At 59.9% G+C, this 56,576-nt stretch carries 56 protein-coding genes (2 of these 56 only partly in view); 21 read left to right on the forward strand and 35 right to left on the reverse strand.

What is annotated here, in order from left to right; all coding sequences use genetic code 11:
- From ESZ53_RS02470 to ESZ53_RS02490, 5 genes are all read right to left on the reverse strand, one after another.
- Positions 1 to 1,288: the 5' portion of a M18 family aminopeptidase gene (locus tag ESZ53_RS02470; protein ID WP_129071387.1), read on the reverse strand. Its footprint begins 11 nt before the window's first position; only the first 1,288 of its 1,299 coding nucleotides appear in the window; the start codon lies at positions 1,286 to 1,288; the stop codon falls past the left edge of the window.
- A gap of 79 nt (positions 1,289 to 1,367) precedes the next feature.
- Entirely contained in the window at positions 1,368 to 2,687 is a 1,320-nt protein-coding gene (locus tag ESZ53_RS02475) for a GNAT family N-acetyltransferase (RefSeq protein WP_129071388.1), read from the reverse strand.
- Between the two features lie 21 nt (positions 2,688 to 2,708).
- A complete protein-coding gene (locus ESZ53_RS02480) occupies positions 2,709 to 3,284 on the reverse strand; it encodes a DarT ssDNA thymidine ADP-ribosyltransferase family protein (RefSeq protein WP_168187176.1) in 576 nt (191 codons plus the stop codon).
- A 225-nt stretch (positions 3,285 to 3,509) separates the two neighbouring features.
- Positions 3,510 to 4,673 (reverse strand): GAF domain-containing protein, encoded by a 1,164-nt coding sequence (locus tag ESZ53_RS02485; protein WP_129071390.1) that lies wholly within the window; start codon positions 4,671 to 4,673, stop codon positions 3,510 to 3,512.
- A gap of 121 nt (positions 4,674 to 4,794) precedes the next feature.
- Entirely contained in the window at positions 4,795 to 5,157 is a 363-nt protein-coding gene (locus ESZ53_RS02490; RefSeq protein WP_129073465.1) for a DUF5997 family protein, read from the reverse strand.
- Between the two features lie 37 nt (positions 5,158 to 5,194).
- Between ESZ53_RS02490 and ESZ53_RS02495 the strand changes: the two genes are divergently transcribed.
- Complete coding sequence (locus ESZ53_RS02495) at positions 5,195 to 5,914, forward strand: LysR family transcriptional regulator substrate-binding protein (protein WP_129071391.1); 720 nt, start codon at positions 5,195 to 5,197, stop codon at positions 5,912 to 5,914.
- A 10-nt stretch (positions 5,915 to 5,924) separates the two neighbouring features.
- Here ESZ53_RS02495 and ESZ53_RS02500 read toward each other — a convergent pair whose 3' ends face one another.
- The 3 genes from ESZ53_RS02500 to ESZ53_RS02510 form a co-directional block, all read right to left on the reverse strand.
- Positions 5,925 to 6,638: a GDSL-type esterase/lipase family protein gene (locus tag ESZ53_RS02500; RefSeq protein ID WP_129071392.1), complete on the reverse strand. Its 714-nt coding sequence runs from the start codon at positions 6,636 to 6,638 to the stop codon at positions 5,925 to 5,927.
- Positions 6,639 to 6,874: 236 nt separating this feature from the next.
- Positions 6,875 to 7,720, reverse strand: coding sequence for an ABC transporter permease (locus ESZ53_RS02505; protein WP_129071393.1), 846 nt, complete (start codon positions 7,718 to 7,720; stop codon positions 6,875 to 6,877).
- Entirely contained in the window at positions 7,717 to 8,736 is a 1,020-nt protein-coding gene (locus tag ESZ53_RS02510; RefSeq protein ID WP_129071394.1) for an ATP-binding cassette domain-containing protein, read from the reverse strand. The genes ESZ53_RS02505 and ESZ53_RS02510 overlap by 4 nt, the downstream gene beginning before the upstream one ends.
- A 96-nt stretch (positions 8,737 to 8,832) precedes the next feature.
- On the opposite strand from ESZ53_RS02510, the gene ESZ53_RS02515 reads away from it, so the two are divergent.
- The 4 genes from ESZ53_RS02515 (at position 8,833) to ESZ53_RS02530 (ending at position 14,999) form a co-directional block, all read left to right on the forward strand.
- Positions 8,833 to 9,582, forward strand: coding sequence for a hypothetical protein (locus tag ESZ53_RS02515; protein ID WP_246837359.1), 750 nt, complete (start codon positions 8,833 to 8,835; stop codon positions 9,580 to 9,582).
- Between the two features lie 28 nt (positions 9,583 to 9,610).
- Positions 9,611 to 11,197: a DNA polymerase Y family protein gene (locus ESZ53_RS02520; RefSeq protein WP_129071396.1), complete on the forward strand. Its 1,587-nt coding sequence runs from the start codon at positions 9,611 to 9,613 to the stop codon at positions 11,195 to 11,197.
- Complete coding sequence (locus ESZ53_RS02525) at positions 11,197 to 14,640, forward strand: error-prone DNA polymerase (protein WP_129071397.1); 3,444 nt, start codon at positions 11,197 to 11,199, stop codon at positions 14,638 to 14,640. Before ESZ53_RS02520 ends, ESZ53_RS02525 begins: the two co-directional genes overlap by 1 nt.
- Positions 14,641 to 14,795: 155 nt before the next feature.
- On the forward strand, positions 14,796 to 14,999 hold the full coding sequence (locus ESZ53_RS02530) for a cold-shock protein (protein ID WP_100389010.1): 204 nt from the start codon (positions 14,796 to 14,798) through the stop codon (positions 14,997 to 14,999).
- Positions 15,000 to 15,159: 160 nt separating this feature from the next.
- Here the strand turns inward: ESZ53_RS02530 and ESZ53_RS02535 are convergent, their stop codons facing one another.
- The 3 genes from ESZ53_RS02535 to ESZ53_RS02545 all read right to left on the reverse strand — a co-directional run bounded on the left by ESZ53_RS02535 (position 15,160) and on the right by ESZ53_RS02545 (position 18,665).
- Positions 15,160 to 16,929, reverse strand: a complete 1,770-nt coding sequence (locus tag ESZ53_RS02535; protein WP_129071398.1) for a DEAD/DEAH box helicase — start codon at positions 16,927 to 16,929, stop codon at positions 15,160 to 15,162.
- A gap of 84 nt (positions 16,930 to 17,013) precedes the next feature.
- Positions 17,014 to 18,261 (reverse strand): DNA polymerase IV, encoded by a 1,248-nt coding sequence (gene dinB / locus ESZ53_RS02540; RefSeq protein WP_129071399.1) that lies wholly within the window; start codon positions 18,259 to 18,261, stop codon positions 17,014 to 17,016.
- A gap of 140 nt (positions 18,262 to 18,401) precedes the next feature.
- A complete protein-coding gene (locus ESZ53_RS02545) occupies positions 18,402 to 18,665 on the reverse strand; it encodes a GlsB/YeaQ/YmgE family stress response membrane protein (RefSeq protein WP_129071400.1) in 264 nt (87 codons plus the stop codon).
- 154 nt (positions 18,666 to 18,819) lie between these two features.
- Here ESZ53_RS02545 and ESZ53_RS02550 point away from each other — a divergent pair, with 154 nt between their 5' ends.
- Positions 18,820 to 19,581: an SGNH/GDSL hydrolase family protein gene (locus tag ESZ53_RS02550; protein ID WP_129071401.1), complete on the forward strand. Its 762-nt coding sequence runs from the start codon at positions 18,820 to 18,822 to the stop codon at positions 19,579 to 19,581.
- 117 nt (positions 19,582 to 19,698) lie between these two features.
- On the opposite strand, the gene ESZ53_RS02555 is transcribed toward ESZ53_RS02550, so the two are convergent.
- The 3 genes from ESZ53_RS02555 to ESZ53_RS02565 form a co-directional block, all read right to left on the reverse strand.
- Entirely contained in the window at positions 19,699 to 20,805 is a 1,107-nt protein-coding gene (locus ESZ53_RS02555; RefSeq protein ID WP_129071402.1) for an acyl-CoA desaturase, read from the reverse strand.
- Between the two features lie 111 nt (positions 20,806 to 20,916).
- Complete coding sequence (locus tag ESZ53_RS02560) at positions 20,917 to 22,143, reverse strand: D-alanyl-D-alanine carboxypeptidase family protein (protein WP_129071403.1); 1,227 nt, start codon at positions 22,141 to 22,143, stop codon at positions 20,917 to 20,919.
- 34 nt (positions 22,144 to 22,177) lie between these two features.
- The gene (locus tag ESZ53_RS02565) at positions 22,178 to 23,011 is read right to left on the reverse strand and encodes a TrmH family RNA methyltransferase (protein WP_371683543.1); all 834 of its coding nucleotides are present in this window, start codon (positions 23,009 to 23,011) and stop codon (positions 22,178 to 22,180) included.
- Positions 23,012 to 23,063: 52 nt separating this feature from the next.
- On the opposite strand from ESZ53_RS02565, the gene ESZ53_RS02570 reads away from it, so the two are divergent.
- Together ESZ53_RS02570 and ESZ53_RS02575 are read left to right on the forward strand one after the other, a co-directional pair.
- Positions 23,064 to 23,894, forward strand: coding sequence for a Sir2 family NAD-dependent protein deacetylase (locus tag ESZ53_RS02570; protein WP_129071404.1), 831 nt, complete (start codon positions 23,064 to 23,066; stop codon positions 23,892 to 23,894).
- A 55-nt stretch (positions 23,895 to 23,949) separates the two neighbouring features.
- Positions 23,950 to 24,582, forward strand: coding sequence for a histidine phosphatase family protein (locus ESZ53_RS02575; protein ID WP_129071405.1), 633 nt, complete (start codon positions 23,950 to 23,952; stop codon positions 24,580 to 24,582).
- Between the two features lie 9 nt (positions 24,583 to 24,591).
- On the opposite strand, the gene ESZ53_RS02580 is transcribed toward ESZ53_RS02575, so the two are convergent.
- Positions 24,592 to 25,680, reverse strand: coding sequence for a glycosyltransferase family 1 protein (locus ESZ53_RS02580; RefSeq protein WP_129071406.1), 1,089 nt, complete (start codon positions 25,678 to 25,680; stop codon positions 24,592 to 24,594).
- Complete coding sequence (locus ESZ53_RS02585) at positions 25,677 to 26,588, reverse strand: alpha/beta fold hydrolase (RefSeq protein WP_129071407.1); 912 nt, start codon at positions 26,586 to 26,588, stop codon at positions 25,677 to 25,679. Before ESZ53_RS02585 ends, ESZ53_RS02580 begins: the two co-directional genes overlap by 4 nt.
- A gap of 143 nt (positions 26,589 to 26,731) precedes the next feature.
- Between ESZ53_RS02585 and ESZ53_RS02590 the strand changes: the two genes are divergently transcribed.
- Positions 26,732 to 27,430 carry a 3'-5' exonuclease gene (locus ESZ53_RS02590; RefSeq protein WP_129071408.1) on the forward strand — a complete coding sequence of 233 codons (699 nt, stop codon included), beginning with the start codon at positions 26,732 to 26,734 and terminating at the stop codon, positions 27,428 to 27,430.
- A 148-nt stretch (positions 27,431 to 27,578) separates the two neighbouring features.
- Here ESZ53_RS02590 and ESZ53_RS02595 read toward each other — a convergent pair whose 3' ends face one another.
- Together ESZ53_RS02595 and ESZ53_RS02600 are read right to left on the reverse strand one after the other, a co-directional pair.
- A complete protein-coding gene (locus ESZ53_RS02595; protein WP_100388998.1) occupies positions 27,579 to 27,830 on the reverse strand; it encodes a type B 50S ribosomal protein L31 in 252 nt (83 codons plus the stop codon).
- Positions 27,831 to 27,903: 73 nt separating this feature from the next.
- Complete coding sequence (locus ESZ53_RS02600; RefSeq protein ID WP_129071409.1) at positions 27,904 to 28,686, reverse strand: ABC transporter ATP-binding protein; 783 nt, start codon at positions 28,684 to 28,686, stop codon at positions 27,904 to 27,906.
- Positions 28,687 to 28,815: 129 nt separating this feature from the next.
- Here ESZ53_RS02600 and serB point away from each other — a divergent pair, with 129 nt between their 5' ends.
- Entirely contained in the window at positions 28,816 to 29,454 is a 639-nt protein-coding gene (gene serB / locus ESZ53_RS02605; protein ID WP_129071410.1) for a phosphoserine phosphatase SerB, read from the forward strand.
- Here serB and ESZ53_RS02610 read toward each other — a convergent pair whose 3' ends face one another.
- A complete protein-coding gene (locus tag ESZ53_RS02610) occupies positions 29,455 to 30,177 on the reverse strand; it encodes a beta-ketoacyl-ACP reductase (protein ID WP_129071411.1) in 723 nt (240 codons plus the stop codon).
- 69 nt (positions 30,178 to 30,246) lie between these two features.
- Between ESZ53_RS02610 and ESZ53_RS02615 the strand changes: the two genes are divergently transcribed.
- From ESZ53_RS02615 to ESZ53_RS02625, 3 genes are read left to right on the forward strand one after another with little or no spacing between them, the layout of a single operon-like run.
- Entirely contained in the window at positions 30,247 to 30,546 is a 300-nt protein-coding gene (locus ESZ53_RS02615; RefSeq protein ID WP_129071412.1) for a DUF3099 domain-containing protein, read from the forward strand.
- A gap of 50 nt (positions 30,547 to 30,596) precedes the next feature.
- Entirely contained in the window at positions 30,597 to 30,785 is a 189-nt protein-coding gene (locus ESZ53_RS02620) for a hypothetical protein (protein WP_307842044.1), read from the forward strand.
- Positions 30,782 to 31,618, forward strand: coding sequence for an SURF1 family protein (locus ESZ53_RS02625; RefSeq protein ID WP_129071413.1), 837 nt, complete (start codon positions 30,782 to 30,784; stop codon positions 31,616 to 31,618). The genes ESZ53_RS02620 and ESZ53_RS02625 overlap by 4 nt, the downstream gene beginning before the upstream one ends.
- Before the next feature lie 12 nt (positions 31,619 to 31,630).
- On the opposite strand, the gene ESZ53_RS02630 is transcribed toward ESZ53_RS02625, so the two are convergent.
- Entirely contained in the window at positions 31,631 to 33,229 is a 1,599-nt protein-coding gene (locus ESZ53_RS02630) for an ABC-F family ATP-binding cassette domain-containing protein (RefSeq protein ID WP_129071414.1), read from the reverse strand.
- Between the two features lie 151 nt (positions 33,230 to 33,380).
- Here ESZ53_RS02630 and ESZ53_RS02635 point away from each other — a divergent pair, with 151 nt between their 5' ends.
- Positions 33,381 to 33,968, forward strand: coding sequence for a biotin transporter BioY (locus ESZ53_RS02635; protein WP_246837361.1), 588 nt, complete (start codon positions 33,381 to 33,383; stop codon positions 33,966 to 33,968).
- On the opposite strand, the gene ESZ53_RS02640 is transcribed toward ESZ53_RS02635, so the two are convergent.
- From ESZ53_RS02640 to sufB, 5 genes are read right to left on the reverse strand one after another with little or no spacing between them, the layout of a single operon-like run.
- Positions 33,965 to 34,294, reverse strand: a complete 330-nt coding sequence (locus tag ESZ53_RS02640; protein ID WP_100388990.1) for a metal-sulfur cluster assembly factor — start codon at positions 34,292 to 34,294, stop codon at positions 33,965 to 33,967. The two genes, ESZ53_RS02635 and ESZ53_RS02640, sit on opposite strands and share 4 nt — an antisense overlap.
- A gap of 4 nt (positions 34,295 to 34,298) precedes the next feature.
- Positions 34,299 to 35,063 carry a Fe-S cluster assembly ATPase SufC gene (gene sufC / locus ESZ53_RS02645; protein ID WP_129071415.1) on the reverse strand — a complete coding sequence of 255 codons (765 nt, stop codon included), beginning with the start codon at positions 35,061 to 35,063 and terminating at the stop codon, positions 34,299 to 34,301.
- Positions 35,064 to 35,098: 35 nt separating this feature from the next.
- Complete coding sequence (locus tag ESZ53_RS02650; RefSeq protein WP_129071416.1) at positions 35,099 to 35,434, reverse strand: non-heme iron oxygenase ferredoxin subunit; 336 nt, start codon at positions 35,432 to 35,434, stop codon at positions 35,099 to 35,101.
- A complete protein-coding gene (gene sufD, locus ESZ53_RS02655) occupies positions 35,431 to 36,618 on the reverse strand; it encodes a Fe-S cluster assembly protein SufD (protein ID WP_129071417.1) in 1,188 nt (395 codons plus the stop codon). The genes ESZ53_RS02650 and sufD overlap by 4 nt, the downstream gene beginning before the upstream one ends.
- Positions 36,619 to 38,037, reverse strand: coding sequence for a Fe-S cluster assembly protein SufB (gene sufB / locus ESZ53_RS02660; protein ID WP_129071418.1), 1,419 nt, complete (start codon positions 38,035 to 38,037; stop codon positions 36,619 to 36,621).
- 246 nt (positions 38,038 to 38,283) lie between these two features.
- On the opposite strand from sufB, the gene ESZ53_RS02665 reads away from it, so the two are divergent.
- Positions 38,284 to 39,216, forward strand: a complete 933-nt coding sequence (locus ESZ53_RS02665) for a heme A synthase (RefSeq protein WP_129071419.1) — start codon at positions 38,284 to 38,286, stop codon at positions 39,214 to 39,216.
- Between the two features lie 23 nt (positions 39,217 to 39,239).
- Here the strand turns inward: ESZ53_RS02665 and ESZ53_RS02670 are convergent, their stop codons facing one another.
- Positions 39,240 to 40,160, reverse strand: coding sequence for a heme o synthase (locus ESZ53_RS02670; RefSeq protein WP_129071420.1), 921 nt, complete (start codon positions 40,158 to 40,160; stop codon positions 39,240 to 39,242).
- 233 nt (positions 40,161 to 40,393) lie between these two features.
- Here ESZ53_RS02670 and tkt point away from each other — a divergent pair, with 233 nt between their 5' ends.
- The 6 genes from tkt to pgl are packed head-to-tail and all read left to right on the forward strand — an operon-like array spanning position 40,394 to position 48,567.
- Positions 40,394 to 42,487 (forward strand): transketolase, encoded by a 2,094-nt coding sequence (gene tkt / locus ESZ53_RS02675; protein WP_129071421.1) that lies wholly within the window; start codon positions 40,394 to 40,396, stop codon positions 42,485 to 42,487.
- A gap of 24 nt (positions 42,488 to 42,511) precedes the next feature.
- Positions 42,512 to 43,624: a transaldolase gene (gene tal, locus ESZ53_RS02680; RefSeq protein ID WP_129071422.1), complete on the forward strand. Its 1,113-nt coding sequence runs from the start codon at positions 42,512 to 42,514 to the stop codon at positions 43,622 to 43,624.
- Positions 43,621 to 45,219 carry a glucose-6-phosphate isomerase gene (locus tag ESZ53_RS02685; protein ID WP_129071423.1) on the forward strand — a complete coding sequence of 533 codons (1,599 nt, stop codon included), beginning with the start codon at positions 43,621 to 43,623 and terminating at the stop codon, positions 45,217 to 45,219. Before tal ends, ESZ53_RS02685 begins: the two co-directional genes overlap by 4 nt.
- Positions 45,220 to 45,254: 35 nt before the next feature.
- The gene (gene zwf, locus ESZ53_RS02690; RefSeq protein ID WP_129071424.1) at positions 45,255 to 46,796 is read left to right on the forward strand and encodes a glucose-6-phosphate dehydrogenase; all 1,542 of its coding nucleotides are present in this window, start codon (positions 45,255 to 45,257) and stop codon (positions 46,794 to 46,796) included.
- Positions 46,793 to 47,767, forward strand: a complete 975-nt coding sequence (locus ESZ53_RS02695; RefSeq protein ID WP_129071425.1) for a glucose-6-phosphate dehydrogenase assembly protein OpcA — start codon at positions 46,793 to 46,795, stop codon at positions 47,765 to 47,767. The genes zwf and ESZ53_RS02695 overlap by 4 nt, the downstream gene beginning before the upstream one ends.
- On the forward strand, positions 47,764 to 48,567 hold the full coding sequence (pgl, locus tag ESZ53_RS02700; protein WP_129071426.1) for a 6-phosphogluconolactonase: 804 nt from the start codon (positions 47,764 to 47,766) through the stop codon (positions 48,565 to 48,567). Before ESZ53_RS02695 ends, pgl begins: the two co-directional genes overlap by 4 nt.
- Before the next feature lie 152 nt (positions 48,568 to 48,719).
- Here pgl and ESZ53_RS02705 read toward each other — a convergent pair whose 3' ends face one another.
- The 9 genes from ESZ53_RS02705 to uvrC all read right to left on the reverse strand — a co-directional run.
- Positions 48,720 to 49,082 (reverse strand): RNA polymerase-binding protein RbpA, encoded by a 363-nt coding sequence (locus tag ESZ53_RS02705; protein ID WP_129071427.1) that lies wholly within the window; start codon positions 49,080 to 49,082, stop codon positions 48,720 to 48,722.
- Between the two features lie 29 nt (positions 49,083 to 49,111).
- Positions 49,112 to 49,360: a preprotein translocase subunit SecG gene (secG, locus tag ESZ53_RS02710; RefSeq protein WP_129071428.1), complete on the reverse strand. Its 249-nt coding sequence runs from the start codon at positions 49,358 to 49,360 to the stop codon at positions 49,112 to 49,114.
- A gap of 46 nt (positions 49,361 to 49,406) precedes the next feature.
- Positions 49,407 to 50,204 (reverse strand): triose-phosphate isomerase, encoded by a 798-nt coding sequence (gene tpiA / locus ESZ53_RS02715; RefSeq protein ID WP_129071429.1) that lies wholly within the window; start codon positions 50,202 to 50,204, stop codon positions 49,407 to 49,409.
- Complete coding sequence (gene pgk / locus ESZ53_RS02720) at positions 50,192 to 51,409, reverse strand: phosphoglycerate kinase (protein ID WP_129071430.1); 1,218 nt, start codon at positions 51,407 to 51,409, stop codon at positions 50,192 to 50,194. The genes tpiA and pgk overlap by 13 nt, the downstream gene beginning before the upstream one ends.
- 12 nt (positions 51,410 to 51,421) lie before the next feature.
- Positions 51,422 to 52,429: a type I glyceraldehyde-3-phosphate dehydrogenase gene (gene gap / locus ESZ53_RS02725; protein WP_129071431.1), complete on the reverse strand. Its 1,008-nt coding sequence runs from the start codon at positions 52,427 to 52,429 to the stop codon at positions 51,422 to 51,424.
- A 109-nt stretch (positions 52,430 to 52,538) separates the two neighbouring features.
- The gene (locus tag ESZ53_RS02730; protein WP_100388972.1) at positions 52,539 to 53,165 is read right to left on the reverse strand and encodes a superoxide dismutase; all 627 of its coding nucleotides are present in this window, start codon (positions 53,163 to 53,165) and stop codon (positions 52,539 to 52,541) included.
- Between the two features lie 107 nt (positions 53,166 to 53,272).
- A complete protein-coding gene (whiA, locus tag ESZ53_RS02735; RefSeq protein WP_129071432.1) occupies positions 53,273 to 54,256 on the reverse strand; it encodes a DNA-binding protein WhiA in 984 nt (327 codons plus the stop codon).
- A 44-nt stretch (positions 54,257 to 54,300) separates the two neighbouring features.
- Positions 54,301 to 55,176: an RNase adapter RapZ gene (gene rapZ / locus ESZ53_RS02740; RefSeq protein ID WP_129071433.1), complete on the reverse strand. Its 876-nt coding sequence runs from the start codon at positions 55,174 to 55,176 to the stop codon at positions 54,301 to 54,303.
- A 21-nt stretch (positions 55,177 to 55,197) separates the two neighbouring features.
- On the reverse strand, positions 55,198 to 56,576 hold the 3' portion of the coding sequence (gene uvrC / locus ESZ53_RS02745) for an excinuclease ABC subunit UvrC (protein ID WP_129071434.1). 598 nt of this gene lie beyond the right edge of the window; only the last 1,379 of its 1,977 coding nucleotides appear in the window; its start codon lies off the right edge, out of view — the gene reads right to left on this strand; it ends in the stop codon at positions 55,198 to 55,200.

Below are 56,576 nucleotides of genomic sequence, written 5' to 3' on the forward strand. Positions count from 1 at the left end.
CGAAGAACGCGGCGATTGCGCGGCTCAGCGCTATCGGGTCAGCAACGCCGCACAGCTCGCGTGCTGAATGCATGGAGAGCAACGGCAATCCCACATCGATGGTGCGGATGCCCAGGCGAGTTGCCGTGATCGGGCCGATCGTCGAGCCACAGGGCATGTCGTTGTTAGAGACGAACTCCTGATAATCGACTCCCGCTTGCCGGCAGGCGCGAGCCCACTCAGCGGCGCCGAGGCCGTCGGTGGCATAACGCTGGTTGGCGTTGATCTTGAGTAGCGGCCCCCCGCCGAGTCTCGGACGGTTGGCGGGATCATGGCGCTCGGGATAGTTCGGGTGCGCAGCGTGGCCTGCGTCAGACGACAAACACCATGAGCCGGCGACGGCGCGCATCCGATCAGTTTCAGAACCGCCCAAACCGGCGCTAATGCGCGCGATCAGGTCGGCGAGGAACGGCCCGCCGGCGCCCGAGCGTGACGCCGAGCCGATCTCTTCGTGATCGAAAGCAACGAACAAGGGGATGTGGTCGAGCTTCGTGTCGAGCTCGAGCAGCGCGACGAGTCCCGCGTGCACCGACGACAGGTTGTCGAGCCGGCCAGAGGCGAAGAGGGCGTCGTCGAGGCCGAAGACGGCGGCAGCGGCAGTGTCGGCGACCACAATGTCATAGCCGTCGATGTCTTCCGCCGAGCGGTTCGTGGCTTTGGACGAGAGAATGGATGCGAGGTGGCCGAGCACGTCAGCGTCGTCGCGTTCGCCGAGGCCAAACATCGGGTTCATGTGCGCCTGGCGCTTGAGGGTGAGTTTGTCGTTGACGCCGCGGTCCAAGTGAATGGCCAACTGCGGGAAGCGCAAGAGCGGCCCGGTGCGCACCAGTTCAGTGCTGCCATCACGGAACGTGACTCGCCCCGCGAATTCGAGCTCGCGGTCCAGCCACGAGTTGAGCAATGGCCCACCGTAAATCTCCACGCCGGCCTGAAGCACGCCTTCTGACCCCGTCGTAGGCTTCGGCTTGAGTTTAAAACTTGGGGAGTCAGTGTGAGCGCCGAGGATACGAAAAGGCGTAGTGCCGACCGCTTTTGTCGGCTGAACCCACGCTGCGATCGCGCCATCCCGGATAACGAAGTACTTGGCGGCCTTGCGAGTGCGCGAACCGTTCCAGTCATCAGCTTCATGAAGCTCCGTGAAACCAGCGTCTCGCAATCGCCGAGCAGCTTCGGCTACCGCATGAAATGACGAGGGGGAAGCGGCGACAAAAGAGGCAAGATCGTGGACATGTTCCAGGGCAGCAGTCATGCGACTATTGTCGCACCACTCGCAGCCCCTTTCCCGCCGGGGCGGTCGTCAGCGCCCCGCCGGCACACGTCGAGAGCGGTTAGAACCAGACGCTCAACCACGGAGTCGTTGCAGAGTGAAAAATGCGCGCGACAACAGCGCCAGCACCCGGTGTGAGCTCAACGACATGGCCGCCAGTAATCAACGACGACACGGATACTCCCCCGAGATATAGCGAGCTGAGCTCGTTCACTGATAACGACACTGCTGGCATACCCTCTGGAAGATCTTCTACAGCGCGGACGGTCGGCATCCCCGCATCATCGGTTTCGAGCACGAAACGACCGTTCGCGAAACCAAGCTCGTCGCTGACCTCGAAACCGATCTGGCCGGCGCTGGAATACGTGCGGGCGTTCAGCGAGGCCGGGACGTCGAGGATGCGAAGCCACAGATGATCAATGGGCGACACGCGCGCAGAACGCATGTCGGAGAGCATCCAGAGCAGGGGTTCATCGACCGAGCGCAACTCAGCCTTAACCTCACGGACGAGATCGACTTCAAGCACATAGCGCCAGAGTGCTTCGTACGCTTCCGGCGTTTCGGCGAGCAAGTAGTCAACCGTGAGCTTGTGGTTCGAGAAATCGAGGCCGCCGCCAGCGACGCGGTACACGACGAATCCGCGCGGAGTGCCATCTTCATCGTCAAAGCGCACTACGCGAGTGTGCTTGGTGTAGTCCTCTTCGCCGGGCGCAGTTCCAGCGATCCGCTCCCACAGAAGTGGCCACGGTTTGATCTGGCCGGGGTGAGAGAGCCGAACGCGCTCGAAGACCGTAGGGGCTTCGGCAACGAACACCGATGGTGCAACATGTTGAAGCACGCCGCGACGCTCGCGTACCGGAATAGCAGCGCGTGTCGTGTCGATCGTGAGGTCGGCCGCGAAGACTGCCTGACCGAAACCGAAACGGCCGTAAATCGTGGATTCTGAGACTGTGAGCGTTGCCATCGGCAGGCCCATGTCGACCGCTGAACGCAGCTCGCCCTCGAGTAGAGCACGGGCGATACCGCGACGGCGGTGAGTGGGCGACACCGTCACTGAGCTGATTGCCCACGCGTCGATGCTGCGACTACCGGGGACAGTGACCTGTTCTGTCCACGAGCTCACCGTGGCGACCGGCACCTCCGGAGCAACCAGCTGTTTATCCCAGACACCAACGGTGCGCCGATAGGTGACACCAGCAAAAGCCGAGTCGACCTGCTCCTTCGACATCGCTGGACCGTGAAAACCGCGAGAGTCAGCTTGGAACCATGCCTCGAAGGCAGCTCGATCGGAGGTGTCTACGAGATCGTACTGAAACCCACTTGCGGCGAGAGAAGCGGCCGAAGTGAGATCAACAGGATGGTGAGCAAAGTCGTTGGTCATGCACCAACGATATCGCGAACTTTACTGAATGAACCATGGCGGATAAACGGCCACCTTGGTCTTAAACGAAGCGCCATCCAGCAACGCCTTAACACGCTCGCGAGCCTTGTCGCTCGCCACGCCCACGAGCTGAACATCGTCGAACGCGAACGAGCCATGGATGAGCACTTCGGCATCGTCGGTAAGTTCGTCAGCCCGAAGGTTGCCGAGCATGCGCGTGATTGCGGTTTCATCGGTTGCAAAGCGGGTGAGGCTGGCTGCGGCATCGCCGTCAGCTAACACAGCGTCTTCGCCGAGAGCGCGAACGGTGCTCACGAGAAAGACGAAATCCGTGGGGGTAGCGGTGCGGGCGGCATCCGACCAACGAGGCTCGACGGCCCCGGCGCGCAGTTCACGCCACGACGTGGATTCTGGCACGAGGCTGAAGGGAACATAGCGGTTGACGGGCTCGCCGGTGGTCAGCGCTGCAGACTCTCGAAGCTCACGAGTGAGTGGAGAACTGATGTCAAGGATTGCGTCTTCGATCGAGGCCGCGGCAACGAGCTGGCCTTCTCGGAGAATGCTCTCGAGATTGCTGATGTGAGTGACGTGGTACACGCGCTGATCAGAGAGTGAAGGGACCTTCGCACTGGAGGCCCGAGGCGTACCGGGAACTCGCTTAGAACGAGAAGGGCTGCTGGCGCGCGTTACAGGCTTGACAGGGACTGCTTTAGGGAAGCAGGAATCGCACAGGCCATTTTCGAAGCCGTGGATACACTCGGTGCCAGACATAGGGTCCTCTCTCGGAGTTCAGAAATGACCTCCGTATCCAAGGTACGGCAATTATCGACGCTGTATTGCCGACTCTGCACGTCGAGCGAGTTCTCGAAGAAGAGTTTCATGGCTGAGGTCGAAGCGTCGTGGTTCGGTATCGAAGACGCAGATAGCTCCAACGATGTCGCCGTGGGGATTGGTAATGGGAAAGCCAGCGTAGAAACGGATACGCGGTCCTCGCACCACCCAGGGATGATCGGCGAAACGCTCGTCTTTCAGTGTGTTTTCCAGCACTACGAGACCGCGCGTAGTGAAAGCGCGGCTACAGAAGGCGCCTGCCTCTTCGCGTCGCATATCCCCTACTCCAGATATGGAGGTGAACCAGTGCGCTTCTTGATCATGGAAAGTAACCGCCGCTCCCGTCGTGTCAAAAAGCACTCGCGCGGATTGTGTGATCGTGGTCAACGAGTTCGAGACTGCTGTCGTGGTGAGAGTCGTGTTGTCGAGTACAGCGAGAGGCGTTGCAGTTGAAGGGATCGAAGCCGGTGGCAGCGCAACGCGAGTGAGTTGCGCAGCCACGGCTGGTGCGACCTCTCGAGCCCAGTGCGCGTAGGTCGGGCTGTCAAGAAGAACCTCAGTCGTGCCTTCTCTTACGGTCGCGGCAACGAAAGTGACGCTGGCGCGAGCGGCACACAGTTGCTCGCTAATGTCGTTCAGGTTCTGGATGTTGCGGTTGATAACTGCCACAAGTGGCGAGGGCAGCGAGACAAACCCATCGATGGGAGCGATGCCCAAGATCGAAGTGTGGAGAGCACCACCGCCGGAATCTCTGATGGTGTCGAGCAGGGTTGTGACCGCGCGGCGCCAACCGAAGAGCGAACGAAAATGAAGAACTTCGCCACCACCGAGGGTCAGCACGAGTGCATCGTAGCGATTCAAACGTGCCCAGTTAATGACGACGCCAACGTCGGCGTTAGACATGGTCGGATCTGAGACGATATCGACGCTGCACCCCCGGCGCGTTAGCGCCGATAGCTCGCGGGCTAGATGGCCCCCAAGACCGAGCTCATGAGTATGCACTCCGAGACCGGAGGATTTTCCGGGGCCCACGAGCAGCACTTTGTCGGGGTCTGGGCCAATCGATTCGGCGCGCGGATTGTCGCTCGGCGCAATGAGCGCCCGCCAACGTTGCGGATAAACCGCGAGCCACAGTGTGATTATCGGCCACGCCAATAGCGCAGCATAGCTACGAAACAATCGAGTCCCCACCTGAATCCCCAGACACGGGCACTCTAGGCTGCTCAGTATAGAGTTGAATACTTTTCAGTACCAGCAAGACTGAGGAAAAATGAGATTATTTGCGTGCAGCCTTCGCGGCGCGCTCGGTCTTCACGCGAGCATTTTCCTCATTCACGGCGGCGTGAACGGATCGCTCGGCAACTAGCCACTCTGGCATCTCAACGAGGAGCGCTTTGATTTCAACGGTCGTCATGACGTCGGGTGCGCCAGCGCGCGCAAGCCCGGACGCTGAGACACCGAGCTTCTGGGCTACAACCGAGCGAGGGTGCGGACCATCAGCGCGCAGTTTTGTGAGCCACTCCGGTGGAGTGGCAAGAAGTTCAGCAAATACTTCGCGGCTAATTTCGGAATCACGGAACTCTTCCGGAGCGGCGGGAAGGTAAATTCCTAGCTTCTTGGCGACTGTTGCGGGCTTCATGGTCTGGACTGGCACCCCCCAAGACTAACCTGAACACATGCCAACATCATTCACTGTCGCCTTTGTCCTCGGGGCGACGCCCGGCAAATGGTCGCGAGTCTGGCGGGAGCGGCTTCCGGAGAGCCCGATCGAGTTGGTGCCCAGCGAGCAGGCGGAGGCGTTGGCGATGCTCGCAGCAGGCACTGCTGACGTAGCACTCGTGCGTTTGCCAATTGATCGTGCTCTCGACAGCGACCGCCCGTTGGCGGCAATCCCGCTCTATACGGAGCGCGCCGTTGCTGTCATCCCCAAAGATCACGAACTGGCTCAAGGGAACGAAATACCTCTCGCTGAACTTGCTGCTGTGCAACTCATCGATGACGAGTGGCGCGCCGCAGTCGACCTAGTTGCGGCCAATGTTGGAATCACGGTGATTCCCCAAGCAGTTGCCCGCGCTCTCATGCGCAAGGACGTCGTCTCGCGAATCGTCAGTGACGGCCCAGAGTGGCAAGTCGCCGTAGCCTGGCGCGATGGTTCCGTAGATCCCTTGGTCGAAGAGTTCATTGGGATCGTGCGGGGCCGCACCGCCAAAAGCTCGCGTGGCACCGCCGGCGGAGCAGAAGCGGAGGAGGCGGAGTCGCCGAAGCGGGCTTCCCGAGCATCCGGCACAAAGAAAGCTCCATCGCAGCGCGCTGCCGCCCGGTCGTCCGGGGCTAAAGCGGCGCCGAGGCGCCCAGACCGGCCTGCATTTAACCGAAACAAACGCCGTAAGGGCTGACGTTGTTTGCTTAGCCCTCGGAAGGGCGCGACGGGAACTGGGCTACTACAGCGGGAACAAGGCTTGCTGCCCACTCCTGGTAACGCGACCGACCCTCGATATTTTCTGCGTCTTCAGCGGCCGGCCCAAACTCGATGCGGTGAACGCGATCGTGCGCGCGCGCGATTGATTGCAGTTGATCGTTAAACCCGTTGGCGGTGTGAGCCATACGTCGTTGATAGGTCGCGGTAAAGGTCGACATTTTCGGAGTGTTGCAGTCAACCAAGAAAATTCGAGTGTTGGTGCTTGATTTCTCGAGCACGTCGGTGACAAGTGCTTCAAGCTGATTGCCCCACAGCTTGGGAGGAGTGAGCGAGAGAATTTCGAGGGTTCCGAACGACAGAATCACAATGTCAGCGTCGTCGAGAACGCGGGGCGTCAGCCTCTTTCTGGCGCTCTTCGCTTGGAGCCCGGGAGCAGTGACGGTGATGACTTGGGTTCCGCGTTGCGTTCGTGACGTCAGTGCGCGAGCAAAAGAGCCGCCCAACGCTAGTTCGTGAGATGCGACGCCGTATCCGATGACGATTCCCGAGCCGCACAGTACGACTTTGTGGGGATTAGGGCCTTCAGCACGAACCATAGCGGCGTCTTTGGGGCGTGGGTAACCGCGCCAAGAATTGGGTGAAACGCGCACCCACATAAAGATGAAAATCTTCATGATGACGTGTTCTAGGGTGGCGAACATTTCGCGAACTCCGTTTCGGGTAGCGCCGGAGAGGGTCGAAGGGGTGAGGTTCAACGAAGCTTCCCGGCGGGACGGGTTGCTCTAATTAGGCGAAGATTATCACCGAAAAACCGCCATTCCTAGAGCAGAGCCCGAAATGATCGCGCTCTCACCTCTGCGCTCAAGAAAAAACGTCGCGTTGTGCGCCGATCACGCCGCTGTCGCAAAGCATAAGGAAATGCTCTTGTGGCGCTCCACTAGCGGCTGCTGATGTGTGCAAATTTGCGCACCGCGAGAGGAACGAAAATCGCAAGCATGACGGTGATGCCGATGAGCACCGTGAGCACAGGATGCTGTTGCGTCCACACCTCAGACTGGGCTGAGCCGGCAGGTGTATTGCCGAAAAGCTCGCGAGCCGCTTGCACGAGAGCGGAAACCGGGTTGAACTCGGCAAAAATTCGCAGCGGAGTAGGCAGCGTTTCGGCGGGAACGAAGGCGTTGGAGATGAACGTCAGCGGAAAGAGCACCAGAAATGACACATTGTTGATAACTTCGGGGCTGCGCACGCTCATGCCGATATAGGCCATGACCCACGAGAGCGCGTAGGCAAAGAGCAGCAGGAGAGCAATCGCGGCAATCGCCTCGAACGGGCTCGATTTGATGCGCCATCCCACGATCAAACCGGTCGCCATCATCACGATCATGGAGATCGAGTTGATGAGAAGGTCGCCGTTAGTGCGGCCGACCAGCACCGCTGAGGGGCTCATGGGTAGGGTGCGGAAGCGGTCGATGATGCCGTCTTTGAGGTCTTGTGCCATCGCCGACCCGGAATAGGTGGAGCCAAAAACAACGGTCTGCGCAAAGATGCCGGCCATGATGAATTCGGCGTACGTGCTGCCCGGGATATCGATGACACCGGCGTAGACATAGGTAAAGAGCAGCACGAACATGATGGGCTGCAATGTCGTGAAGACCAGGATGTCAGGCACGCGCTTGATCTTGATGAGGTTACGTCGGGTGGTGATCCAGCCGTCGTTGAGCCAATTCATCAAAGGCGAAGCTGTGGCGGTGCTCGGCGTCGCGGTGGGAATGGTGGCGGTCATTTCTGGGCTTTCTGTGCTGATGCGGCTTCCGAGGTGTCCGCAGTAGTTGCTGTGTCGTCATCAGAGCTAGCCGAGTGACCGGTGAGCTTGAGGAACACATCATCGAGAGTGGGGCGTCGCATGCCCGCGTCGTAGAGCGGGATGCCACGGCTGGCAAACTCGGTAAGGATGAGCTGCAGCGCGGCGGGGGCATCTTCTGCGTTGACGGTGAACCCGCGGCCGTCGAGGCTCACGGCGGGTTCGGTGCTGCCGAAGCGCGTCAAAATCTCGCGGGCCGCGGGCGCGTCATCCTGAGACACCAGACTGAGTTCGACGCGCTGACCGCCGATGGATGCTTTGAGTTCGTCTGAGGTTCCTTGGGCGATGACGGCACCGTCGTCGATCACGGAAATGCTGTCGGCGAGCTGGTCGGCCTCTTCGAGGTACTGGGTAGTGAGGAGCACTGTCGTGCCCTCCCCCACGAGCGTCGTAATGATGTCCCACATGCCGATGCGGCTGCGGGGGTCTAGCCCGGTGGTCGGTTCGTCGAGGAAGAGTACCGGTGGTCGCATTACGAGGGCGCCAGCGAGGTCGATGCGACGACGCATACCGCCGGAAAATCCCTTGACCGGGCGGTTTTGGGCTTCGGTGAGGTCGAAGAGGTCGATAAGTTCGCGTGCTCGTGCGCGCGACTGCTTGGCGCCGAGATGGTAGAGCCGGCCCACCATATCGAGGTTTTCGAAGCCAGTGAGGTTCTCATCGACGGCAGCATACTGCCCGGAGACCCCGATCATGGGGCGAATACGTTCGGGGGATGCGATCACGTCGACACCATTGATGGTTGCTGTGCCGGAATCAGGGCGTGTCAGCGTGGTGAGTACCTTGACCGTGGTGGTTTTTCCCGCCCCGTTAGGGCCGAGAAGTGCCGTCACTGTGCCCTGAGGGACCTCCAGATTCAGTCCGTCGAGGGCATGCACCGGCGCAGCCCCTTTGGGCGTGTACGTCTTCTTGAGGTCTATTGCTTCGATATAACTCACGGAGTAACGCTAAGCGATGGCGGTGACATCCGAAAGACACGCCGGTGGATGTCGTACGCAATTGACACACTCGAACATATGTTCGAATATGAACAGGTGTCCCCTGTATCCGCCTCTGCCGCTTCAGCGACCGCTGAAGGCCTTTCTGCTGCGGAACGCGTGGCTGAGTTGCAAGCTCGCATCGGCCAGATGCAATCTCGCACGCTCAGCTCAAAGCTCATTCCCACTCACCCCGCTATTGCTTCGCTGCTGCCCGGCGGTGGCTTGCAGCAAGGCAGCGTCTATTCGGTTGATAGTTCGGCGATGCTCCTGATGACACTCTTGGCGGCGCCCTCCGCCGCCGGATCGTGGTGCGCCGTTGTAGGGGTGCCCGAGTTCGGTATTGAAGCGGCCCACCGTTTCGGGGTCGACCTTGAGCGACTCGTGTTGGTGCCGCATCCGGGAGATCAATGGATGGCCGTCACAGCAGCGATCGCCGACGTAGTCGACGTCGTGGTGGCGCGGCCGCCCCGGCGCGCATCAGACTCTGCGGTCGCCAGGCTCGCTTCGCGCCTACGACAACGCAAGTCAACGCTGCTCATGGTTGGCTCTTGGCCGCAGAGTGAAGCGATGCTGTCTCTCGGCGAGAGTCACTGGCACGGCATTGGTGATGGCCACGGGCACTTGGCCGCGCGCGAGGTCACGATCACGGTCACGAGCAAGAGCACGGGCCGCCCCCGCAGCGCCCGAGTGTGGTTGCCGGATGCTGCGCAGACCGTTCGTTCGTACAGCGCTGCCGACTCCCCTGCCGTATCGGATGTGGCTCCCCCGCAGTTGAGGCCGGTTCAACACCGGGTGTCGGCATGATGGTGCTGACGGTGACGGCGGCGAAAGCATGAGCGCGGCCTCAGCGGTTCCCGAAGCGCTACCGCGGGTGCTTGTGGTGTGGGTTCCGGACTGGCCCATTGTTGCTGCTCGCCAGCACGAGAAATTGCCAGCCGATGCTCCTCTTGTCCTTGTCGAGAAAGGTCTCGTATTTGCGGCAGCGGCATCTGCTCGCACCGAGGGTGTGACGAGGGGGTTGCGGTTGCGGGAGGCCCAGTCGCGTTTTCCCAGCATTATTGACCGGCCCTACGATCCTGCTCTTGATAGCCGAGCCTTTGAGCCGGTGGTAGCCGCAGTAGAAGAGTTGATTCCCGGGGTGCAGTTGTTGCGGCCGGGCATGTGCGCAGTGAAAGTGCGCGGCGCCGCCCAGTATTACGGCGGTGAGAAAGCTGCCGCGCTGACGTTGATCGCACGGGTGAATGAAATCGCGGCCTCCGATGCTCGGGTGGGCGTGGCGGATGCTCTCTTTACCGCGGTTCATGCTGCCCGCAGCACAATCGCCCGCGACTCTGGTGTGCGCGCGAGCCAGGTGCGGCTGATAACAGCCGGAGACTCTGCCGCGTTCCTCACCCCATTTCCGCTGGCGGTGCTGGAGGAACCCCAGATCGTTGCGCTTCTTCTGAAGCTCGGTATTTCCACACTCGGTGAGTTTGCGAACCTTGATCGCACCGATGTGCGCGTTCGCTTCGGTGAGCAGGGAGCGCGATTGCATGCTCTCGCCAGCGGTAGCGACCCCCAGGCGTTTGTGGCCCGCACTCCCCCGCTCGACCTCGATGTTGTCCTTGACTTTGAACCGGCGCTTGACCGCGTTGACCAGGTGGCATTTGCGGTTCGCAGCCGGGCCGATGATTTTATTGATGCCCTGATGCGGGCACAGCTGGTGGCGACGGCAATCCGGGTCGAACTCGATTCCGAATCGGGTGAGGTCGCCGAGCGCGTGTGGCTGCATCCGCGTTCCTTCAGCGCCAGCGATGTTGTCGACCGGGTGCGGTGGCAGGTTCAAGGCTCCAGCCTCATCGAGGCAGGGCTGAGTTCGGGCATTAGCCGAGTGCGCATTGTGCCCGAAACAGTGGATGAGATCGGTCACCACGAGACTGGGCTCTGGGGTTCGGGGCTGGAACCCCGCATTCACCACGGCCTTTCTCGAGTGCAGAGCATGCTCGGCCACGGCGGCGTTCTCGTACCCTCACTTGAAGGTGGGCGCACCCTCGCCTCGCGACAGCGGCTTACAGCGTGGGGCGACCGCAGTGTCGCTGAGCGATCACCGCAACGCCCGTGGCCAGGGGCATTGCCCGACCCGCTGCCGGGAACCGTCTTTTCGAGCCGTCATGCCGTGCATGTTTTTGCCGCCGATGGTTCTGCCGTGGAGGTGGATGAGCGGGGCCAGGTTCTTGCGCCACCCGCCCAGTTCTCGACTAGCGACTCTCGATCGCGCAATCTCACGGCCTGGGCGGGCCCGTGGCCTTTGGCTGAGCGCTGGTGGGAGGCGGGCTCGTCGGGCAGTTCGTGGCGATTTCAGGCCGTGGATGACACCGGCTGCGCCTGGCTTCTCGTGCTCGATGACGGCGGCTGGTGGGCGGAAGCGAGGTATGACTAATGGCGTGGAGTAATCCCCCGATTCCGTGGAAGCAGCTTGAGCGCACTCTGTCGGGGTTCGGTGCGGTCACTCCGATCGGCGAAGCCGGCGATGGGCGTGCCCTGTCTCTCGTGTCGAGCAAACGAGCGCCCTACATCGCACCTGCGGGGCCGCCGACTGACGCGACTGCGGTATCCGCTAACGACACCGATGTGGTGCCCTACGCCGAGCTGCACGCGCACTCGAGTTTCAGTTTTCTCGACGGCGCGAGCATGCCCGAAAAGCTTGCCGAAGAAGCTGCCCGCTTGGGGCTCAGCGCACTCGCTCTCACTGATCACGATGGGCTGTATGGCATCGTACGCATGGCGGAGGCTGCGGCCGAGTTGGGGCTGCGCACACTGTTTGGAGCTGAGCTATCGCTGGGCCTCAGCGGTCCGCAAAACGGTATTGCTGACCCCGAGGGCGACCACCTTCTGGTTTTAGCGCGCAAAGAAGAGGGCTACCACCGCCTCGCTTTGGCAATTACTCGCGCCCAGCTTGCCGGCGGAGAAAAGGGGCGTCCACGATACGACCTTGATGAACTGGCCGAGTTGGCTTCAGGTCAGTGGTTCATTCTCACCGGATGCCGCAAAGGAACAGTGCGTCGAGCGCTGGCGGGCCCCGAGGGATCGACTGCTCCCACTGCGGAGTCAATGATCGCGGCAGGAGCAGAGCTCGACACGCTGTGCACGCTGTTTGGCCACGATTCGATCGTCGTAGAACTCTTCGACCACGGCTACCCCCTCGACTCGGCCTACAACGATGCCCTGTATGGCCTCGCCACCGAGCGGGAGCTGCGGGTCGTTGCCACCTCAAATGCGCACTACGCCACTCCCCGCCAACACCATTTACATTCTGCAATCTCGGCGGTACGAGCCCGGCGTAGTCTTGATGAGATGGATGGCTGGCTCCCCGCAGCAGGCACTGCCCATTTGCGGTCGGGGGCGGAGATGGCGGCACGGTTCGCTCACTATCCCGGAGCAGTGGCCGAGACGGTGAAGATTGCCGAAGAAGCAGCTTTCGAGCTGCGGCAGGCTAAACCTGCGCTGCCCGACCAAGACGTTCCTGAAGGCCACACTCCGGCGAGCTGGTTGCGTGAGTTGACCTGGGCGGGAGTGAAAGACCGTTCCATTGAGTTGTCCGACGAGAATCGGGCGCGCATCAAACGTGAGCTCGATGTGATTGAGGAGAAGAGTTTTGCCGGCTATTTCTTGATCGTGCACGACATCGTGGCTTTTGCGCGCGGGCGAGGAATCCTGTGTCAGGGGCGTGGCTCAGCGGCGAGTTCTGTGGTCTGTTATCTCCTCAAGATCACCGCGGTTGATCCCATTCGCTACAAACTTCCCTTTGAGCGTTTCATTTCGGCGATGCGTGAAGAAGAACCAGACATCGATGTCGATTTTGATTCCGAACGCCGCGAAGAGGTCATTCAGTATGTTTTCGAACGCTATGGCCGTGAGAACGCCGCTCAAGTGGCCAATGTCATTCAGTACCGTCCGCGGTTCGCCGTGCGGGATATGGCGAAGGCCCTCGGCCATAGCCCCGGGCAGCAGGATGCGTGGTCGAAACAAATGGAGCGTTGGGGTTCCGACATTTCGGGGGTCGACCATGACATCCCCGATTCAGTGCTGGAGCTTGCCCAACAGGTTATGAAGTTTCCCCGGCACCTCGGCATTCATTCGGGCGGCATGGTGTTGACGCAGCGTCCGGTCGGCGAAGTGGTGCCGATTGAGCATGCGCGTAAAGAAAAGCGCACGGTGGTGCAGTGGGATAAAGATGATTGTGCGTGGATGGGGCTGGTCAAGTTCGACCTGCTCGGCTTGGGCATCCTCTCGGCCATGCAATACAGTTTCGATCTCGTTGACGAAGCGCTCGGTGAGCGCTGGGATCTCGCCACGATTCCGGCCGAAGAGCAGGGCGTCTACGACCAGCTCTGTCGAGCGGACGCCATCGGCGTCTTTCAAGTCGAGAGTCGCGCTCAAATGGGGCTGCTGCCGCGCCTGCAGCCACGCGAGTTCTATCATCTGGTCGTCGAGATCGCTCTCGTGCGCCCTGGCCCGATTCAAGGCGGCGCTGTGCACCCTTACGTTCGGCGCAAGATGGGCGCCGAACCGATTACCTATTTGCACCCGAATCTTGTGGAACCGCTCGAACGCACGCTCGGCGTTCCGATCTTTCAAGAGCAGCTCATGCAAATTGCGGTGGCGGTGGGCGGGTGCTCGGCTGACGATGCGGACCTGCTGCGGCGAGCGATGGGATCTAAGCGCGGTATCGAACGAATCGACAAGCTCCGCACCAAGCTCTACACAGGCATGGCCAGTAACGGAATTACGGGGGCAGACGCCGATCGTATTTACGAGAGCATTCAAGCGTTTGCCGGGTTTGGCTTTGCTGAAAGCCACGCGCTGAGTTTCGGACTGCTCGTCTATGCCAGCGCTTGGGTGCGATTGCACTATCCCGCAGCTTTTCTGGCGGCACTACTGCGGGCGCAACCGATGGGCTTCTATTCGCCGCAATCGTTGGTGGCGGATGCTCGGCGCCATGGTGTGGTGGTACATGGCCCCGACATCCAGCTCTCGGGGGTTTTTGCTTCTCTCGAGTCACACGACGGTCGCTCGGGAGCCACGGGCAATGATCAGTGCCTTGCCGCCGAACAACCGCCGGTGGGTCCATTCGAGCGTTCTGCGCACTTTGATACCGACGACCACCGTCGTGACGGATCTTTTGCTGTGCGCCTCGGATTTGACGAAGTTAAAGGCATCGGCACGCCGGTAGCCGAAAAAATTGTGGCTGCTCGTGAGGCCGGCGAATTTACGTCGATGAACGATGTGGTGCGCCGAGTGGGGCTCACGACGAAACAATTAGAAGCGCTGGCGGCGGCGGGAGCATTCGAGAGTCTCGAACTCACGAGGCGCGAAGCGATGTGGAACGCTGGCTCGGCGGCACAGGATCGCGCAGAATTTTTGCCGCACAGCATGGTCGCGGTGCAACCTCCCCTCTTCTCGATGGCCACCCCGGTGGATGACCTCATGGCTGATCTTTGGTCGACCGGAATTTCACCCGCGAGCCATCCCGTTGCCCATATAAGGCCCGCTCTTGCGGGCCGCGGTGTGCTGAGCGCCCGCGACCTCATGACCGCAGAATCGGGGCGACGCATCGAAATTGGGGGCGTGGTGACCCACCGCCAACGTCCCGCAACAGCCAGCGGAATCACTTTTATGAACATTGAGGATGAGACGGGGCTGATCAACGTAATTTGCAGCGTCGGGGTGTGGGGGCGCTATCGCCGTCTCGCTCGCGATAGTCCTGCACTCATCGTTCGCGGGGTGCTAGAGAGGTCTGTAGACGGCGTTATCAACGTGGTGGCAGACCGGTTTGAACCTCTATCAGGGCTCCCGCGTACCCGGTCTCGTGACTTTCAATAGTGACTAGTTTATTACCGTTATGTGACTTTTTCGAAATACATGCCACATACAGCGCTTTCCTGCTATAGCCTTGTCTTATCGTTCATGTTCTAGATAAAGGCATGAATGCGGCCTCGACTGTCGGGGCCTGAAGAACGCTCCTGGAGGAGTTTTAAATGGCACTAGGTACCGTCAAGTGGTTCAACGCAGAAAAGGGCTTTGGATTCATCGCCCCCGAGGATGGAAGTCCTGACGTGTTCGCCCACTACTCGGCCATCGCAACAAATGGCTACAAGTCGCTCGACGAAAACCAAAAGGTTGAGTTTGACATCACACAGGGACCCAAGGGTCCCCAGGCGGAGAACATCCGCCCCCTCTGATCTTGATAGTTCAGTAATGAAGACGCCCCCGGTTCTATACCGGGGGCGTTTTCTTGTTAAGAGCGAAGCCCACACTGGCGAGCACGCGGTATCCACGACTTCTCTTCAGCCTCAGCGCCTCAGCGCCTCGGAGAGCTCTCAGAGTGACGAAACGCCGCTACTACGAGTGGATGCCTTTGCGCAGGTAATCGATGCGGGTCTGCAGCTGTGTCACAGTGGCCTGGGCGACCGCAGGACCGCCACACACGCGGCGGAGCTCCGCGTGGATTAGTCCGTGCGGCTCATTAGAAAGCTTTGCCCTGCGGCCTACGAGGTTGTTCAGCAGAGTTCGCTGCTCTTTGAGCGTGCGGTACAGCGGAGCAGGTTGTTCGGCTTTCGGTCGGCTTTCGGCACGCTTTGATTGCCGTTTCTGACGCTGCATGAGCAGTTCGCGTACTTGCTCGGGCTCCAGAATTCCGGGAAGCCCAATGAAGTCGAGCTCTTCGTCACTGCCGGGCTCGGCGGCGAAGCCGAATTCAGCACCATCGAATAGCACGCGGTCGAAGTTTGCTTCTGATTCAAGCGCCTCCCACGTAAATTCGTCTGCGAGTTCGTCACTCGTCTTCTCTTCGCGGTTTTCCGCGTCAAGAAGGCTGTCGTCAAGCAGTTCATCGCCGGTCTCTTTGCGATCGAGCGCGTGATCACGTTCTTTCTCGAGCTTGCCAGCCAAGTTCATGAGGTTTGGAACACTCGGTAAGAAGATCGACGCGGTCTCACCACGCCGACGGGTGCGCACGAAACGGCCGACAGCCTGAGCGAAGTAAAGCGGGGTGGATGCCGACGTCGCGTAAACGCCAACGGCTAACCGAGGAACATCGACGCCCTCGGACACCATGCGAACCGCCACCATCCAGCGGCTATCGCTTTCAGCGAAGGTCTCGATGCGCGACGATGACTCTTTCTCATCAGAGAGAACGATTGTCGCCGACTCCCCCGTGATTTCTTTGATGAGTGCGGCGTAGGCGCGCGCCGCGAGCTGGTCTGTTGCAATGACAAGCCCACCGGCATCGGGAACAGAATGGCGGATCTCGCTAAGTCGGCGATCCGCGGCTCGCAGAACGGCCGGCATCCACTCACCTTTGGGATCAAGTGCCGTGCGCCATGCTTGCGCCGTGACGTCTTTTGTGTCGCCTTCACCGAGGCGAGCTTCCATCTCGTCACCCATACGGGTGCGCCACTTCATCTTGCCGGCGTACGCCATGAAGATCACAGGGCGAACAACGCCGTCTTCGAGCGCGCGCCCGTAGCCATAGCTGTAGTCGGTGACTGACGTGCGGATGCCCTCATGATTGGGCGCGTAAGTGACGAACGGAATGGGGGCGGTGTCGCTACGGAAGGGGGTTCCCGTAAGAGAAAGCCGACGGGTGGCGCGGCCGAAAGCAGTGTGGATCGCGTCGCCCCAGCTGAGGGCGTCACCACCGTGGTGTACCTCATCGAGAATTACTAGGGTGCGGGCGGAGTCAGTGATTTCTTGGTGGAATGACGCTTTCATCGCGACTTGCGCGTACGTGACGGCGACGCCGTGAAAACGACGGCCTCCCCATGCATCGCCGTTGGAGAACGAGGGGTTGAGGCGCAATCCGACACGGTTGGCGGCATCTGCCCACTGGCGTTTGAGGTGATCGGTCGGTGCAACAACGGTGACGCGATCGATCTCGCGGCGGGCGATGAGCTCAACGGCCAACCGCAGCGCGAAGGTCGTCTTTCCTGCGCCCGGTGTTGCTGCCGCGAGAAAGTCGCGCGGTTCTTTCTCGAAGTACAGGTCGAGAGCTTCGGCCTGCCACGCACGCAGTTTCGACGCGGTTCCGCGGGCGGCGCGCTCGGGGTACGACGGCGAGAGATGTTCCGCAGCGAAGGTGCCCACGGTGGGGGCTGGCAATGGAGTACTCACTTGATAAGACTTTACCGTTCACTTCTGACAGCCGCGGTCGGGCAAGCTGCATTTCGACGAGGAGGGAGGGATTCGCGGCGAGAGCTAGTCGCGTTGTCCGAGCCGGGGCCGCTCTGATCGTTGGGAGCCGAGCAGCCGGGCGGGGCCGATAGCGCCGGTGCCGAACCGAGCGGATGCCGCCTCCATGGCCTCTTCGGCATCCCGCCAACCATCGGTCGTATCCCACAAACTTATCTGCCCGCCTCCGGGTTCGACGAGTTGCTCACCGCGCACGCCAACGAGACGCACCGGGCGGCCCTCGCGCGCAAAGTCAGCGTAAATGTCGCGCACGGTCTCGTACAATGTGCGGCCGAGGTCGGTGGGGTCGGCAAGCTTACGCGATCGAGTAATGGTGCTGAAGTCCTCGAAGCGCAGTTTCAGCACGACGGTGCGGGCTTCCACTCCACCAGCCCGCAACCGGGCGGCGACTTTTCCACAGAGCCGAAGCAGTTCACGACGGATCTCGTCGGCATCGAGCACGTTGTATTCGAACGTGGTCTCGTGACCCACGCTTTTCTCGGCCGCTCGTTCGACAACGGGTCGAGGGTCATTGCCCCAAGCGAGATTGTGCAGCTTAACCGCTCCTGCGTCGCCGACGGCGCGCGTCAGAGTGTCTCGGTCGGCGTGCGCGACATGCGCGATGGTCGTTAGCCCGCGCTGCTGAAGGGCCTCTGCAGTCTTGCCGCCGACGCCCCAGAGCGCTGAAATGGGAAGGGGGTGAAGAAAAGCGACGGTCTTATCTGCCGGGATAACCAGAAGTCCATCGGGCTTTGAAAGCCCGGAAGCCACTTTTGCTACGTACTTCGACGCGGCGGCTCCGACCGAGCACACCAGCCCTGTTTCTTCGAAAACGCGCGTGCGTAGCAACGTGGCAACTTCACTAGGCGAACCATAGATCGCGCGAGCCCCGGCGACATCCAGAAAGGCCTCGTCGATGCCGAGGCGCTCGACTTTGGGGGTGAGCTGGTCGCAGATGTCGAAGACGACCGACGAGAAGTGCTGGTACCGCTCAAAATGTGGCTCGAGCACGATGGCCTGAGGGCACCGGCGTAGCGCCAGCGCCATGGGCATAGCCGAGTTCACACCGAACTTGCGAGCCTCATAGGTGGCGGCGGTGACGACTGACCGCACGGAGTTGTGGCCGACAATCACGGGCTTACCCACGAGCTCCGGATGGTCAAGCAGTTCTACAGATGCGAAGAACGCATCCATGTCAACGTGAAGGATCGTGGCGGTGCTGTCATCGACGCCCGGTTCGCTCACCTGCCGTCTGCGACCGTCTTGCTTTCCCATATCTTTATTGTCTCAGGTGCCGCCGACGTTCGAGCTCTGGCCCGACCGCTCCGACGGGTGACAAACTCCGTGGGGACATAAAAATGGGCGGTGCACCGAAGTGCACCGCCCAGATTCTCACAATGTGTTGCGAAGAGTGTTTAGCGACGTGAGCCGCGCGTGATCAGACCATAGACGAAGAGCACGAGCACCGAGCCGCCGATAGCGACGAGCCAGGTTTCGATCGAGAAGAACTCTTCGAGGCCGATACCAAAGATGGCGCCTCCCACGAATCCTCCGACAAGCGCTCCTACTACACCGAGCAGGAGTGTTGCGATCCAACCGCCGCCTTGGCGTCCGGGGAGAATAGCCTTAGCAATAGCGCCGGCAATAAGTCCTAGGACAATCCAACCGATGATTCCCATTGTGTGTTCTCCAGACGGTGTTCAAGTAGTTTCCGATGTGAAAACCAACAAAGAAGACTTAACCACGTGCCCTGCATGGGGGGCAAACTAATTCAGGCTGCTCACAGGAACCACTCGGGTAGTGCACAGTGAAATTTTGAGACAGGGTAGTTATATGCAACACGAACATCCTTGGAATAGATATGTCGCTATCGGTGACTCGTTTACCGAAGGCATCGGAGACCCCGAGCCCGCCTCCCCCGGCGGTAATCGCGGCTGGGCGGATCGCGTGGCAGAAGTGCTCGGTTCACAAAAAGCTGACTTCGCCTATGCGAATCTCGCCATTCGTGGCCGGCTGCTCAATCAAATCGCCCGCGAGCAGCTCACACCGGCGCTCGAGCTCAAACCAGACCTCATTAGTGTGTCTGCGGGTGGTAACGACATCATCCGCCCCGGATCGGATGCGGACGAGGTCGCCGGTCGAGTTGACGAGCTCGTGGGTAAGCTGCGTAGCGATGGAGCGACAGTTGTGCTTTTCACTGGCCCAGACATCGGCATGACTCCGGTTCTGAATCGAATGCGTGGCAAAGTTGCGATCTACAACGAGAACATTCGTGCGGTCGCGCAGCGTCATGACGCGATCGTTGCCGACATGTGGTCACTCCGCGAGCTAGGAGACCCCCGCATGTGGGCGCCGGATCGACTGCATTTCTCCGCAGTGGGGCACCACACGGTCGCCCGCATGGTTCTCGCGGCTCTCAATGTTGAGAACGACCTAGAGCCCTTCCAGCCGGAGCCGCTGCCGCCGCGTCGGTGGCGCCACGCGCGCGTCGAAGACATGGGGTGGGCTCGGGAGCATCTGGTGCCCTGGGTCTTGCGGCGGGTGCGCCACCAGTCCTCAGGTGACAACATTACGGCTAAGCGCCCCGGGTTCTGAGGCCAGAGCGGCGGTGCGTGCCGCTCGTTGTCTCTGAGCGGCCCTCCATACCTGAGCCGCACGCAAAGAAGACCCCCACCGAATGGGTGGGGGCCTTTTTTCTCAACTTAAGCAGTACTAGCCGCTGTAGCCGGTGCGTCCTGCTGCGGGGCAGTCGAACGGATCGCCGTCGGCACTTAAGCCAACCTCATTGAGATGGCGGATAACGATGCCGTAGGACGTGAAGAGACCGACCTCGGTGTACTTGATGTCCTTGGTCTTGCAATATTCCTTCACCATTTCCTGGGCGCGTCGCAGGTGCGGGCGCGGCATGGTGGGGAACAGGTGGTGTTCGATCTGGTAGTTGAGGCCGCCCATGAAGTGGTTCATGAAGTGCCCACTACGGATGTTGCGGCTCGTCAAAACCTGACGACGCAGGAAGTCGACTTTGGAGCCCTTGGGCAGAATCGGCATTCCTTTGTGGTTGGGCGCGAAGGAAGCGCCCATGTACAGACCGAAGATTCCCATCTGCACTCCGAGGAAGGCGAAGGCCATTCCGAGAGGGAGGAAACTGAACACGATCGCGAGATACCCGATGTTGCGTACCAGCAACAGCGTGATCTCTAGCCAACGCTTGTCGACCTTCTTCTTGAAGTTGAAGACTTCCTGGAAGGCGTGGGAGTGAAGGTTAAACCCTTCAAGCAGTAGCGCGGGGAAGAACAGGTAGCCCTGGCGCTTAGCCATGAACTTGGTAAGGCCCTTGAGCCCAACAGTCTTTTCCTTCTGGAAGATGATGAAGTCGGTCTCAATATCCGGGTCTTTATCGACTGTGTTGGGGTTCGCGTGGTGACGCGAGTGCTTGTTCATCCACCAGGCATAGCTGATACCGACGACGAGGTCGGACATCAATCGGCCGAGGGTGTCGTTGAGCTTGCTCGACTGGAAGACTTGGCGGTGAGCCAGCTCGTGGGTCAAGAACGCGTATTGGGTGAAAATGATGCCCATCGCTGCTGCGATGAGGAGGATGTACCACGTGCCGGCGAGCATCGCGAAGCCGACCCAAGCGCCAGCCATGGCGAGGGTGATGACGGCAAAAGTGGTGATGTAAAAGCGCTTACTGCGACGCAGCAGGCCGGCCTCGCGCACAGTGCGCAAGAGCGAGGCAAAATCGCTCATCTGGCTACCGACGCCGCGGGGACCAGTCTTAATTACACGTACGGGATCGGCTGAGAGAGAACTACTCACGTGACCTCAGATATTTTCGAATGACTTCCCAGTCATGTGACAAGCGAGCGGGTGCTCCAGATACACTCCACCTTATCGCGGACGCCTGTGAGCGGCGTGTCTATTCGATAACTAAAACATTGCGGCCGGATTTGTCAGTCTCCACCAAACACCCGGGTCGTCGACGTCGTCACTCAATACCAGAGGCACGCTAAAAGTCTCACTACCGACCTGAAACTCGACTGTTCCCGCGCTCTCCCCCGCATCCGCGGCGCGCATCGACGTCGCAGCCACGGTGGCGGTGATCTCGTCTTCACCCCACACCACGGCGTCTAATGTCGATTCGGATACCGCCGCAGCTTCATCGCCCCACGGCGTGTCATATTCGGCGAATTCTTCACCATCGCTCGCGAGGGTGACCACCGTGTAGCCTGCGGTGGCATCAGCGATGAGCTCTCGAATCGCAGTGTTGATGGTTGGATGGTCTGGCCCCCCAACAACAGCGCCCACCAGGGTGACTACCTTATCGCCCACGGTCACATCGGCCGAGAAAAGCAGACATGACCAGCCCACGTCGAGGGTTCCGGTTTTAATTCCGTCTACACCATCGATCCCGAGCAGTTTGTTGCTGTTGCTCACCGCACCGATCCCCGGAATCTCGGCGGATGACGTGGAGACGATCTGAGCAATTACCGGGTTGTCTATCGCTAAGCGGGCAAGTTCGGTGAGGTCTGCTGCCGTACTTCGGTTGGTCTCTTGAATTCCTGATGGTTCAGTGACGGTGGTGTTCGTGAGGCCGTGCTCTGTGAGCCAAGCGTTCGCGGCGGTAACGAACGCGCCCTCTGATCCAAACGCCCAGTTCGCGAGCGATTGAGCATAGTTGTTCGCTGAGGGAAGCAATACGACCGTCATTACGTCCCGCTGCGAGAGCTGCTGACCGGCATACGCCGGAGCGATCGAACCGCCCTGCGCGAGTTGGTCGTAGTAGAAATCGACGTCGGTCTCGTCGAACGTTATCGTCGGGCCTGCTTCATCGAGTTGGAGTGGTTTCGAGTCGAGAACGACCAACGTCGTGATGATCTTCGTTATCGATGCGATCGGAACCGGGTCGGCGCTCCCTCCCTGGGCGAGTACGCCGGGGCGGTCGAGCGCGCCGATCGCCGAAGCACCATAGCTGGGGGTTGAGATCTCCGGTTCAGCCAGTACGGGTTCTTCCACAGGCAGGATGGTCGCCGAAACCTCCCCGAGCGGAGCCAGCAACGTCAGCGGGAGATAGAACGTCATGGCCAGCACTACCGCTACCGCGGAAAATACAACGAGACGGCGGCGGCGATAAATTTGGCGTTGGGTCAGCGGCACCGGATAACGCTAGCAGGTGACGTCGGGCGAAAAGCTAGCGGGCTCGAAGCATGTACATGCCTACCGCGCTAGCCGCAGCGACGTTCAAGGAATCGACGCCATGCATCATGGGGATCTTGACGATGGTGTCCGCCGTATTGATGGTGCTGAGCGAGAGACCATCGCCCTCGGTGCCGAGAATCAGCGCAACCTTTTCCGGTGGATCTGCAGCAAAGGCGTCGAGATCGACGGAGTCGTCGTTGAGGGCGAGCGCAGCAAGATGGAAGCCTGCAGCCTTGAGCTCAGCGGCATCTTCGGGCCAGTTCGGGATTCGGGTCCACGGCACCTGCAGCACCGTGCCCATGCTTACGCGCACGCTGCGGCGGTACAAGGGATCGGCGCAGCGTGGTGTGATCAGCACGGCATCTGCTCCCAGCGCGGCTGCGGAGCGGAAGATTGCACCGACGTTGGTGTGATCGACGATGTCTTCGAGAATGACGATGCGGCGTGCATCCTTCACCAGTTCTGCAACCGTAGAAAGAACGGGGCGGTGCATCGATGCGAGAGCGCCGCGGTGCAGATTGAAGCCTGTCAGTTGCTCAAGCAAGTCAGAATCCCCCACGTACACCGGTGTATCGGAGTCGCCGAGCAGCTCAGCCACATCGTCGAGCCACTGCTCAAGAACGAGAATCGCACGCGGCTGATGCCCGGCCCGCAGCGCCCGAGCGATGACCTTTGACGACTCTGCGATGTAGAGACCGCCGGCAGGTTCGGTGCGACGACGCAGGGCGACATCCGTGAGGTTGGCAAAGTCGCTGAGGCGAGGATCGGAGAGATCGGTCACTCGGATGACGTTCACGGTGTGTTCCCAACTGTGCGGTTTCGCCATCAGGTGAATCTCTCATGGCGCTGATCGTGCTCGAAGTGCTTACGCTTGAAGTGTGAACACACTTCCGCTCAGCAACGATATTGATCGTGCTGCCGAGCTTCTTCAGGGCAAGCTCATTAGCGTACTCACCGGCGCTGGTATCAGCACCGATTCGGGCATACCCGATTATCGCGGTGAAGGTGCCGCTGTGCGCAATCCGATGACGTTTCAGCAGTTTCAGAGTTCGGCAGAATTCCGCCAACGGTATTGGGCGGGCAGTCATCTCGGCTGGAAGCGATTTGCGGCCTCTATTCCTAACGATGGTCATGAGGCGCTTGCCGCGTTCGAGCGACTGGGCCTCAGCAACGGCATCGTCACCCAGAATGTCGACGGTTTGCATTTGAGAGCGGGCTCCAGGCGTGTCGTCGATGTACACGGCAGCATCGACCGGGCACGCTGCTTGCGGTGCGGTCAGTATTTTGCCCGCACTCCCCTCGCGGCCAGAATTTCTGAACTCAATCCGTGGCTCGAGGAATCCGACTCTCATACGCTGAACCCGGATGGCGACGCCGACGTACACAACGTCGAGGATTTCATCGTTCCCGACTGCACTGTCTGCGGTGGTCTGTTGAAACCGGATGTCGTCTTCTTCGGCGAGTTCGTGCCGACCCGAAAGTTTCAGCTCGGGGCAGCACTCGTGGATCAGTCCGAAGCAATGATCGTCGCAGGATCGTCATTGGTGGTGAACTCCGGCATCCGTCTAGTCGAACGAGCGATGCGTAAGAAGATTCCGCTGGTGATCATTAATCGCGGTTCCACGAAGGCGGATCGCCGGGCCGACGTTAAGATCGACGGTGGCGCTTCTGCAATTCTCTGCGAGCTCGTGGAACGTCTCGCCGCCTAATAACCTCCGCGGCTCAGCTCACCCGCGCTGAGTCCGGTGTTGAGAATGGAGTTTCGTGTTCATCTATCTCGTGCGGCATGGAGAGACTGACTGGAACCTGCAACGACGCATTCAAGGCAGCACCGACATCCCGCTCAATGAGACGGGTCGTGCTCAGGCGCGCACGACCGGTGCGCTGCTGGCGCGGCGCCAGTGGAACGGAATCTTTGCCAGCCCACTTTCACGGGCGATGGAAACCGCGGAAATCATCGCAACAGCGGTGGGGCTTCCTGCTCCCACACCCCTTGCTGCCGTCGTCGAACGCAATTATGGAGTCGCAGAAGGTCACACCGCCGAGGAGATCGACGCTGTCTACTCCGCGGATGTTGAGGTTCCGGGTCGCGAAACGCGAGAGTCTGTTGTTGAGCGGGTCCTCCCCGCGCTCGTGAAGCTCGCTGAAGAGCATCACGGCGAGTCGATCATCGTGGTTGCCCACGGAGGCGTCATCGCCGCCGTTCTCGCCGCCGTCGCATCCGACCATCCGCACGGTCGTATCGCAAACGGGTCGGTGCACAGCTTCCGTCACGACGATGGCTCGCTGACGCTTATCGACTTCGACGATCCCATCGAAGAAGAATCGGAGCGCCAGGGAGGCGATGACTTCACTGCTCAGAACGCTCTTGCGCGCCGCGAGAGCGCTGCTCCCTAGCAGTTTTCGTTAGCTCTTCTTCTTCTTTGCTTTGCGAGCAGCGACCGCATCTTCGAGTGCTTTGTGCAACGTAGCGGCACCCTTCTTCCACGTGAATTCCGCTGACCGCGCTCGCGCGGCTGTAGAGCGCGCCTGCCACGTCGCCGGGTCCTCGAGCTTCTTCACTTCGCGCACTAATTCTGAAGCGTCGTCAGGGCTGAAGAAACCGCCAGCCGCACCAGAGATCTCGCGGAAAATTTCTGTGTCGCTCAGCAGAACAGGAGTTCCGAGAACCATTGCCTCAACTTGCGGGAGGCCGAAACCTTCGTCGCGAGAAGCAGAGACGAGAGCGGTCGCGCGAGACAGGGTCTCGGCGTAAACCTCATCGCTGGCGCCGTTGTGGAAGATCAGGCTTGCGGGCGGAGCGAGCGACACCAGTTGCGCTTTGGTGGTCTCGTCTACGCGACTCATGAGGTGCAGTGTGTAGCCGGGCAGGTCGTGAAGCGCGCGAGCAATGAGCCCGACATTCTTGTACGGCATGTAGGAACCCATGTACACAAGCTCGCGGGTCGTGGGCGCGGCCCGGGGCACGTACTGGGCCGGGCTATCTGTGCCCAAAGTGACGACAGCGATCGGGTTGCGCGTGAGGTTGTGCTCGAGCATTTGTTCGCGGGTGGTGTGGGAATCCGTAACGTGCCCATCCGCTGTATTCAGCAACGCGCGCTGGAAAGCCCAAGTGAGGTGATAAAGACGCCACATTACGCGCACCGCAGCGGGCAAGTTGTGGGGCGGAGTGGGGTGCTTGTAGTAGATGAGGTCGTGCACTGTGGTGACGAGCGCGTATTTGCGGCCAAAGGGCCCCATCGTTTGCATGGGAGTAAACACGACATCCGGCGTCAGCTTGTTGACCTGCAGCGCGACGAACGGTTCGAGAATGCCGGTCGGCGACGATGCCATTTCCCAAGGAAGGTCGGGCAAAAGCTCCAACTGGCGTGCGTCAGAGATGAGCATGGTGACGGCATGCAATTTACTGATCTCTTCAACGAGACGTGAGCCATACCGGCTGATCCCGTCGTGGCGGCCGATGCGCGTGTAACGGCAGTCGAAAACGATCTTCATGAGCGAGGCTCCGCAACTGTTCCTGCACCGAGGAACCTGACGATTAGTTCGGCAGCTTCACGCGGCCGTTCATAGTGGATGAGGTGACCGACGTCGTCGAAAATGGCGAGTTGGGAGTCGGCGAAGAGTGTGTGCACTCGCTCCTGAGCAGGAACCGGGCTGATGGGATCGTTGCGGGCGCCGATGAGGAGGGTAGGGACGGTGATTTGCTCTGCGTACATGCTGACATCCGACCCGATTGACGCTTCGAACGCTTCGAGCAGGCTGTCCCGGTCGGCATAACTGCTGAAGTGGGCGTGATGCTGTTGGTGTACCCAGCGACGCAATTCAGGATCTTTGGTCTTCACCATGGCGAGACTCATGACGCGCACTACGAGCCAGTTGCTGAGCATGGACGAGCCGATTGCCAAGGGCAGAGCCCGTGCAGCTTGATAGAACCAGAGGGTGATCCTGCTCAGCATGCCATTGGGGCCAGCCAGCGCGGGGGCCGCAATGGGATTCACGAGTATGAGCTTGGGAGTGTTCAGTCCACGGGCAAGCGCCGCGGATACAACGATCGATCCGAAGGAGTGCCCCAGAATGTAGGCGCGGCCGCTGAGCCCGAGTTGTTCCACGAAAGCCTCGAGCCAGCGGGCGTAGCCGTCGATATCGTGAACGTACCCCTCCAACGGCTCGGAGCTGCCGAAAGCCGGCAGGTCCGGGCTGATGATGCGGATGCCTCGGATGTGGGCGCAGACGGCTTCGAGCCCGTGATGATCGCCGCGGAATCCGTGGACGAGAACCAGTACCGTGTCGGCATCGGCGGGCCCGTATTCCCAGTAGTGGGTGGACGCTCCGAGCACTGCCACCTCGGAGCGTCTCGCCGGATTGGCGTCGAGCAGTGCTCCGTAGGGCGATGCGGGCTTCATTCAGACAATCTTATGCAGTCGCGAGGCAGTTGGTCGCATTGAGTGCGACCGGACCGCCACTGATCACCGTACGGGCTAGCGCTTACGTCGGGAGTACCGCGAGCCGAGTTCCCGGTGTCAGTGTCTCGCCCTACGCTGAGTGCATGAGCAACTCCGGCACCCTAGCCACCTTTGACCTTGAGACCACCGGCGTCGATGTCGAGAGCAGCCGTATCGTCTCTGCCTGTATAGCAATTGTCGACGCCTCTGGCTCGGTCATTTCCCGTTGGGACTGGCTCGCCGATCCTGGCATCGAAATTCCTGAGGGAGCAGCGGCTATCCACGGAATTTCGACCGAGCGGGCTCAAGCTGAAGGTCGGGATGCTGCCCTAGTCGTTGCTGAGATTGTTCAGACCCTCAAAGTGACCTGCGCTCTGGGTATCCCCCTGGTGGTCTACAACGCGCCGTACGATCTTTCATTGCTCGATCGCGAGTGCCGCCGTCACTCACTCGACAGCCTTGCCGAGCCGTACATCGTGATCGATCCACTGGTCATCGACAAGGCGGTCGACCGTTATCGGCGAGGTAAGCGAACTCTCGAAGTTACTTCTGCGCTCTACGGCGTCTCGCTCGACGACGCACACGACGCCGGATCAGATGCGATCGCCGCAGCCAGGGTAGCTCTGGCGTTACTAGCCAAGTACGGCGAGCAACTGAGCATCCCGTTTGGTGAGCTGCATTCGCAACAGCAGCGTTGGTACGCCGATCAAGCCGCGAGTTTTCAGGATTACATGCGCTCGTCTAAGGGCGACCACAGCTTCGTCGCTAATCCAGACTGGCCGGTTCGCTCACTCCCCCAGTAGCCTTAGCTGCTTCGACGATCGAAGTGCGCAGCAGCCTGGGGCGCTGCGCATTCGTCGTTGGGCGCGACCCGCGACTCGGCCTGGAGTAGCGCCTTAACGACTGAAGGCGACCGGATAACCGATCGCCTTCAGACAAAACTGACTACTACTAGTTGCCGAAGCCCTTGTAGCGGTTCTTGAACTTCTCCACGCGTCCGGCGGAGTCCATGATGCGCTGCTTGCCCGTGTAGAACGGGTGAGATTCCGACGAGATTTCAACGTCGATCACGGGGTAGGTGTTGCCATCTTCCCACTCGATCGTCTTGTCGCTCGAGACGGTCGAACGGGTAAGGAACGTGGAACCAGACGCGAGGTCGCGGAAAACGATGGGCGCGTACGTGGGGTGGATCTCGGACTTCATTGGATTTCCCTGGATTCTGGATGAAAAAAGACGTAGGCGGTCACGCGGACCGACACACAAGCCTATCAGAGGATTAGGCGGCTCGTGCGGTGTAGCGGCCGGCGTCTTTCGTGATGATGAGTTCGAGGCCGAAAGCGGCACTCAAGTTCTCTGAGGTAACAACGTCGTCAATCTTACCGGCGCTGTGCACAGATCCTTCGGTCAAAATCAGCGCGTGGGTAAATCCGCGAGGAATCTCCTCCACGTGATGGGTGACCATAACGATTGCCGGGGCGGTGTCGGCTTGCGCGTATCCGCTGAGCAACTGAACGAGCTCTTCTCGGGCGCCGAGGTCGAGACTCGCTGCCGGCTCATCGAGAAGAAGAATTTCTGGGTCGGTCATGACCGACCGTGCGATCTGCACGCGTTTCTGTTCACCGTCACTCAGGTCGCCAAAACGACGCTCCTCGAGGTGAGACAGGCTCCACTCCGCGAGCACGCGACGAGCGCGACGAATGTCAACGTTCTCGTACTCTTCGTTCCAACGGCCAGTGACGGAATAGGCAGCGGTCAACACGACGTCGATAACTCGCTCGTTGCCTGGCACTCGTCGAGCGAGAGCCGTCGAAGAAAAACCGATCCGCGGACGCACGTCGAAAACATCTGAACTGCCAAGCGTGCTGTCGAGCACGGTGACCTCGCCAGAGCTCGGATGAACCTGAGCGGCCGCGAGTTGAAGCAACGTGGTCTTGCCTGCTCCATTGGGGCCGAGAATCACCCACCGGTCGGAAGCATCCGCGCTCCAAGAAACGGAGTCGAGAATCGTGTTGCCACTTCGAGTGACGGTGACGTCGGTGAATGAAAGAACGCTAGCCATGATGCGTTCATTCTATGGCTTCGCAGCCTGCTGTGGGCGAGGCGCGGAGGGCGATCCCGATAGTCTGACGGATGAAGTCGTCCGGACAGCGCGTCCGCGGCCGAAATACGACGGAGAAGGGACCCCGCGTTGGCACAGTTTCTCGTAGTTTTCGATGTTGACTCGACGCTGATTGAGAACGAAGTCATCGAACTTCTTGCGGCCCGTGCAGGTTCCGAGCCGCTAGTGACAGAAATCACTACGCGAGCGATGAACGGTGAGCTCGATTTCGAGCAGAGTCTTCGAGCGAGAGTTGCGACTCTGGCGGGGCTGTCGGTGAGCGCTATCGCTGAAAGCGCTCGGGAAATTCGCGTAACTCGTGGTGCTGACGACCTCATCCGCGGAGTGAAGGATGCCGGCGGGCGTGTTGCCGCTGTCTCCGGTGGCTTTCACGAGCTTCTCGATCCGCTCGCCGAGACACTCGGGCTCGACTATGCGCGAGCCAATCGGCTGGAGGTCGCCGATGATGTCTTGACCGGTGCGGTACTCGGGCCTGTCATCGATGCCCAGGCAAAAGCCGAGGCCTTGCGGGAGTGGGCAGCTGAATCCGGCATTCCCCTCTCGCGCACCATCGCCGTTGGCGACGGTGCGAACGATCTCCGGATGATGGAGGCCGCAGCATTGTCCATTGGCATTACCGCAAAGCCCATCGTTCGCGCTAATGCCGATGTCCACATCGACACTCGAGATTTGAGCGCCGTTTTGCCGCTGTTGGGGCTGCGCGGCTAGTTAGTGGCCCATTCCTAGTCCACCGTCGACGGGGATGACCGCCCCGGAGATATATCCAGCGTCGTCGCTCGCCAACCACGTGATTGCCTTTGCTACTTCAGAGGGCTTCGCAAAACGGTTGGCGGGGATCTGCTTCAGGTAGGCATCCTGCTGCTCGGTGGCGAGAGCCGCGGTCATATCGGTCTCGATGAAACCGGGAGCAACCACGTTCGCTGTGATTCCGCGGCTGCCCAGCTCACGGGTGAGCGATCGAGCGAGTCCGATGAGACCGCTCTTCGACGCGGAGTAGTTGACCTGGCCGGCCGAGCCGAGAAGTCCCACAACGCTCGACACGAGGATGACGCGACCGAAGCGAGCCTTCATCATGCCTTTCGAGGCACGCTTCACGACGCGAAAGGCTCCGGAGAGGTTGGTGTCTAGTACGTCGGTAAAATCGTCGTCACTCATGCGCATCAGCAGCATGTCGCGAGTGATTCCTGCGTTGGCGACGACGATCTCCACGGGGCCAAGCTTCGCTTCGACTTCGCTGAAAGCGCTATCAATGCTCGCGGCATCTGTGACATCCGCCGTCACGGTGAGGGTCCCCTCGGGGCCGGTGCCCGAGCGTGCCGTCACGGCTACGCGGTACCCCTGAGCCACAAATTCTTCGGCGATGGCCCGACCGATGCCGCGGTTGCCGCCAGTGACAAGGACGATTCGTGATTCAGTTGCTGTGCTGGTCATGGTTCCCAGCATATAGTCGCCAACGGCGGCGTAGGCTTAGGGAACAATCTCGGCAACCTAAGAAAGCCAATGAACACTCCTGAGTCGATCACGTCGCTCCCTGAGCGGCCGGATGATGAGCGTCGTCGCCGCGTCATCAACTACTCCATCGCCATGGCGATTCGCGTTGTGTGCGTATTGCTGTGCGTCTTTGTTCGTGGTTGGTGGCTAGTGCTTCCCGTTCTCGGTGCGGTGGTGTTGCCCTATGTCGCTGTGGTGTTGGCGAATGTCGAGACGCGGCGCTCAGGTGCGGTGAGCATCCCCGGGCAGTTCGCGCTCGATTCGCGTGATTCTTTTCTTGGCAACGGATCGGATGAGGCTGCTCGGTGATCGGAGAGAGTGGCCCGAGCATGCAGCAGTGTTCGCGCGCTGGGTGTGTCGTGCCAGCACAGTTCAACGTCAACTGGCGCAATCCGCGTATTCACGGTCCCGAGCGCGTGAAAATCTGGCTTGCCTGCGGCGAGCATAAAGAATTCCTTCGCGACTATCTGGCCACCCGTGGGTTCCCTGTCTTCGTCAGTGATCTCGACTCCCCCATGAGCGTCCTTCCCGATGGTGGTGCCGCGTGAAGAAATGGCGCTTCGTACTGTCTAGTCGCTGGTTCGGCTACCTCACACTGGTCATCGTGTTCGCTATCGGTTGCGTCTTTCTCTCGCACTGGCAGTTCGATCGCCGGGAGGAGGCAGCCACAGAAGTTGCGCGCGTGAGCGAGAACTGGGAATCCGCTCCCCGCACACTCGACGCGGTTATGCCCGAACTCAACGAGTTCGATGATGACAACAAGTGGATGCCGGTGGCAGTGAGCGGCGAGTACCTCATAGGTGAGCAACTCCTCGTTCGAGGTCGTCCTTATGGCGGCCAGCCCGGGTTCGAAGTCCTCGTTCCTCTGCAGCTCGACAACGGTCAGGTCATCGTGGTCGACCGCGGCTGGGTGCCGTCGGGTAATAGCCAAGATGCACCGGATTCCGTGCCCGCGGCTCCGACAGGCCGTGTAGACGTTGTGCTCAGGCTCAAACCGAGCGAACCGACCGTGTTCGGGCGTTCCGCTCCGGAGGGTCAAATTGCTACCATCCACTTGCCTGCGATCGCAGAGTTGCTCGATGATCCGACCTTCACGGGTGCTTACGGGCTGCTCGCAACGGAAGATCCCGACGCTGGGGTGCGACCGCTCGCCTACCCCAAGCCGCTGCTAGATGAGGGAGCGCACCTCTCGTATGCATTCCAGTGGGTGGCGTTCGGAGTGCTCGCGTTTATCGGGCTGGGCTGGGCCGTGCGCCAGGAGTATCGCCTGATCAACGAAGACGATCCCGCTGAGCAGGAGCGTGCACAGAAGCGTCGCCTTAAAGTGGAGAAACGTGGCCCCACTGACGCCGACATCGAAGACGCTTTGCTCGACTCCTGAGCTGACTAACGCTTAAGCCAGGCTGATGAGGTCTGCGTAGTCCTTGTTCCAATGGTCTTCAATACCATCGGGCAGAATCAACACTCGTTCAGGATTGAGAGCCTCAACGGCACCCTCATCGTGGCTCACCAGCACGACGGCGCCCGTGTAGTTGGAGAGAGCACCAAGAATCTCTTCACGGCTCGCGGGGTCGAGGTTGTTAGTCGGCTCATCGAGCAGCAGCACGTTTGCGCCGCTGACGACGATCATCGCGAGAGCCAAACGCGTTTTCTCTCCACCCGATAGCACTCCGGCTGGCTTGGTCGCGTCATCCCCGGTGAACAGGAACGAACCGAGAACTCGGCGCGCTTCCATCTCAGTGATGTTGGGCGACGATGAAACCATGTTCTCGAGCACGGAGCGCTTGACGTCGATCGTCTCGTGCTCCTGGGCGTAGTATCCGATGCGCAGGCCGTGACCGGGTTCGATGTGACCGGTGTCCGGCTCGTCCACACCGGCGAGCATCCGAAGCAGAGTCGTCTTTCCTGCACCGTTGAAACCGAGAATGACGACCTTTGAGCCACGATCGATCGCAAGATCTACCGAAGCGAAAATTTCAAGAGAGCCGTAGCTCTTGCTCAGGTTGTAGCCCATAAGCGGCGTGCGGCCGCATGGTGCGGGATCCGGGAAGCGGAGCGCGGCCACGCGATCGGAGGCGCGAACATCTTCAAGCCCGGCCAGAAGTTTCTCAGCACGAGCCACCATCTGGTGAGCTGAGGCTGCCTTGGATGCTTTTGCACCGAAGCGAGCGGCCTGAGCCTGAAGCGTGGACGCCTTCTTTTCGGCGTTCGCACGCTCTTTCTTTCGACGCTCTTCGTCGGACTGTCGCTGGCGAAGGTAGTGCTTCCAGCCCATGTTGTACTGGTCGATCAATTGACGGTTAGCGTCGAGATAAAACACCTTGTTGACGGTGTCTTCCACGAGCTCAACATCGTGACTAATCACGATCAGACCGCCGCTGAAGTTTTTGAGGAACTCGCGAAGCCAGACGACGGAGTCGGCATCGAGATGGTTAGTCGGTTCGTCGAGCAGCATCGTGTCGGCTCCCGAGAACAGGATGCGCGCCAGTTCGATACGGCGTCGTTGTCCACCGGAAAGCGTGGAGAGTGGTTGCTCGAGGATGCGGTCAGGCAGGCTGAGGTTGCTGGCAATAGAAGCAGCTTCGGCTTCAGCCGCGTAGCCCCCGAGCGCTAAGAAGCGGTCATCGAGCTTGCTATAGCGATCCATCGCCGCTGCGCTCACGGCCGGGTCGCTGCTGCCCATCTCGTCCTGCGCCTGGCGCATTTTGAGAACGATGCTTCCGAGACCACGAGCATCCAAGATGCGGGTTCTGGCCAGATCTTCGGGATTGCCCGAGCGCGGGTCCTGCGGCAAGTAGCCGATCTCGCCAGTGCGCTCGATTTTTCCGTCGGTGGCTTCGAGCTCCCCAGCGAGAGTTTTAGTCAGCGTCGTTTTGCCGGCACCGTTCCGCCCCACGAGCCCAATTTTGTCCCCGCGGTCGACACGAAAGTTAACGCCCTGCATGAGCATGCGTGCGCCTACGCGCAACTCGAGGTCATGCACAGCAAGCACGGCAAAACATCCAAATCTTGGGGTTGGGGAAAGTGGGCGACAGCACCAACCAACTAGTCTACTTCCTAGTGCTGGTAGATCGGTGCAGGAACGACGAGTCTAGGGGGCCGATGTGACTATGAGCGTGAGTGCGAGGTTGTTCAAACCCACAATGATCGACCTGATTTTCGGTCCGGGCCTCGCGACGAGTGTGGTTTTTATCACCGCGGCAGCCGCTGCCACAGCAATTGCGGCGCAATTTGTGGTCCCGCTCGATCCGGTGCCGATCACCGCCCAGACGCTCGCGGTGATGATTGTCGGACTGAGCTTGGGAGCGACTCGTGCCGCACTGGCAATGCTTCTTTACGCACTACTGGGCATCAGCGGTATGCCCGTGTTCAGTAACGCGCAGGGAGGCAGCGAAGTGCTGTTGGGCACCGGAGGCGGCTACATTGTGGGCTATATCTGCGCGGCCTGGGTGATGGGCATGCTGGCAGAGCGCGGATGGTACAAAACATTCCCCCAAGCAGCTGCCGCTGCGGCACTCGGGAGCATTCTCATCTATGCGTTGGGCATGATCGGTATTGCCCGAGTCTTCTCGGCCACTGGCCGGGACTTCACCGTCGGCACCCTCTTCGACATCGGCGTCGCACCATTCATCGCTGGAGCAATCATTAAACTGACGATCGCCGCAGCGCTGCTCTCACTTACGTGGAAGGCAGTGCTGCGGCGACGGCCACGAGCGGCAGAATTTGTCTAGATTGAGAAGCCGAGGGCGCGCATCATGTCGCGGCCGTCGTCAGTGATTTTTTCGGGACCCCACGGCGGCATCCACACCCAGTTGATGCGGAAAGCCTCCACGACGTTGTCGAGAGATTGAGCGATTTGCTCCTCGATCACGTCGGTCAGCGGGCAGCCAGCTGAGGTAAGCGTCATGCTGATGATCAGGGCGTTGTTCTCGGGATCCCAGCTGAGATCGTAGATGAGTCCCAAATCGACGATGTTGACACCCAGCTCGGGGTCAACCACATCTTTGAGGGCCTCTTCGACTTCATCGAAGAGCGCGGGCGCCAGAACGGTAGACATACGCTTAGGCCACGCTCGTGTCGGTCAAAAATCGATCGTAACCCTCGTTCTCGAGACGATCTGCGAGTTCAGGGCCACCCTCTTCTGCAACACGACCATCAACAAACACGTGCACGAAGTCCGGCTTGATGTAGCGAAGGATGCGCGTGTAGTGAGTGATCAGCAGAAGCCCGAGTCCGGTCGACTCCTGAGCTCGATTGACACCCTCTGAAACGATCTTGAGTGCGTCGACGTCGAGACCTGAATCGGTCTCGTCGAGAATTGCGAAACCAGGCTTGAGCAGTTCAAGCTGAAGGATCTCGTTGCGCTTTTTTTCTCCTCCAGAGAATCCCTCGTTGACGTTGCGGTCTGAGAAAGCCTTGTCCATCCGGAGAGCTTTCATTGCGCCGTTGACTTCTTTGATCCAGGGACGAAGCGCTGGTGCTTCGCCGGCAAGTGCAGTCTTAGCGGTACGCAAGAAGTCAGCGACCTTGACTCCGGGGATCTCTACCGGATATTGCATGGCCAGAAAGAGGCCAGCGCGGGCGCGCTCATCGATGCTCATGTCGAGAACCTCGGCACCATCAAGCGTGATCGAACCGCTCTCAACGTGGTACTTGGGGTGGCCGGCAACCGTATAGGCGAGAGTGGATTTACCTGAGCCGTTGGGGCCCATAATCGCGTGAGTTTCGCCCTGCTTGATCTCAAGGTCAACACCCTTGAGGATCTGCTTCGTGCCCTGTTCGGTTTCGACACTGACGTGCAAGTCTTTTACTGACAGTACTGACATTATTTCTTTCCTTCGTGGTCTCGTATAGAGAGCTGTTAGCTCTCGATGGCGACGGTGTCCGCGGGATCGATATGAACCCCTCCGTCGTCGTCGATCTTCACTACAAAGACCGGTACAGGTTCATAGGCTGGCAAGCTCAAGGGCTTCCCGGTATCGAGCGAGAAGAGTGAGCCGTGAGCCCAGCACTCGATCGCGCCATCTTCAACGAAGCCTTCAGCGAGCGAGATATCACCGTGGGTGCAGGTATCGCCGATCGCATGCACCGCCCCGGCAGAGTCCTTGACGATACAAATCGCAGTGCCATCGAGCTCAACCCGGTACGCCTTGTTGAGTTCCAGCTCCTCGACGCCGCAGACGCGATGCGCGGTCACGAGTGAATTCCTTGCAGTTCAGATTCAATGGCTGTAGTCAGTCGAGCCTCGAGTTGTTCGTCGCCCACCTTCTGCACGATCTCTGCGAGGAAGCCGATGACGACGAGGCGCCGTGCTTCTGCCTCAGAAATTCCGCGAGCCTGAAGGTAGAACAGTTGCTCGTCGTCGAAACGGCCGGTAGCGCTGGCATGACCAGCACCCTGGATGTCGCCAGTTTCGATCTCAAGGTTCGGGATTGAGTCAGCGCGCGTGCCCTCGGTTAGCACCAAGTTTCGGTTCTGCTCGTAGCTGTCGGTGCCGGCACCGCCGCTGCCGATCAATACGTCACCGACCCACACAGTTCGTGCGCCCTCGCCCTGAAGCGCGCCCTTGTAGTTTACGCGGCCGCGAGTTTGCGCCGCTTGGTGGTGTAGGTAGACGCGCTGCTCGAGGTGCTGTCCCGCGTCAGCGAAGTACAGCCCGTAGAGTTCGCCGTCGGCGCCCTCCCCCGACAAGTGAACTGACGGGTTGACGCGAACGACTTTGCCACCGAGCGACACGATCGTGTGCTTTAGCGTGGCCGAGCGTCCTACTTGCACGAAGTGACTTGACAGGTGGATAGCATCTGCCGCCCAGTCCTGAACACTCACGAAGTTAAGAGTTGCGCCTTCTTCGACGACAACCTCGACGTTCTCGCTCAAGAGTGCCTCGCCGGCGGACTCGATGATCACGGTGGTGTTGCTGTGCGCACGGGCAGTGATCACGGTGTGAGCGCCGCGGGCGGTCGCACCGAGAGCTGAGCGCGAAATACGCACGGTGCTGTGCTCTTCGCCGGTGAGGGTGATCGCCAGCGCTTGTTCGAAGGTGCTCCACGCGTTAGCGGAAGCACGTTCTTCGGGGGCCCCGGCGGAAGCGACCCGGGAGTCGTCCCGTGGAACCCACTCCACCGTGGCTCCCTGGGGCGCGTCGATGGCGATCTCGTACGGTGAACCGTCGAGGGCATCATCGATCAGCGGCTTGACAAGCTTGACCGGAGTCAGCTTCCACTCTGCTTCTAGCCCGTTGACCGCTGCAAAATCGCCGTGTGCGAATGACTTGGGGCGCTCTGAGCGAGTCTGGAGGGGAACGAAGCCTTTGTCGCTTGCGTCCCATCCACCATCGCTGTGAGCTGTGAGTCCGTGTTGTTCTGGTGTGACGACGGTCATTTAGCCGACGGATCCTTCCATGCTCAGTTCAATGAGCTTATTGAGTTCGAAGGCATACTCCATGGGCAGCTCGCGCGCGATGGGCTCGATGAAGCCGCGGACGATCATCGCCATAGCTTCGTCTTCTTCCATGCCGCGAGACTGCAGATAAAAGAGCTGCTCAGCGCTGACTTTCGAAACCGTAGCTTCGTGCCCAAGCTGTACGTCATCCACTCGGATGTCGATGGCAGGGTAAGTATCGGAGCGCGAGATAGTGTCGACCAGCAGGGCGTCACAACGCACTGTATTGGCCGAGTGGTGGGCCTTCTCGTCAACGCGGACTTCTCCACGGTAACCGGCTCGGCCTCCACCACGGGCGACAGACTTCGAAACGATCGACGACGTCGTGTAGGGAGCCATGTGGATCATCTTGGCGCCGGCATCTTGGTGCTGACCGGGGCCAGCGAACGCGACGGACAGAGTCTCGCCCTTAGCGTGCTCCCCCACCAGGTAGATCGACGGGTATTTCATGGTGACCTTGGACCCGATGTTGCCATCAATCCATTCCATGGTGGCGCCCTCGTGAGCGATTGCGCGCTTGGTTACGAGATTGTAGACGTTGTTCGACCAGTTCTGGATCGTCGTGTAGCGAACGCGAGCGTTCTTCTTCACGATGATCTCTACGACTGCGGAGTGCAGGGAGTCCGACTTGTAGATCGGTGCGGTGCAACCCTCGATGTAGTGAACGTAAGAGCCCTCGTCAGCGATGATCAGAGTGCGCTCGAACTGGCCCATGTTTTCCGTGTTGATGCGGAAGTAAGCCTGCAGTGGGATTTCTACGTGAACGCCCTTCGGGACGTAGACGAAGGAACCGCCCGACCATACGGCCGTGTTGAGGGCCGCGAACTTGTTGTCGCCGGCGGGGATGACGGAGCCGAAGTACTCGTCGAAGAACTCGGGGTGCTCACGGAGCGCCGTGTCGGTATCCATGAAGATAACGCCTTTAGCTTCAAGCTCAGCGTTGATGGAGTGGAACACGACTTCTGACTCGTACTGAGCGGCAACACCGGAAACGAGGCGATTGCGCTCGGCTTCCGGAATTCCTAGCTTTTCGTAAGTATCGCGGATATCAGCCGGAAGGTCTTCCCAGGTCTGGGCTTGCTTCTCGGTCGAGCGCACGAAGTATTTGATGTTGTCGAAGTCGATGCCCGACAGGTCGGCACCCCACTTCGGCATGGGTTTACGGCCGAATAGCTCAAGGCCCTTAAGGCGCATTTTGAGCATGGATTCGGGCTCGTTCTTGAGCGTAGAGATGTCGCGAACGACTTCTTCGTTGATGCCCCGTCGTGCAGAGGCTCCTGCAACGTCGGAGTCAGCCCAGCCAAACTCGTACTGGCCTAAGCCGTTGAGTTCCGGACGATCAATCAGCACGTCAGACATTGGTACCTCTTTTCCTACCCCTATCAACCAAGGTGGCTGCGTTGGCATTCCTTCGCACAGCACATTGCCGGGAATATTTCGGGAGGTGCGCGTGCGCTGTGTCACAACGCTGCGCGGGCGAACTTAGACTGAAACAGGACAAGCGAGAGATTATCCCGCCGTCGACATTGACTTCCCGGCATGGGCTGTGTTCCTGAACGCGATCCATTCTACAGGCAGAAGACCGAAATAACAGGAGGTACGGCCGTGAAAGCCGTCATCGCACGATTGCCCCACTCTGTCGACGCTCGAGTGAGATTTTTTGCAGTCACTTCGCTCGTCATCCAAATCCTGATTGTGGCGACGGGCGGCGCGGTTCGCTTGACTGGTTCCGGGCTCGGATGTCCAACCTGGCCGCTCTGCACCGACGCGTCATTGATCGCGACGCCGGAAATGGGTGTTCATGGCGCTATTGAGTTCGGAAACCGTTTGCTCTCGATTATCGTGGGTTTCGTCGCGATCTTGATGGTGCTGATGGTTCTTCGCATGCGTCGCGAACGCCGCGACCTCATGACGCTGTCCCTCGTAATTTTGGGCGGAACCGTTCTCCAAGGGCTGATCGGCGGACTCTCCGTTCGTGTGCAGCTTGACCCGAGCATCGTGGGCGTGCACTACGCCATCTCAGCGATACTAGTTGCGGTAAGCGCAGCGCTTGTTTACCGCGTCTGGACAGGGCTCCGCGGGCCAGCACTCTCCGTGCCCAAGCCGATCGCGGTTCTCACCCACGTGACGAGTCTCTTCGTCGCGCTAACCATCGTGGCCGGCATCCTGACAACAGGCGCTGGTCCCCACGCTGGCGACGACGGCACGGCGCGAAATGGGCTCGACGCGGGCATCCTGCAGCACGTGCACAGCTGGCCGGGTTACGCGCTGATCGCCGCGACTCTCGCCCTCGTGATTGTGTTGGCTCGCGGCCACCACCGCCGCATCATGGATTTCGCAATCATTCTGCTGATCCTTGAGATCGTCCAAGCGCTCATCGGAATCATTCAGTCGCGCAGCGGGCTGCCGATTCTTCTCGTCGGCACGCACATGGTGATCGCATGCACGATCGCTGCAGCGATGACGGCAGTCGTGCTCTCACTACGGCCGAGCATCGCTCAGCAGGAGCGGGATAACGCCACGCCGGCTGCTCGCTAGAGCAGCAGCCCGTTGTTCTCGAGCTAGAACGGGAGCAGCGGGTCGATGCCCACGGCCAAGAAAACCAGCGTCAAATAGCTGATCGAGCTATGGAACACGCGCATGGCCTTGACCTCGCCGTGACGAATCGCTGTGCTGTAGAGGCGGTGCGATTCGATAATGAACCAAGCACCGCTCAGGGCAGCGACGAGCGTGTAGAGGATTCCCATTCCCGCGACTGGTACCAGCAGCAGTGAGCACACGACAGTCGCCCAAGCGTAAAGAATGACTTGGAGCCCTACGGCCGCGCGGCCGCGAACGACGGCCAGCATCGGAACGCCAACCGACTGGTAGTCCGCGCGATACTTCATCGACAACGGCCAGTAGTGCGGGGGCGTCCACAAGAAGACGACGGCGAAAAGAATGAATGCGGACCACGAGAGATCTCCGGTCACAGCGGCCCAACCGATGAGCACGGGCATGCATCCCGCGATTCCGCCCCAGATGATGTTTTGCGGCGTGCGGCGCTTCAAGAGCAGAGTGTAAACGAAGACGTAGAAGAGAATGGCGAAGAGCGAGAGCGCAGCAGCCAGCCAATTGGTAAGGACGCCGAGCCAAACTACGGAGCCGACACCACTGATCCAAGCAAACATCAGCGCTTCGCGATCGCTGAGTTCCCCGGTGACCAGCGGACGATTCTTCGTGCGGGCCATGATGCGGTCGATATCGCGGTCGATGTAGCAATTGAACGCGTTCGCCGATGAGGCGCTCAGGATACCGCCGACGAGCGTAGCGAGAACGAGCCAGAGATTCGGGATCCCGTTTGCCGCGAGAACCATGACGGGCACGGTGGTAACGAGAAGAAGTTCGATTACGCGCGGTTTAGTCAATGCGACATAGGCGCGAATCTTACGAAGGAAGCCGATGCGTTCCTGCTGCGTGGGGGCTTCTAACGTGACATCCATACCTACGATTGTAATCTGCATAACGAATTGCTCTGACCGCGCTCGTAACCAGGCAGCGATCGGTTGCGCTGTTCCCTATACTTGGGTTGCCCGCCTGTCGGTAGAACGCTTGTTCGCAGCTCTTGTGAAGCAAGAAACTGCTGAATGAGCCAATGTTGTCGCGTGGCGGGTCGTTCATGTGCCCTGATCGTTCTCGGTCGGGCACTTCGCTTGCAGAAGGGTCATTTATTCTCATGGCAGCTTTTCAATGGGATCACATCGACAACAAAGCGGTAGATACCGCTCGAATTCTGGCGGCTGATGCTGTTGAGAAGGTAGGTAACGGGCATCCCGGTACCGCGATGAGCCTGGCGCCTGCAGCGTACTTGCTCTTTCAGAAAGTCATGCGTCGCGATCCAAGCGACGACCAGTGGATCGGCCGCGACCGATTCATCCTCTCCGTGGGCCACAGCTCACTCACTCAGTACGTTCAGTTGTACTTGGCCGGATATGGTCTCGAACTTGACGACCTCAAGGCGCTTCGCACCTGGGGCTCGCTCACGCCAGGTCACCCGGAATTCGGGCACACCAAGGGTGTTGAGATCACTACTGGTCCTCTTGGCCAGGGCATTGCCTCCTCCGTGGGCTTCGCCTACGCGGCGCGTTACGAGCGCGGACTGTTCGACCCCGAGGCCGCGGCGGGCACAAGCCCCTTCGATCACTTCGTCTACGTCATTGCGGGCGATGGCGACCTGCAAGAGGGCGTTTCCGCCGAAGCGTCGTCGCTCGCCGGTCACCAGCAGCTCGGCAACCTCATCGCGATCTACGACAGCAACCAGATCTCGATCGAAGACGACACCAACATCGCGTTCACTGAAAACGTTCAGATGCGCTACGAGGCCTACAACTGGCACGTTCAGGTCGTCGACTGGAAGAAGACTGGCGAATACGTCGAAGACGTAGAAGCGCTCAATGCGGCGATTGAAACTGCCCAAGCAGTCACTGATCAGCCTTCGCTGATCATCCTTCGCACCATCATCGGATGGCCAGCCCCCACCAAACAGAACACGGGAAAGATTCACGGCTCCGCTTTGGGCGCTGATGAACTGGCCGCAACGAAGGTTGCGATGGGTCTCGATCCAGCACAGAGCTTCGTCGTGGATGACGACGTCATCGCTCACACGCGTTCGGCGGTTGAGCGCGGCAAGCAGCAGCGTGCTGAGTGGACCGAAAGCTTCGACAAGTGGGCTGAGGCGAATCCTGAGCGCAAGACACTGCTCGATCGCGTGCTCTCCGGGGCTCTTCCCGAGGGCATCGATGATGCACTACCCCAGTTCGAAGCTGGCAAGGACGTATCTACTCGCGCTGCGAGCGGCAAGGTACTGGGCGCTATCGGATCCGTTATGCCCGAACTCTGGGGTGGCTCCTCTGACCTCGCAGAATCGAACCTCACCACGATTGCTGGCGGACAGTCCTTCATCCCGGCTGAGCACTCCACCGGCGAATGGAGTGGAAACGAGTACGGTCGCGTACTCCACTTCGGTATTCGCGAGCACGCCATGGGCGCAATCATTAACGGCATCGTGCTGCACGGAAACACCCGTGCATTCGGCGGTACCTTCCTCATCTTTAGCGACTACATGCGTCCCGCAGTGCGTCTTGCTGCTCTGATGGCAGTGCCGTCGATCTTTGTCTGGACCCACGACTCCATCGCTCTGGGTGAAGATGGGCCGACTCACCAGCCGATTGAACAGCTGGCAAGCCTGCGCATGATCCCGGGTATGGATGTCGTACGCCCGGCCGACGCAAACGAAACGGCGTGGGCGTGGAAGACGATCCTTGAGCGCCGTAACGGCCCCGCTGGTATCGCGCTTACTCGCCAAAACGTACCGACGTTTGAACGCGGAGATGACGCAGCTAGCGGCGAGACGTTCGCTTCGGCCTCTAACGTGGCCAAGGGAGCGTATGTGCTCGCTGAAGCTCCGAACGGAACGCCCGACGTGATCCTGATCGCGACCGGTTCTGAGGTTCAGCTCGCCGTTGAAGCGCGCGAGACACTCAAGGCTGACGGAATCAATGCTCGCGTTGTGTCGGCGCCGAGCCTTGAGTGGTTCGCAGAGCAGTCTGAGGAATACCGCGAGTCTGTTTTGCCTTCTACTGTTCGCGCACGCGTGTCAGTCGAAGCGGGAGTTTCCACCGGATGGCGCGAGTATGTAGGCGACGCCGGTCGCAGCATCTCGATCGACCACTTCGGCGCATCCGCTGATTACAAGACGCTTTTCCGTGAGTTTGGCATCACTACCGAGGCCGTTGTGGCCGCCGCACGCGATTCACTGGATGCCGTTTAGGCACCCCCAGTCAAGGAGATAACAATGACCAACGAAACCCCCACCGCAGCGCTCTCCGACCTCGGAGTGAGCATCTGGCTCGACGACCTTTCCCGCGAACGCATCAACTCTGGCGGACTGCAGGAGCTCATGGCATCACACAGTGTCGTCGGCATCACCACAAACCCTACGATCTTCGCTACGGCGTTGGCTAAGGGCGAGGCCTATGACGAGCAGGTAGCGGCGCTCGCGTCCACTGGAACGAATGTGACGGATGCCGTCTTCGAGATCACCACAGACGATGTTGCTGCTGCCAGCGATATCTTCCGCCCGGTCTACGATGCGACCGCAGGTCGCGACGGTCGCGTGTCGATCGAAGTTGAGCCTGGGCTGGCGCACGATGCCGCCGGCACGACTGCGCAGGCACAGCAGCTTTGGGCGAAGGTAGCCCGCGAGAACGCCATGATCAAGATCCCGGCAACGGTTGAGGGCCTTGAAGCGATCACCGCGACGATTGCTGCAGGTATTAGTGTCAACGTCACGTTGATCTTCAGCCTGGCGCGTCATCGTGATGTCATCGAGGCCTACCTCACAGGTCTCGAGCAGGCGCAAGCCGCCGGGCACGATCTCTCGAAGATTCACTCGGTCGCGTCTTTCTTCGTCTCGCGCGTGGACACTGAAATTGACAAGCGTCTTGATGCGCTTGGCACTGATGAAGCTGTGGCCCTCAAGAGCAAGGCTGGCGTTGCGAACGCTCGCCTTGCCTACCAGCTCTTCGAGAACGCTTTTGCTAGCGAGCGCGCACAGGCGCTCATCACAGCGGGCGCTAACAAGCAGCGCCCGCTGTGGGCATCCACCGGCGTCAAGGACCCCAGCCTTCCCGACACTCTCTACGTGACGGAACTCGCGGTCGGCGACACCGTAAACACGATGCCCGAGAAGACTCTGGAAGCGACATTCGATCACGGCATTATTGCCGGTGAGCAAGTGACAATGAACTACGAGGCGGCGAGAACCACTTTGGACGCTCTTGCAGCGCTGGGAGTCTCCTACGACGAGGTCACCGCGCTTCTCGAGAAGGAGGGCGTTGAGAAGTTCATCGTCTCCTGGAACGAGCTCCTTGACACGGTATCCGCAGCGCTAGAGGCCGCAAAATGAGCGTAAAGCTCGCGGTATCGGGAGCGGCTGCCGAAGCCGTCAGCCGAATTGTTCCGCAGCTTGTGAACGATCTCGTCGCGAGTCGAATCACCGGCGGCGACGCCACCCTGTGGGGCCCCGATGCTGAAGCGGAATCGGCTAAGCGTCTTGGTTGGGTCGAAGCTGTCTCTGTCGGTCGCCCGATGATCGACGACATCTACGCATTGCGCGACAAGTTGCGTGCAGCTGGAGTTGACCACTTCGTACTCGGTGGCATGGGCGGTTCCTCGCTCGCTCCTGAGGTCATCACTCGTACCTATGGCGTCGAGCTCACGGTTCTCGATTCCACCGACCCGGCTCAGGTGCAGGCTGCCTTGGCGGATCGTCTGCAATCGACTGCGGTAGTGATCTCCTCGAAGTCGGGTTCAACGCTCGAGACGGACTCGCAGAAGCGTATCTACGAGAAGTTCTTCACCGACGCTGGCATCGACCCACGGGAACGAATCATCATTGTCACCGATCCTGGTTCGCCGCTCGACGTTGCGGCTCGCGCTGCGGGCTATCGTGTTTTCAATGCGGATCCGAACGTTGGCGGACGTTACTCCGCCCTCACCGCATTCGGTCTTGTTCCGTCCGGGCTCGCCGGAGTCGATCTTGCTGAGCTTCTTGACGAAGCCGAGGCGGTTATGGTCGAGCTTGCGGTGGACAACGAGAGCAACCCTGGTCTCGTACTCGGTGCCGCAATCGCTGGTGCTGACCCTCGCAAGGATAAGTTGGGCATCGTCACCGATGGCACTCATATCCTTGGCTTCGGAGACTGGGCGGAGCAGCTCATCGCTGAGTCGACAGGAAAGCTGGGAACCGGCATTCTGCCCGTCGTTCTTCAGCCGGACTCCCCCGAAATCAATGAGGGACTTGACGATCTACAGATCGTCCGCCTCGTCGGCGATTGGGATGACACGAAAGAGGTTGTCGAAGGCGAGATCGAGATTGCTGGATCTCTCGGTGGACAGCTATTGCTGTGGGAGTACGCGACGGTTGTCGCGGGCCGTCTTCTCGGCATCAATCCCTTTGACCAACCGGATGTTGAAGCTGCAAAGAATGCAGCGCGCGAGCTCATCGACAACCCGACGCCGCCGCAGGCACCTGCCTTTGTTGCTGGGGATATCGAAGTCCGCGGTACCGATGACGTAGTCGCCGACAGCGCGGACCTCGCCGGTGTTATCTCGTCGTTGCTGTCCTACTTGGATGATGATGGGTACGTTGCAATTCAGGCCTACGCCGACCGTACTGCTTATCCTGAGCTCGCAGAGATTCGCGAACGCGCGGCAGCCCGCGCCAAGCGACCAGTGACCTTCGGCTGGGGACCTCGGTTCCTGCATTCGACTGGACAATTCCATAAGGGTGGGCCTGCAGTGGGCGTGTTCCTGCAGATCATCGTTGTAGAAGATACCGACCTGCAGATCCCAGACCGTCCGTTCACCTTCGGTGAGCTCATCCGCGCTCAGGCTGCGGGAGACGCGAGCGTTCTCGCTGGGCACGGCCGTCCCGTATTGAGCCTCACGGTGTCGAATCCGAAGGTTTCGTTGCCGCTCGTTCTCGACGCGATCGGATAGCTGCCGCTCGTTAGCGCAGCGTACAGAGGAGAAGCATGCCCCCCGTTGAGATCAGTGCCGACTTTAACCCGCTCCGTTTGGCGTCGGACCGCAGGCTTAATCGCATTGCAGGCCCGAGCGCTTTAGTAATTTTCGGCGTGACCGGAGATCTATCGCGTAAGAAACTGATGCCGGCCGTGTACGACCTGGCCAACCGGGGGCTGCTTCCTCCTGGCTTCGCACTCGTGGGCTTCGCTCGCAGAGAGTGGGAAGACCAAGATTTTGAGAAGGTCGTGCATGACGCCGTAAAACAGTACGCGCGCACTCCCTTTGACGAGGACGTGTGGAATCAACTTGCTCAAGGCATTCGTTTTGTGCAGGGCGAGTTCGACGATGCGGCGGCATTCGAGCGCCTCAAAGATACTTTGGCTGACTTGGATAAAGAACGCGGCACGATGGGTAACCATGCGTTCTACCTCTCGATTCCGCCCAAATCGTTCCCCCAGGTAACCGAACAACTTCGCAACTCGGGTCTGGCTGAGCAACGCGAGGGCCGGTGGAGCCGGGTCGTGATTGAGAAGCCTTTCGGGAGCGATCTTCACACCGCCCGCGAACTCAACGATGTCGTTGAATCGGTATTTCCTCCCGACAGCGTGTTTCGCATCGACCATTACCTCGGTAAAGAAACGGTGCAGAATATTCTTGCGCTGCGGTTCGCCAACCAGCTATACGAACCCCTCTGGAACTCGAACCACGTCGATCATGTGCAGATCACCATGGCTGAAGACATTGGCGTCGGGGGTCGTGCCGGATACTACGACGGCATCGGTGCGGCTCGCGACGTCATTCAGAATCACCTTCTGCAACTACTCGCGCTCACCGCTATGGAAGAGCCAGTGTCGTTCGACGCGGCCGACCTTCGTGCTGAGAAGGAGAAGGTTCTCTCTGCTGTGCGCCTCCCCCAGAACCTCGGAGAACACACTGCTCGCGGACAATACGCGGGAGGCTGGCAGGGCGGCGAAAAAGTTACCGGTTTCCTCGACGAAGACGGCATGAACCCTCAGTCAACTACCGAGACTTACGCTGCCATCCGCCTCGATATCGGTACGCGGCGTTGGTCTGGTGTTCCGTTCTACCTTCGCGCCGGTAAGCGCCTGGGGCGACGGGTCACTGAGATCGCGGTCGTTTTCAAGCGCGCACCGCAGTACCTCTTCGAGGAGAGCCGCACATCAGCACTAGGCCAGAACGCGCTCGTTATTCGAGTGCAGCCTGATGAAGGCGTCACGATTCGTTTTGGTTCTAAAGTGCCCGGTGCAGAAATGCACGTTCGCGACGTCACAATGGACTTCGGATACGGCCACGCCTTCACTGAGGCAAGCCCGGAAGCCTATGAGCGATTGATTCTCGACGTCCTCCTCGGCGATCCCCCGTTGTTCCCTCGCCACGAAGAGGTTGAGCTCAGCTGGAAGATTCTCGATCCCATTGAAGAGTTCTGGGCTACGCAGGGTGCCCCAGAGCAATACCGTCCCGGAACATGGGGCCCGAAGTCTGCCGATGACCTCATGGAGCGCGACGGCAGAGTCTGGAGACGACCATGATCGTTGATTTGCCCAATACCACCACGGCCAAGATCTCAAAGGCGCTCGTTCGCATTCGAGAAGACGGTGGTGCAGTTGCTCTTGGACGCGTACTCACGCTGATTATCGCGACGGAGTTTGGGAACGAGGAAGAAGCCATCGAGGCGGCTAACGACGCCTCGCGTGAACACCCCATGCGCGTTCTCGTGGTCTCGACCAGCCCGACAGCTCCGTCGTCGGACGAGGAAGCTCGAGTGGACGCGCAGATTCGTGTAGGCGGCGATGCCGGAGCAAGTGAAGTCATCGTCGTGACTGCCTACGGCGACGCCGCGCTCGATCAAGAGAGCCTTGTCACTGGGCTCCTGCTGCCGGATGCGCCCGTAGTCGCATGGTGGCCCGGAGAAGGCCCTGAGAGTGCATCCGAATCGCCGCTAGGCCGAATTGCGCAGCGGCGTATCACGGACGCAGCAGCAAGCGCCTCTCCGCTCGACGCAATGCACCGCATGTGCAAGACGTACGTTCCTGGCGACACTGACTTTGCATGGACTCGGCTTACGCTGTGGCGAGCTCAGTTGGCGGCTGTCCTCGATCAGCCTCCTTACGAGCCGATCACCGCTGTCACCGTGAACGGCGCCGCAGACTCCGCCTCCACGATGCTGCTCGCAGCGTGGCTGCAGATGCAGCTTGAGGTTACCGTGACGCTCGAAGTCGCGGAGGGATCGCCGGTCCCCACGGGAATCCATGCTGTTGTGCTTGAACGCGCCTCTGGCATTATCACTCTGAAGCGCAACGTGGCATCGATTGCTACGCTCACGCAGCCAGATCAGCCGGTGCACGACATTTCACTGCCCCGTCGCAGCCTTCGCGACTGTCTCTCAGAGGAACTGCGCCGGCTCGACCCCGACAAGCTGTTTGGAAACGTCGTTCGATACGGCGTGAGCGAGATCACCGGTGTCGAAATCGAAAAGTATGTGAAGGCAAAAATCTCATGAGCAACGAGCGTCGTGCAATAGTCCACCCCAACAAGACTGAGTTAGCTCAGGCTGTCGCGGCACATTTCCTCTCCAAAGTTCCGCATATTATCGAGGAATTTGATGAAGCCACTGTTGTATTGACCGGTGGCACCATGGGTCAGGCAGTGCTAGCCGCCATAAACAAGTCACCGCAACGAGACGCCGTCGACTGGTCGCGCGTCAATTTCTGGTGGGGCGATGAACGGTGGCTTCCCGCAGGAGATCCCGAGCGCAACGACGCCCAGGCGCGCGCTGCACTTCTGGATCACATTCCGGTCAATCCCGCCCGAATTCACGCGGTCGCCGCGTCTGACTCCGGCTTGTCACTGGATGACGCGGCTCAGGCGTACGCCAATGATCTCCGCGCGCACGCAGCCCGCAATGGCCGATACCCAAACTTCGACATCGTTTTTCTGGGCGTCGGTCCCGATGGACACATCGCATCGCTGTTCCCCGAGCGCGAAGGCATTCGCGAGCAAGAGCGCACAGTAATTGCAGTCCGCAACTCCCCTAAACCGCCCGACGAACGTGTCAGCCTCACGCTTCCCGTCATCAACTCCTCAGTGCGCATCTGGGCAGTCGTCGCCGGCGCCGATAAGGCGTCGGCGCTTGGGCTTACGCTTGCCGGCGCGAGCTACAACGAGGTGCCCGCAGCGGGCCTCGAAGGACGTCGCAAAACGTTGTTCCTCGTCGATCAAGAAGCCGCCGCCCAAGTTCCGGCTTCGCTCATCGATCCCGGGCAGTTCTGGACGAGCGCGGACTCCACCGACGAGCACTAGGAATTGGCGTTGGCTCATGCTCATTAATTGAGTTGAGCAACATAGATGCAACAGAAAGGCCCCCACGGTAACCGTGGGGGCCTTTCTCTTGCATGAAATCGGTGAGTGTCTTGCGACAGGATCTGACCGAAGCTACACGTCAGTCTTAATCGCTAGGACGTGATGGTTCCGCGACGAGTACGTAGCTGCACAAGCGCTTCGTCGAGCAGACCGGCAGCCTCATCATCGCTACGACGTTCCTTCACATAAGCCAAATGAGTCTTATACGGCTCAAGTTTCGCGACCGACGGCGGATTCTCTTTATCCCTACCCGCAGGAAGCCCCGTCGAGGGCGAATTAATCGTCTCTGGGATATCTTCTTCAGGCACGTTGGCAGCAAAAGCTCGAACGGTTTCGTTGCCAGCAGCGTCCCAGTAGGAGATTTGCACGCGCTCGGCCTGAAAACCGCGATCTTGCTCGCCCATGGGGCCCGAGCCTACGCGCGAACCACGAATTGCACTTCCACCTGACGCCATTGTGTTCCTTCGTTTGAGGCTAGAGGTTCTTAGGCGCCGTCGAACTTGGTGATGAGGCCAAGAACCACGATGCAGCTGATCCACACAATGCCGAGGATCACCGTAATACGGTTGAGGTTGCGTTCCGCAACACCCGACGCCCCGAGGTTGGATGTGACTCCTCCTCCGAACATATCGGAGAGACCTCCACCGCGACCGCGGTGAAGAAGGATAAGAAGTGTGAGCAGCAAGCTCGTGATAGCGAGCAATACCTGCAGCACAACCTGGAGAATTTCCACAAAGAACCTTTCGAACAGGCCGTAGCGGCCTCGAACAGTATAGCGTTTAGGTGCCGACGTGCTTGGAGAAGCGCGAGATGCTGGCAAATTCGGCCACATCAAGGCTCGCGCCGCCCACGAGGGCGCCGTCGATGTTCGGCTCTCGCATGAGACTTGCGATGTTGCTCGACTTCACGGAGCCGCCGTAGAGGATACGGGTGGCTGCGGCCACGTCATCGCCCAGCACTTCAGCAAGCGTCTCACGGAGACGGGCAGCTACCTGTTCTGCCTGTTCCGGGGTCGCGGCCTTGCCGGAGCCGATGGCCCAAACAGGCTCATAGGCTACGACAATCTCGGGCGTGCCCGTGATCCCGGCTAGTCCAGCTTTGAGCTGAGCAACGGGAACGGCGCTCGGTCCGTGAGCTTCGAGGTCGTCGGCAGTTTCGCCCACGCACAAGACGGGAACGAGGCCGTGCTTGAGCGACGCAGCAACCTTGCGAGAGAGTTGCTCGTCGGTCTCACCGTGCATCGTTCGACGCTCTGAGTGGCCGACCAGAACATAGCGGCAGTCGAGAGAAGCGAGGAACGCCCCCGAGATCTCACCCGTGTAAGCACCCGAATCGTACTCAGAGACATCTTGGCCACCGAAGCGGACGTCAAGCTTGTCAGCCGCGACGAGGGTCTGTACCGACCGCAGGTCAGTGAACGGAGGAAAGACCGCTACCTCTGCGCCATCGACGCCAAAATCGTGATTTGCGTCCTTGAGCGTCCATGCAAGCTTCTGCACGAAGGCGATGGATTGAAGATGGTCGAGATTCATCTTCCAGTTGCCCGCAATGAGCGGGACGCGCTTTACCTTTGCCATCCAAGTACCTCCAGTCCGGGAAGCTGCTTGCCCTCAAGGAACTCGAGGCTTGCACCGCCACCCGTAGAAATGTGACCAAATTGGTCGTCGTCGAAACCTAATGCGCGCACTGCAGCGGCTGAGTCGCCGCCACCTACTACGCCGAAACCGTCGGTATCGGTCAGTGCCTGAGCGATCGCCTTCGTACCCGCGGCGAACGCCGGGAACTCGAACACGCCCATCGGGCCGTTCCAGAAGACTGTCTTCGACTCGCGAATTACCTGAGCGAACCGCGCTGCGGTCTCAGGACCGATGTCGAGGCCGATGCCGGACGCACCGAATTCAGTATCTTCGATCGCGTGCGCTGACGTAACAACGTGTGCTGCGTCGGGACCGAATGATGCGGCCACGGCGATATCAGTGGGCAGCACGATTTCGACACCAAGCTCATCCGCTTGCGCCAGATAGCGCATAACGGTCTCGAGCTGGTCTTGCTCAAGAAGGCTTGCTCCGACTTTGTAACCCTGTGCAGCGAGGAAGGTGAAGAGCATTCCACCACCGACAAGGAGCGAGTTGACGCGGGGAAGCAGCGCTCCGATGACATCGAGCTTGTCGGACACCTTGGAACCGCCCAAGACAACGGTGTAGGGACGCTCGGGGGTGACCGTGAGTCGTTCGAGAACGCCCAGTTCGGTCTCGATGAGCAATCCTGCGGCACTCGGAAGCGCTTGAGCAAGCTCGAAAACGCTAGCTTGTTTGCGGTGCACGACCCCGAAACCGTCAGAGACGAACGCGTCGCCGAAGCGAGCGAGCTTGCGAGCAAACTCTTCGCGTTCGATCTCTGACTTCGAAGTTTCACCGGAGTTGAACCGCAGATTCTCCAACAGCGCTACGCCACAGTCTTCGAGGTCCGCGACGGCCTGTTCGGCCGCGTGACCTACTGTGTCCTTGGCGAACACGACTGCCTTGCCCAACAGCTCCGAGAGTCGCTGAGCGACAGGCTCGAGGCTGTACTGAGCATCGGGTTCTCCTCCGGGGCGACCTAGGTGAGAAACGATAACCACTCGAGCGCCCTCGTTGATGAGAGCGTTGAGCGTCGGCAGGGACGCGCGAATGCGACCGTCGTCGGTGATCTGACCGTCCTTGAGGGGAACATTCAGATCACACCGGACGATGACGCGCTTTCCGCGCAAGTCGGAGAGCGTTGAAAGAGTTCTGAGGCTCATGATCGTCGAGAGTTAGAGGCGTGCGCCGACGAACTCTGCAACGTCAACGAGGCGGTTCGAGTAGCCCCACTCGTTGTCGTACCAGGATGCAACCTTGACCTGGTTGCCGATGACCTTGGTGAGACCAGCGTCGAAGATCGACGAGTGCGGGTCACCAACGATGTCGGTCGAGACGATCGCATCTTCGGTGTACTTGAGAATTCCCTTGAGGGGGCCCTCAGCCGCTGCCTTGTACGCCGCGTTGATTTGCTCGACGGTGACATCTGCGGTCGTGGTCAACGTGAGGTCCGTGATCGAACCGGTGATGACAGGGACGCGCAGTGCGTAGCCATCGAGCTTGCCCACGAGTTCGGGAATGACGAGACCGAGAGCCTTAGCGGCACCAGTCGAGGTCGGGATGATGTTCTGCGCTGCAGCGCGTGCACGACGCAGGTCGCCATGCGGGCCGTCCTGAAGGTTCTGGTCGGCCGTGTACGCGTGAACCGTGGTCATGAACCCAGTCTCGATACCGAAGTTATCCATGAACACCTTGGCAAGAGGAGCCAAGCAGTTCGTGGTGCACGACGCGTTCGAGATGATGTTGTGGATAGCCGAGTCGTAGATGTCTTCGTTCACTCCGAGAACCAACGTAGCGACGTCGTCGCCCGAAGCCGGTGCCGAAACGATGACCTTCTTGGCGCCCGCAGCAATGTGCTTGGCGGCATCCACTGACTTAGTGAAGTGGCCGGTCGACTCGATGACGATGTCGACACCCAACTCGCCCCAGGGCAAGTTGGAGGGGTCGCGCTCGGCAAACACCTTGATGGCCTTGCCATCAACGACGATCTGCTCGTCATCAAACGTAACGTCAGCGTTGAGACGACCAGCGATGGTGTCGTACTTGAGCAGATGAGCGAGCGTCTTGTTGTCTGTCAGGTCGTTAACAGCAACGATTTCAATGTTGCTGTCCTTGGCCATAGCCGCTCGAAAGAAGTTGCGACCAATGCGACCGAAACCATTAATACCGATTTTTACGCTCACTGTTACTCCAGAAAATCAGGCGTCTACGACGCGTCGTGCTGTAGTGGTGGGGGTGTTGCATTTAGCGGAGACAGGGCTTAAGCCGGGGCCTAACCCGGCCACGATGCCGCTACGAGAGTAGCAGGAGACCGTTTGTCTTCGAGCGAGCTGCGCTGAAGCGGTCTTGTACGTTTGCCCAGTCAACGATGTTCCAGAACGCCTTGACGTAGTCGGCACGAACGTTCTTGTAGTCCAGGTAGTACGCGTGCTCCCACACATCGAGCATGAGGAGCGGCACGATACCGGCAGGAAGGTTTCCCTGCTGATCGAAGAACTGAACAATGATCAGTCGTTCTCCGATCGAGTCCCAGGCGAGGACTGCCCAGCCCGAGCCTTGGACGCCCATGGCCGTGGCAGTGAAATGTGCGGTGAACTTGTCGAACGATCCAAAGTGGTCGTCGATCGCGCTCTCGAGGTCACCTGTGGGCTTGTCGCCGCCGTTGGGCGACATGTTGGTCCAGAAAATTGAGTGGTTGACGTGGCCGCCCAGATTGAAGGCCAAGTCTTTCTCGAGCTTGTTCACATTGGCGAGGTTGCCGGAGTCGCGAGCCTCTGCGAGGCCTGCAATCGCTGCATTCGCACCCGTGACGTAAGCCTGGTGGTGCTTGCTGTGGTGGAGCTCCATGATCATCGCGCTGATGCTTGGCTCGAGCGCGGAGTAGTCGTACGAGAGTTCGGGAAGAGTGTAGTCAGCCATCGAAAGTCCTCCTAGGATCTAGATTCCTGAACCGGCTGTAAGCACGGACAGGCGATGGTTCCAGTCTAACCACGTCCATGCGACACTCGTGCCGCATGGAGGGAACGCTAAGCCTCGTCCAACTCCGCAGGGAGGTTGGCCTCGGTGCCAGCGACGCCCAGATCGCTCGCCCGCTTGTCAGCCATCGCGAGCAAACGACGAATACGGCCGGCCACCGCATCTTTAGTCATGGGCGGGTCAGCGTGATGACCGAGTTCGTCGAGACTCGAGTCGCGGTGACTCAGACGAAGCTCCCCCGCGTAACGGAGATGCTGGGGAACGTCATCGCTCAGGATCTCGAGCGCACGCTCAACGCGTGCACAGGCCGCGACTGCTGCTTGTGCCGAGCGCCGCAAGTTCGCGTCGTCGAAATTCACTAGACGGTTGGCCGTGGCACGCACTTCTCGGCGTTGACGAAGCTCATTCCAGCTCACCACGGTGGTATTTGCACCCATGATCGTGAGCATGGCGCTGATCGCTTCACCGTCGCGAACGACCACACGATGTACTCCGCGGACTTCACGAGCCTTGGCTGCTACGCGAAGTCGGCCAGCCGCACCCACCAGCGCCATGGCAGCTTCGTTGCCGGGGCATGTTACTTCGAGGGCAGCAGAACGACCTGGATCGGTCAGCGAGCCGGCTGCGAGGAACGCTCCGCGCCACACAGCCGCGAGTTCTCCGCGGCCGCCGGTGGTCACTCGATTGGGAAGTCCACGGATGGGGCGCCGACGAGCATCCAGAAGCCCGGTCTGACGAGCCAAGGTCTCTCCCCCGTCGAGCACGCGGACGAGCAGGTTGTTAGTTCGACGGCCGCCGCCAGAAGAGGCGACGCGCGAAATCTCCGAACGAACTCCGTACAGTTCCGCAATATCGCGGCGCACCCGGCGCGCGAGCAACTCGCTCTCCACCTCCGACTCCACCGCGATGCGGCCAGAGATCAGGTGAAGCCCACCGGAAAAACGCAAAATCGTCGCGAGCTCAGCAGCACGCTCGCTTGTCTTACCTAACTGAATTCGTGCCAGTTCGTCTTTGACTTCAGCAGTTAATGCCACTAACTGGCCTTCCTTTGAGATGACGGTCCGGTTGGATGAGTAATCTACTCTCGTCCACGGTCCCGATGCTTGATACTGACGGCTACACCGGGCAGGCCGCTAAGAATAGCTGACAACTCTTCGGCAATCGCGACGGAACGGTGTTTGCCACCAGTACAGCCGATCGCGATCGTTGCGTGTCGTTTATTCTCGCGTTGATACCCGGCGAATACAGGTTCGAGGGCTCGTGCGTAATCCGCAACGAACTCCTGTGCTCCGGGCGCCCCAACAACATAGGCACGAACGCGTTCATCGAGTCCATCTAATGCTTTGAGTTCGGGCTCCCAGAAAGGATTCGGTAAAAATCTGCAGTCAGCAACCATGTCGGCGTCTGCTGGAAGACCGTACTTAAATCCGAAGCTCTCAATAGTAATACGCAATCCAGCATCGTTCTCCGCAGAGAATTTCTCGATGATGGTGGTGGCGAGTTGGTGGATGTTGAGATCCGTCGTGTCGATGATGATGTCGCTGTTCGAACGAATCTCTGCCATACGGGTTCTCTCCGCAGCGATGCCGTCTAGCGGGGTGCCCTCTTCTTGGAGCGGGTGCGGCCGACGTACTTGCTCGAAACGGCGAACGAGAGCGGCATCCTCCGCATCCAGAAAGAGAACTCGCAGGGACGTCGAGGCACGCAATGCTTCGATCGCATGCTGAGCATCCGAGAAAAGTTTTCCGCCGCGCACGTCGATGACAGCTGCAACGCGAGGAAGCGAGTCACCCGCGCGGTGCGCAAGGTCGACCAGTGGTAAAAGCATCTGCCGCGGGAGGTTGTCGACCACGTACCATCCGAGGTCTTCGAGGGCGTTGCCAACAGTCGAGCGCCCGGCGCCGGACATGCCGGTCACAATGAGTACTTCCTGCTGCTCTGTGACGGGTTTCATGGTGTGTTCAGACTACCTGAGCTAACGCTGGCCTAGCTTCTCGATTATCGCGGCGGCGGTGGTCTGGCCGATGCCCGGCACTTCATTCATCTGCTCGGGGGTAGCCGCTTTGAGCCGAGCGACCGAGCCGAAGTGCTGAAGCAGCGCTTTGATGCGCGATGGTCCTAGTCCAGGGACCGTGGAAAGAATCGAGGAGATGTCCTTCGAGCGTCGTTGCCGCTGGTGCGTGATCGCGAAGCGGTGCGCTTCATCGCGGAGACGTTGGATCAAAAAGAGAGCGTCGCTATTACGCGGCAGGATGACGGGATAGTCGGAATCTGGAAGCCAGATTTCTTCCAAGCGCTTCGCTATTCCCGCCAATTGAATCCCTGAAACGCCTGACTCTTCGAGGGCGCGCTGAGCAGCGTTTACCTGAGGTTGACCGCCATCGACGATGAGCAGCTGGGGCGGATAGGCAAACTTGGATAGCGGTGCCGCGGCTTCGTGGCCTTCGGACGCACGTGCGGGCGCGATCGCGATCGCTGGCGAGGCTTCTGGCGAAGTCGTCGCAACGACAGCAGCGCGATCGTTCGTTGCGCCGCTGTCGCCTTCGGGCGCGGTAGGCACCGCATCTCCGGCAGCGAGGTAGGCAAGCCGGCGCTTGAGCACTTGGTAGATCGAGTCCGTGTCGTCGGTCGTCTCCGCGATGTTGAAGCGGCGGTAGTGCTGTTTTTTCGGCAGTCCGTCTTCGAAGACGACCATAGAGGCGACGACATTGGTGCCGGAAAGGTGTGAAACGTCAAAGCACTCCATCCGAAGTGGCGCCTCAGACATGCCCAGTGCCTCTTGGATGTCGGCGAGTGCTTGCGAACGTGCAACGAAGTCACCGCTGCGTTTGGACTTGTAGAGCATGAGCGCGTTTTTTGCGTTGGTCTCAACGGTTTGTGCGAGCGCGGCTTTTTCGCCACGCTGGGCAACTCTCAGTCGAACCCGAGCACCAAGGCCGCGGCGTTGAGCGAGCCATTCTTCGAGCACTGTGCTGTCTTCAGGCAGCGCTGGCACGAGCACATCTCGCGGCGGGGCGGTGTCATCATATGCATTCTGGAGGACCGACTCAACGAGCCCGCCGAGATCGACATCAAGCTCCTTATCGACGACCCAGCCGCGCACTCCGCGGATACGTCCGCCTCGCACTACGAACTGTTGCACGGCAGCGGCAAGCTCGTCGTGAGCGATGCCAAAGAAGTCAGCGTCGACGTCTTCGGAGAGCACAATCTGATTCTTCGCTAGAGCGGTCTCCATCGCTCCGATCTGATCACGGTAGCGAGCAGCTGACTCGTAATCTTGCGTGACCGCAGCATCCGTCATTCTCGCCCTGATGGAGTCCAACATGCGAGAGTCGTTGCCTGCCATGAACGACG

The sequence above is a fragment of the Salinibacterium sp. UTAS2018 genome, from assembly GCF_004118935.1.
Classification (GTDB): domain Bacteria; phylum Actinomycetota; class Actinomycetes; order Actinomycetales; family Microbacteriaceae; genus Rhodoglobus.

What these genes read in the sequence shown, in the direction of transcription:
- ESZ53_RS02475 (WP_129071388.1), bottom strand. Translation starts at nt 2,687, where the DNA reads ATGACCAACGACTTTGCTCACCATCCTGTTGATCTCACTTCGGCCGCT.
- ESZ53_RS02490 (WP_129073465.1), bottom strand. Translation starts at nt 5,157, where the DNA reads ATGAAGCCCGCAACAGTCGCCAAGAAGCTAGGAATTTACCTTCCCGCC.
- ESZ53_RS02495 (WP_129071391.1), top strand. Translation starts at nt 5,195, where the DNA reads ATGCCAACATCATTCACTGTCGCCTTTGTCCTCGGGGCGACGCCCGGC.
- ESZ53_RS02500 (WP_129071392.1), bottom strand. Translation starts at nt 6,638, where the DNA reads ATGTTCGCCACCCTAGAACACGTCATCATGAAGATTTTCATCTTTATG.
- ESZ53_RS02505 (WP_129071393.1), bottom strand. Translation starts at nt 7,720, where the DNA reads ATGACCGCCACCATTCCCACCGCGACGCCGAGCACCGCCACAGCTTCG.
- ESZ53_RS02520 (WP_129071396.1), top strand. Translation starts at nt 9,611, where the DNA reads ATGAGCGCGGCCTCAGCGGTTCCCGAAGCGCTACCGCGGGTGCTTGTG.
- ESZ53_RS02525 (WP_129071397.1), top strand. Translation starts at nt 11,197, where the DNA reads ATGGCGTGGAGTAATCCCCCGATTCCGTGGAAGCAGCTTGAGCGCACT.
- ESZ53_RS02530 (WP_100389010.1), top strand. Translation starts at nt 14,796, where the DNA reads ATGGCACTAGGTACCGTCAAGTGGTTCAACGCAGAAAAGGGCTTTGGA.
- dinB (WP_129071399.1), bottom strand. Translation starts at nt 18,261, where the DNA reads ATGGGAAAGCAAGACGGTCGCAGACGGCAGGTGAGCGAACCGGGCGTC.
- ESZ53_RS02545 (WP_129071400.1), bottom strand. Translation starts at nt 18,665, where the DNA reads ATGGGAATCATCGGTTGGATTGTCCTAGGACTTATTGCCGGCGCTATT.
- ESZ53_RS02550 (WP_129071401.1), top strand. Translation starts at nt 18,820, where the DNA reads ATGCAACACGAACATCCTTGGAATAGATATGTCGCTATCGGTGACTCG.
- ESZ53_RS02565 (WP_371683543.1), bottom strand. Translation starts at nt 23,011, where the DNA reads ATGGCGAAACCGCACAGTTGGGAACACACCGTGAACGTCATCCGAGTG.
- ESZ53_RS02580 (WP_129071406.1), bottom strand. Translation starts at nt 25,680, where the DNA reads ATGAAGATCGTTTTCGACTGCCGTTACACGCGCATCGGCCGCCACGAC.
- ESZ53_RS02585 (WP_129071407.1), bottom strand. Translation starts at nt 26,588, where the DNA reads ATGAAGCCCGCATCGCCCTACGGAGCACTGCTCGACGCCAATCCGGCG.
- ESZ53_RS02590 (WP_129071408.1), top strand. Translation starts at nt 26,732, where the DNA reads ATGAGCAACTCCGGCACCCTAGCCACCTTTGACCTTGAGACCACCGGC.
- ESZ53_RS02595 (WP_100388998.1), bottom strand. Translation starts at nt 27,830, where the DNA reads ATGAAGTCCGAGATCCACCCCACGTACGCGCCCATCGTTTTCCGCGAC.
- ESZ53_RS02600 (WP_129071409.1), bottom strand. Translation starts at nt 28,686, where the DNA reads ATGGCTAGCGTTCTTTCATTCACCGACGTCACCGTCACTCGAAGTGGC.
- ESZ53_RS02610 (WP_129071411.1), bottom strand. Translation starts at nt 30,177, where the DNA reads ATGACCAGCACAGCAACTGAATCACGAATCGTCCTTGTCACTGGCGGC.
- ESZ53_RS02615 (WP_129071412.1), top strand. Translation starts at nt 30,247, where the DNA reads ATGAACACTCCTGAGTCGATCACGTCGCTCCCTGAGCGGCCGGATGAT.
- ESZ53_RS02635 (WP_246837361.1), top strand. Translation starts at nt 33,381, where the DNA reads ATGATCGACCTGATTTTCGGTCCGGGCCTCGCGACGAGTGTGGTTTTT.
- ESZ53_RS02640 (WP_100388990.1), bottom strand. Translation starts at nt 34,294, where the DNA reads ATGTCTACCGTTCTGGCGCCCGCGCTCTTCGATGAAGTCGAAGAGGCC.
- sufC (WP_129071415.1), bottom strand. Translation starts at nt 35,063, where the DNA reads ATGTCAGTACTGTCAGTAAAAGACTTGCACGTCAGTGTCGAAACCGAA.
- sufD (WP_129071417.1), bottom strand. Translation starts at nt 36,618, where the DNA reads ATGACCGTCGTCACACCAGAACAACACGGACTCACAGCTCACAGCGAT.
- sufB (WP_129071418.1), bottom strand. Translation starts at nt 38,037, where the DNA reads ATGTCTGACGTGCTGATTGATCGTCCGGAACTCAACGGCTTAGGCCAG.
- ESZ53_RS02670 (WP_129071420.1), bottom strand. Translation starts at nt 40,160, where the DNA reads ATGGATGTCACGTTAGAAGCCCCCACGCAGCAGGAACGCATCGGCTTC.
- tkt (WP_129071421.1), top strand. Translation starts at nt 40,394, where the DNA reads ATGGCAGCTTTTCAATGGGATCACATCGACAACAAAGCGGTAGATACC.
- tal (WP_129071422.1), top strand. Translation starts at nt 42,512, where the DNA reads ATGACCAACGAAACCCCCACCGCAGCGCTCTCCGACCTCGGAGTGAGC.
- ESZ53_RS02685 (WP_129071423.1), top strand. Translation starts at nt 43,621, where the DNA reads ATGAGCGTAAAGCTCGCGGTATCGGGAGCGGCTGCCGAAGCCGTCAGC.
- zwf (WP_129071424.1), top strand. Translation starts at nt 45,255, where the DNA reads ATGCCCCCCGTTGAGATCAGTGCCGACTTTAACCCGCTCCGTTTGGCG.
- ESZ53_RS02695 (WP_129071425.1), top strand. Translation starts at nt 46,793, where the DNA reads ATGATCGTTGATTTGCCCAATACCACCACGGCCAAGATCTCAAAGGCG.
- pgl (WP_129071426.1), top strand. Translation starts at nt 47,764, where the DNA reads ATGAGCAACGAGCGTCGTGCAATAGTCCACCCCAACAAGACTGAGTTA.
- ESZ53_RS02705 (WP_129071427.1), bottom strand. Translation starts at nt 49,082, where the DNA reads ATGGCGTCAGGTGGAAGTGCAATTCGTGGTTCGCGCGTAGGCTCGGGC.
- tpiA (WP_129071429.1), bottom strand. Translation starts at nt 50,204, where the DNA reads ATGGCAAAGGTAAAGCGCGTCCCGCTCATTGCGGGCAACTGGAAGATG.
- pgk (WP_129071430.1), bottom strand. Translation starts at nt 51,409, where the DNA reads ATGAGCCTCAGAACTCTTTCAACGCTCTCCGACTTGCGCGGAAAGCGC.
- ESZ53_RS02730 (WP_100388972.1), bottom strand. Translation starts at nt 53,165, where the DNA reads ATGGCTGACTACACTCTTCCCGAACTCTCGTACGACTACTCCGCGCTC.
- rapZ (WP_129071433.1), bottom strand. Translation starts at nt 55,176, where the DNA reads ATGAAACCCGTCACAGAGCAGCAGGAAGTACTCATTGTGACCGGCATG.